At 29.6% G+C, this 57671-nt stretch carries 61 protein-coding genes (1 of these 61 running past the window's edge); 18 read left to right on the forward strand and 43 right to left on the reverse strand.

Annotated elements, in window-relative coordinates; translation table 11 throughout:
* The 3 genes from ACKVOV_RS10985 to ACKVOV_RS10995 all read right to left on the reverse strand — a co-directional run.
* The coding region (locus ACKVOV_RS10985; RefSeq protein ID WP_409206797.1) for an L-threonylcarbamoyladenylate synthase at positions 1 to 536 on the reverse strand (536 nt) is incomplete at its 3' end.
* Positions 537 to 586: 50 nt separating this feature from the next.
* Positions 587 to 2920, reverse strand: a complete 2334-nt coding sequence (locus tag ACKVOV_RS10990; protein WP_409206798.1) for an ATP-dependent helicase — start codon at positions 2918 to 2920, stop codon at positions 587 to 589.
* Between the two features lie 78 nt (positions 2921 to 2998).
* Positions 2999 to 4201 carry a carboxypeptidase-like regulatory domain-containing protein gene (locus ACKVOV_RS10995; RefSeq protein WP_409206799.1) on the reverse strand — a complete coding sequence of 401 codons (1203 nt, stop codon included), beginning with the start codon at positions 4199 to 4201 and terminating at the stop codon, positions 2999 to 3001.
* A gap of 120 nt (positions 4202 to 4321) precedes the next feature.
* Between ACKVOV_RS10995 and ACKVOV_RS11000 the strand changes: the two genes are divergently transcribed.
* Positions 4322 to 4843, forward strand: coding sequence for a hypothetical protein (locus tag ACKVOV_RS11000; RefSeq protein WP_409206800.1), 522 nt, complete (start codon positions 4322 to 4324; stop codon positions 4841 to 4843).
* Here ACKVOV_RS11000 and ACKVOV_RS11005 read toward each other — a convergent pair.
* Positions 4836 to 6893, reverse strand: coding sequence for a M1 family metallopeptidase (locus tag ACKVOV_RS11005; protein WP_409206801.1), 2058 nt, complete (start codon positions 6891 to 6893; stop codon positions 4836 to 4838). The two genes, ACKVOV_RS11000 and ACKVOV_RS11005, sit on opposite strands and share 8 nt — an antisense overlap.
* 169 nt (positions 6894 to 7062) lie before the next feature.
* Between ACKVOV_RS11005 and ACKVOV_RS11010 the strand changes: the two genes are divergently transcribed.
* From ACKVOV_RS11010 to ACKVOV_RS11020, 3 genes are read left to right on the forward strand one after another with little or no spacing between them, the layout of a single operon-like run.
* Positions 7063 to 7803: a diphthine--ammonia ligase gene (locus tag ACKVOV_RS11010; protein ID WP_409206802.1), complete on the forward strand. Its 741-nt coding sequence runs from the start codon at positions 7063 to 7065 to the stop codon at positions 7801 to 7803.
* Positions 7804 to 7824: 21 nt separating this feature from the next.
* The gene (locus ACKVOV_RS11015; RefSeq protein ID WP_409206803.1) at positions 7825 to 8334 is read left to right on the forward strand and encodes a hypothetical protein; all 510 of its coding nucleotides are present in this window, start codon (positions 7825 to 7827) and stop codon (positions 8332 to 8334) included.
* Positions 8335 to 8337: 3 nt separating this feature from the next.
* Entirely contained in the window at positions 8338 to 9033 is a 696-nt protein-coding gene (locus ACKVOV_RS11020) for an aspartyl/asparaginyl beta-hydroxylase domain-containing protein (RefSeq protein WP_409206804.1), read from the forward strand.
* A gap of 17 nt (positions 9034 to 9050) precedes the next feature.
* Here the strand turns inward: ACKVOV_RS11020 and ACKVOV_RS11025 are convergent, their stop codons facing one another.
* A complete protein-coding gene (locus tag ACKVOV_RS11025) occupies positions 9051 to 10751 on the reverse strand; it encodes a carbamoyltransferase (protein ID WP_409206805.1) in 1701 nt (566 codons plus the stop codon).
* A 131-nt stretch (positions 10752 to 10882) separates the two neighbouring features.
* Here ACKVOV_RS11025 and recG point away from each other — a divergent pair, with 131 nt between their 5' ends.
* The gene (recG, locus tag ACKVOV_RS11030; RefSeq protein WP_409206806.1) at positions 10883 to 12991 is read left to right on the forward strand and encodes an ATP-dependent DNA helicase RecG; all 2109 of its coding nucleotides are present in this window, start codon (positions 10883 to 10885) and stop codon (positions 12989 to 12991) included.
* Between the two features lie 56 nt (positions 12992 to 13047).
* Here the strand turns inward: recG and ACKVOV_RS11035 are convergent, their stop codons facing one another.
* Positions 13048 to 13893, reverse strand: coding sequence for a DUF2911 domain-containing protein (locus tag ACKVOV_RS11035; protein WP_409206807.1), 846 nt, complete (start codon positions 13891 to 13893; stop codon positions 13048 to 13050).
* Between the two features lie 139 nt (positions 13894 to 14032).
* Between ACKVOV_RS11035 and ACKVOV_RS11040 the strand changes: the two genes are divergently transcribed.
* The 3 genes from ACKVOV_RS11040 to ACKVOV_RS11050 all read left to right on the forward strand — a co-directional run bounded on the left by ACKVOV_RS11040 (position 14033) and on the right by ACKVOV_RS11050 (position 16648).
* Positions 14033 to 14503 carry an SRPBCC family protein gene (locus ACKVOV_RS11040; RefSeq protein ID WP_409206808.1) on the forward strand — a complete coding sequence of 157 codons (471 nt, stop codon included), beginning with the start codon at positions 14033 to 14035 and terminating at the stop codon, positions 14501 to 14503.
* A 2-nt stretch (positions 14504 to 14505) separates the two neighbouring features.
* Positions 14506 to 15204 (forward strand): SDR family NAD(P)-dependent oxidoreductase, encoded by a 699-nt coding sequence (locus tag ACKVOV_RS11045; protein ID WP_409206809.1) that lies wholly within the window; start codon positions 14506 to 14508, stop codon positions 15202 to 15204.
* A gap of 157 nt (positions 15205 to 15361) precedes the next feature.
* A complete protein-coding gene (locus ACKVOV_RS11050; protein ID WP_409206810.1) occupies positions 15362 to 16648 on the forward strand; it encodes a cryptochrome/photolyase family protein in 1287 nt (428 codons plus the stop codon).
* Here ACKVOV_RS11050 and ACKVOV_RS11055 read toward each other — a convergent pair.
* A complete protein-coding gene (locus ACKVOV_RS11055; RefSeq protein ID WP_409206811.1) occupies positions 16627 to 17292 on the reverse strand; it encodes an HAD family hydrolase in 666 nt (221 codons plus the stop codon). The two genes, ACKVOV_RS11050 and ACKVOV_RS11055, sit on opposite strands and share 22 nt — an antisense overlap.
* A gap of 273 nt (positions 17293 to 17565) precedes the next feature.
* Here ACKVOV_RS11055 and ACKVOV_RS11060 point away from each other — a divergent pair, with 273 nt between their 5' ends.
* From ACKVOV_RS11060 to ACKVOV_RS11070, 3 genes are read left to right on the forward strand one after another with little or no spacing between them, the layout of a single operon-like run.
* On the forward strand, positions 17566 to 18108 hold the full coding sequence (locus ACKVOV_RS11060; protein WP_409206812.1) for an RNA polymerase sigma factor: 543 nt from the start codon (positions 17566 to 17568) through the stop codon (positions 18106 to 18108).
* Positions 18109 to 18138: 30 nt separating this feature from the next.
* Entirely contained in the window at positions 18139 to 18519 is a 381-nt protein-coding gene (locus ACKVOV_RS11065) for a hypothetical protein (RefSeq protein ID WP_409206813.1), read from the forward strand.
* Between the two features lie 10 nt (positions 18520 to 18529).
* Positions 18530 to 18982 carry a sensor of ECF-type sigma factor gene (locus ACKVOV_RS11070; protein ID WP_409206814.1) on the forward strand — a complete coding sequence of 151 codons (453 nt, stop codon included), beginning with the start codon at positions 18530 to 18532 and terminating at the stop codon, positions 18980 to 18982.
* A 15-nt stretch (positions 18983 to 18997) separates the two neighbouring features.
* Here the strand turns inward: ACKVOV_RS11070 and ACKVOV_RS11075 are convergent, their stop codons facing one another.
* On the reverse strand, positions 18998 to 20044 hold the full coding sequence (locus tag ACKVOV_RS11075; protein WP_409206815.1) for an AMP-binding protein: 1047 nt from the start codon (positions 20042 to 20044) through the stop codon (positions 18998 to 19000).
* Positions 20037 to 20969: a lysostaphin resistance A-like protein gene (locus ACKVOV_RS11080; RefSeq protein ID WP_409206816.1), complete on the reverse strand. Its 933-nt coding sequence runs from the start codon at positions 20967 to 20969 to the stop codon at positions 20037 to 20039. The genes ACKVOV_RS11075 and ACKVOV_RS11080 overlap by 8 nt, the downstream gene beginning before the upstream one ends.
* A gap of 76 nt (positions 20970 to 21045) precedes the next feature.
* Between ACKVOV_RS11080 and arsC the strand changes: the two genes are divergently transcribed.
* Positions 21046 to 21387, forward strand: a complete 342-nt coding sequence (gene arsC / locus ACKVOV_RS11085; protein ID WP_409206817.1) for an arsenate reductase (glutaredoxin) — start codon at positions 21046 to 21048, stop codon at positions 21385 to 21387.
* Between the two features lie 121 nt (positions 21388 to 21508).
* A complete protein-coding gene (locus ACKVOV_RS11090; RefSeq protein WP_409206818.1) occupies positions 21509 to 23980 on the forward strand; it encodes a TonB-dependent receptor domain-containing protein in 2472 nt (823 codons plus the stop codon).
* A 39-nt stretch (positions 23981 to 24019) separates the two neighbouring features.
* On the opposite strand, the gene ACKVOV_RS11095 is transcribed toward ACKVOV_RS11090, so the two are convergent.
* Positions 24020 to 25045: a threonine aldolase family protein gene (locus ACKVOV_RS11095; RefSeq protein ID WP_409206819.1), complete on the reverse strand. Its 1026-nt coding sequence runs from the start codon at positions 25043 to 25045 to the stop codon at positions 24020 to 24022.
* 190 nt (positions 25046 to 25235) lie between these two features.
* On the opposite strand from ACKVOV_RS11095, the gene prfB reads away from it, so the two are divergent.
* A protein-coding gene (gene prfB / locus ACKVOV_RS11100; RefSeq protein WP_409206820.1) for a peptide chain release factor 2 occupies positions 25236 to 26331 on the forward strand; the annotation gives its coding sequence in 2 pieces (ribosomal slippage) (positions 25236 to 25298 and positions 25300 to 26331; 1095 coding nt in all).
* Positions 26332 to 26347: 16 nt separating this feature from the next.
* Positions 26348 to 27151 (forward strand): HNH endonuclease, encoded by an 804-nt coding sequence (locus ACKVOV_RS11105; protein WP_409206821.1) that lies wholly within the window; start codon positions 26348 to 26350, stop codon positions 27149 to 27151.
* A 45-nt stretch (positions 27152 to 27196) separates the two neighbouring features.
* Here the strand turns inward: ACKVOV_RS11105 and ACKVOV_RS11110 are convergent, their stop codons facing one another.
* The 5 genes from ACKVOV_RS11110 to ACKVOV_RS11130 all read right to left on the reverse strand — a co-directional run bounded on the left by ACKVOV_RS11110 (position 27197) and on the right by ACKVOV_RS11130 (position 33880).
* A complete protein-coding gene (locus ACKVOV_RS11110) occupies positions 27197 to 27619 on the reverse strand; it encodes a DoxX family protein (RefSeq protein WP_409206822.1) in 423 nt (140 codons plus the stop codon).
* A 69-nt stretch (positions 27620 to 27688) separates the two neighbouring features.
* The gene (locus ACKVOV_RS11115) at positions 27689 to 29311 is read right to left on the reverse strand and encodes a M1 family metallopeptidase (protein WP_409206823.1); all 1623 of its coding nucleotides are present in this window, start codon (positions 29309 to 29311) and stop codon (positions 27689 to 27691) included.
* A 25-nt stretch (positions 29312 to 29336) separates the two neighbouring features.
* Complete coding sequence (locus ACKVOV_RS11120) at positions 29337 to 30635, reverse strand: alpha/beta fold hydrolase (RefSeq protein ID WP_409206824.1); 1299 nt, start codon at positions 30633 to 30635, stop codon at positions 29337 to 29339.
* Positions 30636 to 30641: 6 nt separating this feature from the next.
* Entirely contained in the window at positions 30642 to 32204 is a 1563-nt protein-coding gene (locus tag ACKVOV_RS11125) for a S41 family peptidase (protein ID WP_409206825.1), read from the reverse strand.
* Between the two features lie 47 nt (positions 32205 to 32251).
* Complete coding sequence (locus ACKVOV_RS11130; protein ID WP_409206826.1) at positions 32252 to 33880, reverse strand: acyl-CoA carboxylase subunit beta; 1629 nt, start codon at positions 33878 to 33880, stop codon at positions 32252 to 32254.
* A gap of 172 nt (positions 33881 to 34052) precedes the next feature.
* Here ACKVOV_RS11130 and ACKVOV_RS11135 point away from each other — a divergent pair, with 172 nt between their 5' ends.
* Positions 34053 to 34706, forward strand: a complete 654-nt coding sequence (locus ACKVOV_RS11135) for a DUF47 domain-containing protein (protein ID WP_409206827.1) — start codon at positions 34053 to 34055, stop codon at positions 34704 to 34706.
* A gap of 26 nt (positions 34707 to 34732) precedes the next feature.
* Positions 34733 to 36028 (forward strand): anion permease, encoded by a 1296-nt coding sequence (locus ACKVOV_RS11140; protein ID WP_409206828.1) that lies wholly within the window; start codon positions 34733 to 34735, stop codon positions 36026 to 36028.
* A 261-nt stretch (positions 36029 to 36289) separates the two neighbouring features.
* Here the strand turns inward: ACKVOV_RS11140 and ACKVOV_RS11145 are convergent, their stop codons facing one another.
* The 5 genes from ACKVOV_RS11145 to ACKVOV_RS11165 form a co-directional block, all read right to left on the reverse strand.
* On the reverse strand, positions 36290 to 36946 hold the full coding sequence (locus tag ACKVOV_RS11145) for a hypothetical protein (RefSeq protein WP_409206829.1): 657 nt from the start codon (positions 36944 to 36946) through the stop codon (positions 36290 to 36292).
* Between the two features lie 30 nt (positions 36947 to 36976).
* Positions 36977 to 37558 carry a dual specificity protein phosphatase family protein gene (locus ACKVOV_RS11150; protein ID WP_409206830.1) on the reverse strand — a complete coding sequence of 194 codons (582 nt, stop codon included), beginning with the start codon at positions 37556 to 37558 and terminating at the stop codon, positions 36977 to 36979.
* Between the two features lie 122 nt (positions 37559 to 37680).
* The gene (locus tag ACKVOV_RS11155) at positions 37681 to 38472 is read right to left on the reverse strand and encodes a sulfite exporter TauE/SafE family protein (RefSeq protein WP_409206831.1); all 792 of its coding nucleotides are present in this window, start codon (positions 38470 to 38472) and stop codon (positions 37681 to 37683) included.
* A gap of 60 nt (positions 38473 to 38532) precedes the next feature.
* A complete protein-coding gene (locus ACKVOV_RS11160) occupies positions 38533 to 39165 on the reverse strand; it encodes a Crp/Fnr family transcriptional regulator (RefSeq protein ID WP_409206832.1) in 633 nt (210 codons plus the stop codon).
* Positions 39166 to 39307: 142 nt separating this feature from the next.
* Entirely contained in the window at positions 39308 to 39877 is a 570-nt protein-coding gene (locus ACKVOV_RS11165; RefSeq protein ID WP_409206833.1) for a hypothetical protein, read from the reverse strand.
* 234 nt (positions 39878 to 40111) lie between these two features.
* Here ACKVOV_RS11165 and ACKVOV_RS11170 point away from each other — a divergent pair, with 234 nt between their 5' ends.
* Positions 40112 to 41839: a hypothetical protein gene (locus tag ACKVOV_RS11170; protein WP_409206834.1), complete on the forward strand. Its 1728-nt coding sequence runs from the start codon at positions 40112 to 40114 to the stop codon at positions 41837 to 41839.
* 251 nt (positions 41840 to 42090) lie between these two features.
* On the opposite strand, the gene ACKVOV_RS11175 is transcribed toward ACKVOV_RS11170, so the two are convergent.
* The 23 genes from ACKVOV_RS11175 to ACKVOV_RS11285 all read right to left on the reverse strand — a co-directional run.
* Complete coding sequence (locus ACKVOV_RS11175) at positions 42091 to 42435, reverse strand: hypothetical protein (protein ID WP_409206835.1); 345 nt, start codon at positions 42433 to 42435, stop codon at positions 42091 to 42093.
* Position 42436: 1 nt separating this feature from the next.
* Positions 42437 to 42778 carry a hypothetical protein gene (locus ACKVOV_RS11180; protein WP_409206836.1) on the reverse strand — a complete coding sequence of 114 codons (342 nt, stop codon included), beginning with the start codon at positions 42776 to 42778 and terminating at the stop codon, positions 42437 to 42439.
* A 15-nt stretch (positions 42779 to 42793) separates the two neighbouring features.
* Positions 42794 to 43024, reverse strand: coding sequence for a YtxH domain-containing protein (locus ACKVOV_RS11185; protein ID WP_409206837.1), 231 nt, complete (start codon positions 43022 to 43024; stop codon positions 42794 to 42796).
* Between the two features lie 24 nt (positions 43025 to 43048).
* Positions 43049 to 43201: a lmo0937 family membrane protein gene (locus tag ACKVOV_RS11190; protein WP_409206838.1), complete on the reverse strand. Its 153-nt coding sequence runs from the start codon at positions 43199 to 43201 to the stop codon at positions 43049 to 43051.
* Positions 43202 to 43219: 18 nt separating this feature from the next.
* A complete protein-coding gene (locus ACKVOV_RS11195) occupies positions 43220 to 43870 on the reverse strand; it encodes a porin family protein (RefSeq protein ID WP_409206839.1) in 651 nt (216 codons plus the stop codon).
* Positions 43871 to 44022: 152 nt separating this feature from the next.
* Positions 44023 to 44487 (reverse strand): hypothetical protein, encoded by a 465-nt coding sequence (locus ACKVOV_RS11200; RefSeq protein ID WP_409206840.1) that lies wholly within the window; start codon positions 44485 to 44487, stop codon positions 44023 to 44025.
* A gap of 27 nt (positions 44488 to 44514) precedes the next feature.
* Positions 44515 to 44700, reverse strand: a complete 186-nt coding sequence (locus ACKVOV_RS11205; RefSeq protein WP_409206841.1) for a CsbD family protein — start codon at positions 44698 to 44700, stop codon at positions 44515 to 44517.
* Between the two features lie 110 nt (positions 44701 to 44810).
* A complete protein-coding gene (locus ACKVOV_RS11210; protein WP_409206842.1) occupies positions 44811 to 45239 on the reverse strand; it encodes a low affinity iron permease family protein in 429 nt (142 codons plus the stop codon).
* Positions 45240 to 45246: 7 nt separating this feature from the next.
* Entirely contained in the window at positions 45247 to 45630 is a 384-nt protein-coding gene (locus ACKVOV_RS11215; RefSeq protein ID WP_409206843.1) for a hypothetical protein, read from the reverse strand.
* A gap of 9 nt (positions 45631 to 45639) precedes the next feature.
* Positions 45640 to 45864: a hypothetical protein gene (locus ACKVOV_RS11220; RefSeq protein WP_409206844.1), complete on the reverse strand. Its 225-nt coding sequence runs from the start codon at positions 45862 to 45864 to the stop codon at positions 45640 to 45642.
* 84 nt (positions 45865 to 45948) lie between these two features.
* Positions 45949 to 46200: a hypothetical protein gene (locus ACKVOV_RS11225; RefSeq protein WP_409206845.1), complete on the reverse strand. Its 252-nt coding sequence runs from the start codon at positions 46198 to 46200 to the stop codon at positions 45949 to 45951.
* 124 nt (positions 46201 to 46324) lie between these two features.
* The gene (locus tag ACKVOV_RS11230) at positions 46325 to 46762 is read right to left on the reverse strand and encodes a hypothetical protein (protein ID WP_409206846.1); all 438 of its coding nucleotides are present in this window, start codon (positions 46760 to 46762) and stop codon (positions 46325 to 46327) included.
* A gap of 159 nt (positions 46763 to 46921) precedes the next feature.
* Positions 46922 to 48934 (reverse strand): OmpA family protein, encoded by a 2013-nt coding sequence (locus tag ACKVOV_RS11235; RefSeq protein WP_409206847.1) that lies wholly within the window; start codon positions 48932 to 48934, stop codon positions 46922 to 46924.
* 65 nt (positions 48935 to 48999) lie between these two features.
* Positions 49000 to 50757 carry an Ig-like domain-containing protein gene (locus ACKVOV_RS11240; RefSeq protein WP_409206848.1) on the reverse strand — a complete coding sequence of 586 codons (1758 nt, stop codon included), beginning with the start codon at positions 50755 to 50757 and terminating at the stop codon, positions 49000 to 49002.
* A 188-nt stretch (positions 50758 to 50945) separates the two neighbouring features.
* Complete coding sequence (locus ACKVOV_RS11245) at positions 50946 to 51905, reverse strand: MlaD family protein (protein WP_409206849.1); 960 nt, start codon at positions 51903 to 51905, stop codon at positions 50946 to 50948.
* A gap of 17 nt (positions 51906 to 51922) precedes the next feature.
* Positions 51923 to 52657, reverse strand: a complete 735-nt coding sequence (locus ACKVOV_RS11250; RefSeq protein WP_409206850.1) for an ABC transporter ATP-binding protein — start codon at positions 52655 to 52657, stop codon at positions 51923 to 51925.
* A 4-nt stretch (positions 52658 to 52661) separates the two neighbouring features.
* On the reverse strand, positions 52662 to 53420 hold the full coding sequence (locus tag ACKVOV_RS11255) for an MlaE family ABC transporter permease (protein WP_409206851.1): 759 nt from the start codon (positions 53418 to 53420) through the stop codon (positions 52662 to 52664).
* 3 nt (positions 53421 to 53423) lie between these two features.
* Positions 53424 to 53915 (reverse strand): TspO/MBR family protein, encoded by a 492-nt coding sequence (locus ACKVOV_RS11260; protein WP_409206852.1) that lies wholly within the window; start codon positions 53913 to 53915, stop codon positions 53424 to 53426.
* 139 nt (positions 53916 to 54054) lie between these two features.
* Positions 54055 to 54519 (reverse strand): ferritin-like domain-containing protein, encoded by a 465-nt coding sequence (locus tag ACKVOV_RS11265; protein ID WP_409206853.1) that lies wholly within the window; start codon positions 54517 to 54519, stop codon positions 54055 to 54057.
* 101 nt (positions 54520 to 54620) lie between these two features.
* On the reverse strand, positions 54621 to 55460 hold the full coding sequence (locus ACKVOV_RS11270) for a universal stress protein (protein WP_409206854.1): 840 nt from the start codon (positions 55458 to 55460) through the stop codon (positions 54621 to 54623).
* A 38-nt stretch (positions 55461 to 55498) separates the two neighbouring features.
* A complete protein-coding gene (locus ACKVOV_RS11275) occupies positions 55499 to 57118 on the reverse strand; it encodes a murein L,D-transpeptidase (protein WP_409206855.1) in 1620 nt (539 codons plus the stop codon).
* Entirely contained in the window at positions 57115 to 57507 is a 393-nt protein-coding gene (locus ACKVOV_RS11280) for a hypothetical protein (RefSeq protein WP_409206856.1), read from the reverse strand. The genes ACKVOV_RS11275 and ACKVOV_RS11280 overlap by 4 nt, the downstream gene beginning before the upstream one ends.
* Positions 57507 to 57671 carry the end of an NADPH-dependent FMN reductase gene (locus ACKVOV_RS11285; protein WP_409206857.1) on the reverse strand. 387 nt of this gene lie beyond the right edge of the window, so the window shows 165 of its 552 coding nt (coding positions 388–552); its start codon lies beyond the right edge, outside the window; it ends in the stop codon at positions 57507 to 57509. The genes ACKVOV_RS11280 and ACKVOV_RS11285 overlap by 1 nt, the downstream gene beginning before the upstream one ends.

Consider the following 57671-nt stretch of genomic DNA (forward strand, 5'->3'; position numbering starts at 1 on the left):
TCGCCATAACAACCATCGATAACCAAATCGACAAGGTTCTTCCATTTCTCGAAAATCAATTCTGGATCGGTGGTATATTCTATCACATCATCATCATCGTGAATAGAAGTTGAAACGATAGGATTTCCTAACATTTTCACGATTTCTAGCGCAATATTATTATCCGGAACACGAATTCCGACTGTAGTTTTCTTCTTGAATTCTTTGGGTAAATTATTATTTCCTGGCAGAATAAATGTATATGGTCCCGGTAAAGCTCGTTTCAGAATTTTAAAAGTAGAAGTATCTATTTGCTTAACATAATCAGAAATATTACTCAAATCATGGCAAACAAAAGAAAAATTGGCTTTTTCTAGCTTAATTCCTTTTATTTTTGCAATTCGCTCTAAGGCTTTGGTGTTGGTAATATCGCAACCCAAACCATATACAGTATCAGTTGGATAAATAATTAGCCCTCCATTTTTTAGCACATCAACGACTTTTTTGATAGCTGCTTCGTTGGGATTGTCTGGATATATTTTGATGAATTGACTCATACTCGTTTATTTTTTAATTTTTAATTTGTTGAAAAATTAATGCATAAATTTTACCCTATCACATCTAACTTTGCAAATCGTAACAACAATTTCTTAATTCCACCCACTTCAAATTTAATCTCCGCTTTTTTATCGGCACCAGCGCCTTCTAGGTTTAAGATTTCTCCTTTTCCAAAGCGTTCGTGCATCACTATATTTCCTGCAACCAATTTGTTATCAAATAAATTAGCACTGTTAGAACCTGAATTACTAGAAACTGGTTTTAGTTTGCGAATATTGAGATCCGATTTTGGTTCGTTATCCGTAATATATTTAGGTGGCGTTCCTGTTATAGGTTTTGCTAATCTTAATTTCGATTTATCTACATCACCAAAAATATCATGATCAATTTGTGGCTTGTATCTGTAATTTGTTTCAGGTGGTGTGAGATATTCTAAATATTCTCCATCTATCTCTTCGATAAAACGGGAAGGTTCACTATCAGTAAGTTTTCCCCAACGATAGCGAGATTGTGCATAGGTTAAATATGCCTGATGTTCGGCACGTGTTAAGGCTACATAAAATAATCGGCGTTCTTCTTCGAGTTCGCTTCGAGTACTCATACTCATGGCACTTGGGAACAAATCTTCTTCCATTCCTACAACAAAAACCGTTGGAAATTCTAAACCTTTTGCTAGGTGAATAGTCATCAGTGCTACTCGATCTTCATCGGAAGTATCTTTGTCTAAATCGGTTGCCAGTGCAACATCTTCTAAAAACTCGGATAAAGCGCCACGAGCGCCATCTACTTCTACTTGTCCATCGGTAAAATCCTTGATACCATTTAGTAATTCTTCTATATTTTCAATTCGGGCGATCCCTTCTGGTGTACCGTCTTTTTTGAGTTCCTGAATATATCCTGTTTTTTTAGCGACATGATCGGCAAGAAAAAAAGCATCTTGCGTTTCATTGATAACCTGAAAGCTTTTAATCATAGTCACAAAATCTTGCAACTTGGTTTTGGTTCCTGAATTTAATTTTAAATCGATTTTATCAATGACCTCCATCACTTCAAAAATAGAACGTTTGTAATGATTGGCTGCAATAGTCAATTTTTCGACAGTTGTATCTCCTATTCCACGTGCTGGATAATTAATGACACGAATGAGTGCTTCTTCGTCTTTTGGATTGATAACCAAACGTAAATAACACAATATATCTTTAATTTCTTTCCTTTGATAGAAAGACAATCCTCCATAAATTCGGTACGGAATGTCGCGTTTTCTCAAAGCATCTTCCATGGCACGAGATTGCGCATTGGTACGATACAAAATAGCAAACTGACCATTCGTCATTTGATTCGTCATCTTTTGCGTCCAGATTTCTCCTGCCACAAAACGACCTTCATCATTGTCGGTTACACTTCGATTAACTTTTATTTTTTGACCAAAATCATTTGCTGTCCAAACTACTTTGTCGAGTTTGGTTTTATTTTTATCGATAACCGAATTCGCTGCTTCAACTATATTTTTTGAAGAACGATAATTTTGCTCCAGTCGAAACATTTTTACATTTTCGTAATCTTTCTGAAAATTTAAAATATTATTAATATTGGCGCCACGGAAACCGTAAATACTTTGTGCATCGTCACCTACAACACAGATATTTTGAAATCTATCAGACAGCGCTCGAACAATTAAATATTGTGAATGATTTGTATCTTGGTACTCATCGACGAGAATATATCGGAAACGGTCCTGATATTTCATTAAAACTTCTGGAAAACGAGTCAGTAATTCATTGGTTTTTAATAGCAAATCATCAAAATCCATGGCACCCGCTTTGAAACATCTTTCGACATAATTTTGGTAAATTTCTCCCAAACGAGGCTTCTTTGCCATCGCATCAGATTCTTGTAATTCAGGATTATTGAAGTAGGCTTTAACCGTAATTAAACTATTTTTGTAAGACGATATTTTACTAAAAACTTGTTTTGGTTTGTAAATATCTTTGTCCAGTTGCATTTCTTTAATAATGGCTCCTAATAACCGAACAGAATCTTGGGCATCATAAATCGTAAAATTAGAAGGATATCCTAATTTATCGGCTTCCGAACGAAGAATTCTGGCAAAAACGGAGTGGAAAGTTCCCATCCAAAGGTTTTTGGCTTCGGCATTTCCTACAATATCTGCAATACGTTTTTTCATTTCACGTGCTGCTTTGTTGGTAAATGTGAGTGCTAGAATATTAAACGCATCAACACCTTGACTCATTAAGTTAGCAATTCTAACGGTAAGAACTCTCGTTTTTCCTGAACCTGCTCCAGCAATAACAATCATTGGCCCATCTTTTTGTAAAACAGGTGCTTGTTGCGCTTCGTTAAGTTGACTAATGTATTTTTGCATTTTTACTTTCCTAATTTGTACAAAAATAGTTATATTAAGTAGTATAAAAAAAGACATTCAAAAGAATGTCTTTAAAACTTAATTTACTTTACTACTTTCCTGTTCTAACCTTGTAATAACTTGTTGTTCTTCGTCTGTTAAGACCATTGAATTGTTCTTTAACCAAAACTTATCTGTGTAATGATTTCCCCTTTCATACAAAGATTTATCATTATATACTGACTTCTTGTTATAGTTAAAATCGTCTTTTTTGTAATCGGTTACAACTAAATCACTTTTATATTCTATAACTTCATTATATTTCTTTTTGTTCCAAATTTTAATTTTTCCTTTTCTAGTAGTAAAAGACAAAAGATAATTTCCGTTACTAACTTTAAATGATGATTTTAATTTCAAATCTAACATAGATGCTTTAATAATTAGAATATTAATTACTCTTGTATATTGAATATTCGCTTGATCGGAAGCAATTTCAAGATCAGAAATTAAATATGTATTTGGGTCAAAAACGACTGTTCCTTTGTAAAGATATTTTTTAAGATCTGCTTTTGGTTGAAAATTTATAATATAAACTTCATTTCCAGATTTTTCAATTTTAGATTTTAGTTCAAAATCATAATCTTGATAATTTTTACTATCGTATAATATTTTTTCTATTGTATAAAAATTATATTGTTTTGTAGTTGCTTTGCGAACATCCAAACCTGAAGCTAAATCTAAAGTCTCATCATCATCACTAATTAATTTTGCTGCTCTACTTTGATTCACAATCAAATCTGAATCTGTTTTTTTCGTATTTCCATTCATATGAAAATCTATTAAACCATCTGTAAATCGTGTGTATTTATCATTTACTTTAAGAAATTCACGGTAGTATGTGTTTAAGACTATAGGTTTGTTAAACTTAGATTTTGAAATATTTATTGCCTTTAATAACAATTGTTCAATAGGTTCTTTTGTCACTATTACATCTTCTAATTCTAATGTATTTTGCTCTAAATAAATTATTTTAGAATCATTATCTAGGTCTGAGAGTTTAAGACTATATTTTTTGTATTCTAAATGTGAAATCGAAATCTCAGAATCACTTTTTACTGCAATTTGGAAAGCTCCTTCCTCATTTGAAATCGTTCCAAAATTCGAATTTTTAATACTAATGGTAGCATTTTCTATAGGTTTCTTAGATATAATGTCTTGTAAATAGTAAATTGTTTGTTTTTCCTGAGAAAAACCTTTAAATGAAAATATAACTAATAATAGAAGGCAAATATTTTTTTTCATAAAATTTATATGGTTTTAAAATTCAAAAATACGTTTAGAAAAGTTGTATTACAATTATTTTTTTGAGTTTATTTGCAAAAGAAAAATCAATTATAATTTCAACAAATCAATTTTAATAAAATGGATAACTCAAAAATAATAGAAATACTAGCATATACTTTACCTTCTTTAATTACTGGTGGTGTAGCTTATTATTTGTTTAATTCTTATTTTAAAGACCAGCAAAATATGCGTCGTTGGTTGTTGCAAAAAGAAAATCAAAAAGACTCATTGCCTTTACGTTTACAGGCTTATGAACGCATGGCTTTGTTTTTAGAACGTATAAATCCGTCGAATTTATTGATTAGAATTACACCTTTTTCATCAGATAAAGACCAATACGAAAACTTAATTATAGAGCATATAAACCAAGAATATGAGCATAATATTACACAACAAATTTATCTAAGTGATGAATGTTGGACTATAATTCAAACAGCAAAAAACACAACTATTCAAAATATTCGTAAGACAAATATGAACGAAAAAGTAGATTCTGCAAACAAATTGCGTGAAGCTATTTTGAGAGATTTATTAGAGAGTCAATCTCCTAGTACAATTGCTCTATCTTTTCTGAAAGACGAAGTAGGTAGAATTATTTAAGCAAATTTTTAAGTGAATTTTGTTCTTTTTCAGGAAGTTTAGGAAGTAAGTTTTCAAATGATTTCCTGAATTCTTCTCTTTTAATCATTCCACGAATAGTTTCTTTTGCAAATTTTACAAACTGCCATTTGTGATGAGTAGTTGCATTTACTAATGATTGTAGAAACCTTTCGTCTGATGGTTTTATTTTAATTAAAATTTCTAATGCATTTTGCCTAATCGAACTATCAAAACTAGTAGAAGCATAATTTATAATTTCATTATATAATTCCGCTTTTTTTGTTGGTTCATATTCCTTTGTTCCTAAAGCTAATGTGAGCCAAAGTATACGAAGATTTTTATCATTTCTTCCTTGCCAATTTTTCGATTTTTCTAGTAATTCTATTCTGTTTTTAGGAAATTGTGTCCATAGATTTTGTAATGCAATTTCTCTTGTTGTATAAGATTTATCATCTAAAAAACTTTCATATTGCTCTTTGAATTCTAACGAAATTTTTGGCGTAGTTTCAGCAACAGCTTGACGAATATTTACATCACCACTTTGCATTGCAATTTGTATTAATTCTTTTTTTTCGTCGAAAGAAATAGCTGCTAATTGATATATTACTTCTTGTTTTATTGGATAAAATGCATTTGACTTTAAAATGGTTTCAAACTGATTCTTTTTGTCTAAAAATGAAATACTTTCGTTTTTTTGTAAATCTAAATACTCTTTTATAAATTTATTTTTACTTAAAACAGTAATCGCTTCACTAACGTTAAAACCTGATTTTTCTAGCCAATGTTTCTTAAAATCATCCACATCATAATTAGAAATTTTTTTTACTTCAGCCAAAAAATCATCGGTAACTACATTTTTGAATTTGTACTTGTTCAGATAATTTTTTACTGCTTTTTGGAAGTTTTTCTCTCCAACGCCTTCTCTTAAAATATGTAAAGCCCATGCTCCTTTTTTGTAAAAAGAAAGTGAACTGGCTTTTGCATTTAGAATTGGAATAGTATCTGTTTTACTAGCTTCTTTAAGTTCTTCTGCTATTTTTAGCAATTCGTAATTAAAATGATCTTCTCCAAAAATTTTCCTTTCTGCCAAAAGTGCATAATAACTTGCAAAGCCTTCTTGCAACCAATGATCTTTACCTGATTTTGCCGTAATCATGTCGCCAAACCATTGGTGTGCCAATTCATGCGCATTAACATTAATATAATTTCTATCATTGTAACCTATATCATCAACTACAAAATCCTGTGAGAAAATAGTTGCCGAAGTGTTTTCCATTCCTGCATATAAAAAATCGTTTACTGGAACTTGTTTGTAAATTTCCCAAGGGTACTTCACTCCTATTTCGGTTTCAAAAAAATCAAATATTTCCTTTGAATATTTATAAGTTGATTCAAATTTATTCTTGTCTTCTAGTTTTAAGTATTGTTCTAAAGGAATTCCTGATTTTGATTCTAAAACTTGTTTATCAAATTTTCCAATAGCAAGCATTACAAGATAAGAAGACATTGGTTTTTGCATTTGATAATACCAAGATTTGAAAGCCTTATTTTCAGTATTTTTTATCAATTTTCCATTAGAAATTACCTGATAATCAGAATCGAAAGCTATCATTAAATTAAAAACTACTTTTTCATTTACGTCATCAAAACTAGGCAACCAATTACTTGTATATTTTCCTTGACCTTGTGTCCAGATTTGCAAATTTTCGTCTTCTCCGATAAAATATAAAGTTTGTTTTGGTGTAGCATAATAGGTAAAATCTAATCGATTCTTCCCTTTTTTAAAACCTTCAAAAAGTAATAACTCTTTATCATTATTTTTATATTTAACTGATTTTCCATTAATAACCACATTATAAAAAGCCATATTTTTTGAATCAATTCTAATAGTATCTATAGCTGAAATCACATTAAAATCATAGGAAATCGTTCCGTTAACAGATTTATTTTGATTGCTTAGATTTAAACTAGCAACGCATTTTGTAAAATCAACTTTTTGCGTTTGTTGGGCAAAAGAAAATACAGAAAATAAAAGAAGAATATATTTCATATGTAGATACTATTTATTTTTTTATTGGAATTATGGTATATTTATGAGGAAACTTTCATCTTTGTTCGTGATTTAGTTATCATAAATATTTCATATAATTTGAATCTAAAGTTCAAAAATACAAAGTAATTTATGACTTTTTAGTAAGTTTACAATCAAATAAAAAAATTTGAAAAAGAAAGCCATTTTTAATTGGAGTAGCGGAAAAGATTCTGCCTTGGCATTATATAAAACTTTGCAAAGTTCGGAAATAGAAATTGTTTCGTTGCTTACGAGTGTGAATAAAAAATTCAATCGTATTTCGATGCATGGTGTTCGTACTGAATTGTTAGAACAACAAGCCAGAAACATCAGATTACCGCTTCATATCATGGAAATTCCAGAAATGCCAAGTATGGAAGATTATGAAGATGTAATGCAAGAAACATTAACTAAATTCAAAGAAAAAGGAATAACTCATTCTATTTTTGGCGATATTTTTCTAGAAGATTTACGAAAATATCGTGAAGATAAATTAGCCGAAATGGAGTTTGAAGGTATTTTTCCGTTGTGGAAAATTCCTACCCATGATTTAATTCAGGAGTTTTTAGATTTGGGTTTCAAAACTATTGTGGTTTGTGTTAATGAACGAAATTTAGATAAAAGTTTCGTTGGAAGAATTATCGATGCGCAATTTATTGCTGATTTACCAAGTGATGTAGATGTTTGTGGTGAAAACGGAGAGTTTCATACTTTTACTTTCGATGGACCCATTTTTTCTAAACCTATCGAATTTGAAATTGGAGAAATCGTATATAGAAAATATGAAAAACCAAAACAAGAATCAACTAATACAGCTTGTGATACAAATAGTTCTGATGCTTTCGATTTTGGATTTTGGTATTGTGATCTGATACCAACCACTATATAATTTTTTATTATTTTTATACAAATGATAAACGTGAAAGAAACACCAGAAGTATTTAAAATTTTGCATTTTTTAAATGAAATTCATATCAATGTAATTGAAAAACAATTAGAGGATAATACTTTTCTACCAGGTTTAGCAATTGCCTCAAATTGTATCGAAATAGATTTTGATAAATTATTATATCCAGGAGATATTTTGCACGAAGCAGGACACTTAGCAGTGACAACATCGGAAGAGAGAATATTAATAGGTACCGATTCTATGTCTAAAGAATGGCCTACACAAGGAGATGAAATTGTTTCTATGCTTTGGTCTTATGCAGCTTTAAGGTATTTAGAATTACCTATAGAGTTTGTTTTTCACCCAAATGGATATAAAAATGAATCACCTTGGTTGATTGAAAATTATACTAATGAAAATTATATTGGATTGCCTCTTTTAGAATGGATGGGACTCACAATAAGCAAGGAGCGTGCCTCACAAGAAGGTATAAAACCTTTTCCTACAATGATAAAATGGTTAAGAGATTAAATGATGAGTGAATTAATTCGATCTATAAAATTCCCTTTTGTTTTTGACACAAAACGTCTAAAAAAAGATGTTGAGAATGTTATGTCAAAAAAATGGATAAACCATTATAATACTAATGATTATGAGGGTGATTGGTCTTCGATTGCATTAATGTCCGAAGGAGGAAAATGGGATAATATTTATGCTCTAAATACTGGAAACAACGAAGTCCTTTATACTGATATATTACTTTCTTGCGATTATTTTAAAGAAATATTAGAACAGTTTCAATTTAAAAAAACATCTGTTCGATTGCTGCGTTTATCTGTTGGTGCCGAAATTAAACCACACAAAGATCATTGTCTAGGTTATGAAGATGGATGTTTCCGAATACACATTCCTATAATTACAAATAGCGAAGTAATGTTTATTTTAGATGATAAACGTTTAATTATGAATGAAGGAGAATGTTGGTATATAGACGCTAATTTTACCCATTCAGTCTCAAATCACGGAAAGGAAGACAGAATTCATTTGGTTATTGATGGTATTAGAAACAAGTGGACTGATGCTTTATTTTTTCAACAAGCAACAGAAAATGAATTTGTAAAACCAATACCTAAAATTAGTTCTGAACAAAAAGAATTGATGATTCAAGAATTAAAAAAAATGAATTCACCCAAAGCCAATCAAATTATTGATGATTTATTGAAAGATTAATTATCAATATTTCTTTTTTAATTCTTTTCTAAAACAAAATTTTCTAGGACTAAAACATCTAATGCAGTTTCTCCAAACAATTGAAGAGCTTCTTTAGGTGTTTCTACCATTGGCATTCCTTTTCGATTTAAACTAGTATTTAATAATACTGCAATACCGCTTACTTTATAAAATTCTTTGAGGAGTTTATGAAATCGATCATTCCACTTTTCATCTACTGTTTGTACACGAGCAGAACCATCACGATGTGTCACATTTTTTAATTTATCAAGATATTCTGTTCGAGTTTTATCTACTAAAATCATGTACGGACTGTTCCTACCATTCTCAAAATATTCATTGACCTTATCTTTTAAAACTGCTGGAGCAAATGGACGAAAATCTTCTCTAAACTTAATATTTCTATTAATGTGATCTTTCAAATTTTCTATTCCAGGATGTGCTAAAATACTTCTTCTACCAAGAGAACGAGGGCCAAATTCAGACTCAGATTGAAACCAAGCAATGGTTTTTCCTTTGTTCAGTTTATCAGCACAATATTTTAACAATTCTTCTTCATTAGAAAACTTCTTTTTAGAATAGGCTTCATAAACATCATTATCTAACTCCTCTTCTATTTCTGTTTCATTGTATTTTTTACCAAAACAAGTACTTCCATCATGTGTAACTTTTGGCATATTTAAGTACTCTAACCATCCGTAAAAAGCACATCCAAGCGCCAATCCATTATCTCCTGCTGCTGGTTCAAAATAAATATCATCAACAATTTTTAAATCTTGTAATTTGGCATTAGCAACAGCATTTAAAGCCACGCCACCTGTATAACATAAATTATTATGTGGAAATGCTTCAATTCGAGTGCTTATGCATCTCATGACCGCTTTTTCTACTTGTTCTTGTGCCCATTTAGCTACATTGGCATAATAACCGAAGTTTTCTTTAAAATAATCATATCCTGTTGATGGATTGATGAAATTATTTTGCCAATTCTCATTAAGATACAAACTACCAGATTTAAATTCGAAGGCCTCAAAATTATAGATTTCAGTTTCTCCAAATGGTGCCAATCCCATCAGTTTTCCTACATCATCCATATCTCCAAAAACATATTTACTTATTGTTGCATAAAATCCACCTATAGAATGTTGTGTAGTTGGTAACGAAAATAAACTGGTTTTATGTTCCGCCATTTTACTAAAATCTTTTAGTAAAGGAGATAATTTTTGCCCGTCAAAATGATAAAAACTATCTTTCTCACACAACATTTGACTTTCTTCAAGAAATATTGGATCTATAAATGATTTTTGGTTGGGATGCAATTCAATAAATTGATGTAATGGACTACCACAGCCATCTATTACCATCACTGCACATTCAGAAAAAGGAGAAGTTCCTACTGCGCTATAAGCATGAGCTAAATGATGAGATATATCAACTATTTTAGGAGTTTCAGAATTAGCAAAAATTCTTTTTCCATTAAATTGATTTCGATCGGGTATATCAAAATTTGCACATTGTACAACTAGAGCAACATCCTTTAATTCAATTCCTTCAGCGTCTAAACAATATTGAATCGCTAAAGTATCATTACCACCATCATGTTTACGACGACTAATGCGTTCTTTTTCTATTCCAACACAAACACGCCCGTCTTTTAATAATACTGCCGAACCATTATGAGAAAGTCCAGTACCTAGAATGTATATAGATTTAGTCATTTTATCTTATATTTTTGAGCCGTTTTTAAAAAATGTCGTAGTAAAAATTGGCATAGTTCAAATATAGATATTTCAAACTCTTTTCAAATTATACTTTTTTAAATTTACCAACAAAAAACTATCTTCGCAAGATGCAAAACAATCTCTTCGAAACTCCCATAGAATACTTAAAAGGCGTTGGTCCGCAACGTGGGGATTTGTTGCGCAAAGAGTTGGGCATTTATAAATACGGAGATTTAATTAATTTTTATCCAAATAGATATTTAGATCGTACCAAATATTATAAGATTAATGAACTGCAAAATTCTACAGCCGAAGTTCAAATTATAGGTAAAGTAATTAATATAAAAACAGTCGAATTTGCTAAAGGAAAAAGTCGATTAGTTGCTACATTTATCGATGATACTGGTCAAATGGAATTGGTTTGGTTTCAAGGGCAAAAATGGGTCAAAGAAAGTTTAAAACTCAATGTTGTTTATGTGATTTTTGGAAAAACGACTTCGTTTAACAATACTTTTAATATGGCGCATCCAGAAATGGAATTGCTAAGTGAACACCAGCAAAGTATTCGTTCAGCCATGCAACCTGTTTATCCAAGTACCGAAAAACTAACCAATAGAGGAATATCTAACAAGGTTGTCAATAAAATGATGCAACAATTGTTTCTAGAAACGCATACCTTATTTTCAGAAACATTACCCAGCTATTTAATAGACGAATTAAAACTAATTTCTAAAAAAGATGCATTAATAAACATTCATTTTCCAAAGAATGCAGAAGCTTTGGCGAAAGCGCAATTTAGATTAAAATTTGAAGAATTATTTTTTATCCAATTGCAATTAATCACCAAAAACTTAATTAGAAAACACAAAATAAAAGGTTTCCCTTTTGATAAAGTCGGCACCTATTTTACTGAATTCTTTAACAACCATTTGCCTTTCGATTTGACCAATGCTCAAAAAAGAGTCCTTAAAGAAATTCGAAACGACATGGGAAATCCAGCCCAAATGAACCGATTATTACAAGGTGATGTTGGTTCTGGAAAAACAATTGTTGCTTTTATGAGTATGCTTTTGGCTTTAGACAATGGCTTTCAAGCTTGCTTAATGGCACCAACAGAAATATTAGCCAATCAGCATTTTATTGGATTATCAGAATTAGCTAAACACTTAAATATCAATATTAAAATATTAACTGGTTCAAGTAATACTAAAGCTAGAAAAATTATTCATGATGAACTAGAAAATGGAAGTTTAGATATTTTAATTGGTACACATGCTTTATTAGAAGATAAAGTACAATTCAAAAATTTGGGATTAGCAATTATTGATGAGCAACATCGCTTTGGTGTAGAACAACGCTCTAAATTATGGAAGAAAAATACCATTCCACCACACGTTTTAGTCATGACTGCTACGCCAATTCCTAGAACATTAGCCATGAGTTTGTATGGCGATTTAGATATTTCTGTCATTGATGAATTGCCACCAGGAAGAAAACCAATACAAACGGTGCATCGATACGATTCTAACCGATTGAAAGTTTGGCATTTTATTCGGGAGGAAATTGCAAAAGGTCGCCAGATTTATATCGTTTATCCTTTAATTCAAGAATCTGAAAAAATGGATTTTAAAGATTTGATGGACGGTTATGAGAGTATTTCTCGTGATTTTCCGCTACCACAATATGCGATCTCGATTCTTCACGGAAAAATGAAACCAGCCGATAAAGAGGCAGAAATGAAACGTTTTGCCGAAGGAAAAACCAATATAATGGTTGCTACAACAGTAATTGAAGTTGGCGTAAACATTCCCAACGCCAGTGTTATGATTGTAGAAAGTGCCGAACGTTTTGGCTTGTCGCAACTACATCAATTGCGTGGTCGTGTAGGTCGTGGCGCCGATCAGAGTTATTGTATCTTAATGACTTCACACAAAATTGGTGCCGATTCTAAAACCCGAATGGAAACTATGGTGGCTACCAATGATGGCTTCGAAATTGCCGAAGTAGATCTCAAACTCCGTGGTCCTGGTGATATTATGGGCAAGCAACAAAGTGGTGTTTTAAATTTACAGATTGCCGATTTAGTTCGTGACAAAGACATTTTATTGCTGGCTCGAAATTATGCTTTACAATTACTAAAAGATGATGCGCCTATGGAAAAACCCGAACATCAAACTTTGAGAAAAGTATTTATCGAATTGTCTAAGAAGAAAAATATTTGGAATTATATTAGTTAAAAAAAATGCTTCATTAATTATAATGAAGCATTTTTTTTAACTGATTTTAAATATTCTTATTTTTTAGACCAATCAGTAATACTATCTTGATTCATTTTTATATAATCTTCATTTTTTGCTACTTGTGCTGCAGCCAATGATACTTTTGCTGTTTCAATTGCGCCTTTTTTATCCCCTAATTTAGCTTGAATTTGTGATTTTAAACGTGTGTACCAATATGGTTTTTTATCATTCAATTCGTATGCTTTATTTACATAACTCAATGCTTTATTCAAATCTCCATTAGATTGAAAAAAGTATTGTGCAGATGAATAATAATCTGCTGCCGAAGGACCTGAAAGAGTTTTATCAATACTAGACATCGTCAGTTTTTGTGTTGGAACTTCTATTTTTACAACAACAATTGTCTTTTCCCAAGAAAATTCAAGATTTGCAAAATTACTATCTGTATTATTTATTCCAATTGTAAATGTCTCTACATTTCTGTCTAAAGTTTCTGGTTTTGCATTTACTTTCAATACAATTTTAGATTCGTCCCAAACTTCTGGATTTCCCCAATTATTTGAATCTGAATAAAAAATAACTTCCCAATTATCAGGTTTTGGAATCGTATAAATAGCATATTTCCCTTGTTTTAAAGGAGATCCATTTATAATAACATCATCTGTAAAAGTAATTGTTGTATTCTCATTTGCACCAGTTCTCCAAACTTTATCAAAAGGAACTAATTCGCCAAAAATAACCCTTCCTTTTGCACTTGGTCTATGATATTCGATATCAATATCTGTTAATCCAACAGTTTGTATTAGTGTCGATTTAGGACTCGCCTGAGGCAATTTTACTTGAGCTTCAATACTATAAGAAGCAATCATAATGGCTATGGCAACAATTATTTTATACATTTTTTTTAAAATTTATTTTCCCAAAGATAAAGTTTCAAATCCAAATCAATTGTTAAGGAAAAGATAAAATGAAAATATTTTGTTTAACTTTATTGTAAAAATATTAAACGTTTTATACATTTACAGAAAATCATATAAAATGAAAATTTATACTTTACATTCAAAACAAAATTTACCAATAAGCTTACAACAAGCTTGGGATTTTCTTTCAGATCCAAAAAACCTAAAAGCGATAACACCCGATTATATGGGTTTTATAATAAAATCAGGTGCAGATAAACCCATGTTTGCTGGACAAATTATTCAATATATTGTAACACCAGTTTTAGGAATAAAAACCAAATGGGTAACTGAAATTACTCATGTTGAAGACAAAAAATATTTTGTTGATGAACAACGTTTTGGTCCTTACTCCCTTTGGCATCACAAACATTTTTTAAGAGAAATTCCTGGAGGTGTCGAAATGGAAGATATTGTAGATTATAAAATTCCTATGGGAATATTAGGACAATTAGTTCATCCTTTTTTAGTGAAACCAAAACTGAAAGAAATATTCGAATACCGAGAGAAAAAATTAATTGAACTTTTTGGAGAATTTAAAGAAAAATAATCATGAAAAACATATTATTAATAGGTGGTTCCTACGGAATTGGTCTGGCTATTGCTAAAGAATTAGAATCTGGAAATAAAATATTTGTAGCTTCTAGAACAAATGAAGGTTTAACCAATTTGAATGTTACACACATTCCTTTCGATGTTATTACTGACACTCTTGACACCACAAAATTACCTGCGGTTATCGATGGATTAATTTATTGCCCAGGAAGTATCAACCTGCGACCATTCAAAGCACTAAAAATAGAAGCCTTCGAAAATGATTTACAAATTAATTTTATTGGAGCTGTCAGAGTAATTCAAACCGTTTTACCCAATCTAACCGCTTCACAACAATCAAGTATCGTCTTGTTTAGTAGTGTTGCAGTAAGTATGGGAATACCATTTCATACTAGTGTTGCCGCTGCAAAAGGAGCCATCGAAGGTTTTGCAAAAGCACTTGCTGCCGAATATGCACCAAAAATTCGTGTAAATGCCATTGCGCCATCGTTAACCGATACGCCACTGGCTGATAAATTCCTAAATAACGACGAGAAAAAAGAAAAATCAGCCTTGCGTCACCCGCTGAAACGTTTCGGAACGGTCGATGATATTGCACAAATGGCAAGCTTCCTGATTAGTGATAAAAGTAGTTGGATTTCTGGTCAAATTTTCCATGTCGATGGGGGAATGTCGACACTTTTAGTCAACAATTAAAATCTTTAGGAGCACAACATTCCGTTTCTTTACAGCCATAATCCCGCTATTCGTTACAATCTTTTTATTAAAAAATAAAAAGGATTTACACTGCTATCGGGGCTAAATCGTAACTTGACGTTTTTTTACAACATTGTTTTACAACAAAACTTTACAAATGAACATATTCTGGTTCCGCCGTGATTTGCGATTAGATGATAATGTAGGATTTTTTCATGCTTTAAATAGTGATGAAACTGTTTTGCCTATTTTCATTTTCGATGATAACATACTTTCTCAACTAACCAAAGAGGATGCTCGTGTTACTTTTATTCACGAATTATTATCTAAAATGCAGGAACAATTGCAAGATAAAGGAAAATCGTTAGCTGTATTTCACGGAAAACCATCAGAAATTTTCGAAAAACTAATTACTGAAAATAAAGTAAAAACAATTTACACAAACCATGATTACGAACCTTATGCTCGCAAACGAGACAAAGAACTGAATCAGCTTTTTGTGAGCCACAATATCGAATTTCTAACCAGCAAAGATCAAGTTATTTTCGAAAAAAGTGAAGTAACAAAAGATGACGGAAAACCTTATGTTGTTTATACACCTTATTCTAACAAATGGAAAGAAAAATTTAAGCAAACAATTCTGAAAAATTACAATTCAGAAGATTATTTAGATAAAATTGTTGTTCACTCCTACCCTTTTTTGAGTTTAGAGGCGATAGGATTCAAAACTTCAAAAATAAAAATTTCTCCTTATGATATATCAGAAAATCTGATAGATAATTATGAAGCTACAAGAAATTTTCCTGCTTTAAACAAAACTTCATTTCTAGGAATTTATCTTCGTTTCGGAGCAGTTTCTATAAGAAAAATGATGAAGGAAGCTATAAAAAGTAAAAATGAAACTTTTTTTAAAGAACTCATTTGGAGAGAATTTTTTATGCAAATATTGTGGCATTTTCCACATACTATAAATAAAAGTTTTAAAGAAAAATACGATGCTATTATTTGGGAAAACAATGAGGATTTATTTCAAAAATGGTGTGAAGGAAAAACAGGTTATCCTTTTGTAGACGCAGGAATGAGGGAACTTAATACAACTGGACACATGCACAATAGAGTACGAATGATAGTAGCCAGTTTTTTATGCAAACATTTACTAATCGATTGGCGTTGGGGAGAAACTTACTTTGCTACAAAACTTTTAGATTACGAACAATCAAGTAATGTAGGCAACTGGCAATGGGCGGCTGGTTCCGGAGTAGATGCAGCGCCTTATTTCAGAATTTTTAATCCAACAGAACAAATAAAAAAGTTCGACAAAGACTTAAAATACATCAAAAAATGGATTCCTGAATTAGAAACTTCTTACTATCCTGAACCTATTGTAGATCACAAATTTGCAAGAGAACGTTGCTTGAGAGTTTATAAAGAAGCGGTTGGATAATTAAGTTTGTCGAAACTTAATTCATTAAAATGACTTATTACTCTATCTGCTAGAGAATAATCTTGCAATTTAGAATTCACACTTTCATAACCAATACAATAAATTTCTGCTGCTTTTGCAGCTTTTATTCCGTTTGTGCTGTCCTCTATAACGATACAATTTTTTTTTTGAGCTAAAGATAATGACGCTGCGTGTAAGAAAATAGCTGGATGCGGTTTCGATTTTGGAAAATCTTCACCTGAAACAATATGAGAAAAATATTGATGCAGATTGAATCTATTAAAAATTCTTTCTATCGTAACTTTTGATGATGAGGAAGCTAAAATAAGTTGAATTCCATTTTTATGTAAATCCTTTATTAAATTTTCTACTCCATCAAGTAAAAATAAATCTTCTTTTTTGTCGAATGCTTCATTGAATAAATCTCGTTTTGCATTAACTAAATCTTCTACATCTTGTGAAAGATTAAAAGTATCTTTCAATTTTTGATATACATTTCTAGTCGAATTACCAGTAAAAGAAGCAAACATTTCTGCTGAAACTGTAATATTTAAAACTTTAAAATGTTGGTAAAAAGCATAATGGTGAACTGGTTCGGTATCGACAATCACTCCGTCCATGTCGAAAATTATGGTTTGAATCATTTTTTAAAGTGCTAAGGTTTTGTGTGGCTAAGATACAAAGTTGCAAAGGAAAGTTGGGTTGCTTTTTTGAAGAAATTACAAGAATTTAATTGAATGACTAACTAACCCTGATTGAGCTGGCATCCTTTGTGAGTCCCGATAGCTATCGGGAGAACAAATATATAAGCGAAAGCAGGAATATAATTGGCAAGAAAGCGGAAATATTCGCTTCTAAAAAAATTAGATTAAACCTTTTTGAATATCTTTAGTCTTATTTGTAAAACAAACCTACTTTTGCAAGACGAAAAATCTTTTATCGCCGAATTATTGAATCCAAAAACGCAAAATGATGCGTTTAGGAAGCTTTTGCAATTGTATCAGAAACCATTATATAATCATATAAGAAATATGGTTTTGAGTCATGATGATGCCGATGATGTTTTACAAAATACGTTTGTGAAAGTTTTTCAGAATTTGAAGAATTTTAAGGGAGATAGTAAACTTTTTTCTTGGATGTACCGTATCGCAACGAATGAGGCCATCACTTTTATGCAACAACGAGCTAAAAAAAGTGGAATTTCGAGTGAAGAATTACAACAGAAAGCCATAAATAAGTTGGAAAGCGATGTGTACTTTGATGGAAATGAGATTCAAATCAAATTACAAAAAGCGATTATTACTTTACCCGAAAAACAACAATTGGTTTTTAAAATGAAGTATTTTGAAGAATTAAAATATGAACAAATTGCTGAAATTACAGGAACTTCGGTTGGTGCTTTGAAAGCTTCCTATTTTCATGCAGTGAAAAAAATTGAAGATTTTTTAAAAACAGATTAAACCTTTTTATACAATAGTAGTCTTAACAACATGAAACAATTTGATTTATATAACGACCCAAAAATAGACAATGGATTTAGAGTCCCTGAGAACTATTTTGAACAGTTTGAAGCTAAAATGATGAATCAGCTTTCTCAAAAAGAGGTTAAAGTAATTTCTATTTTTGAGACTAGAAAATTTTGGTTTTCGACAGTGGCTGCTGTTTTTGTAATTGGTTTATTTACAATTATCTATTTGAATAATGCAAAAACCGAAAATATAAGTACCGAAGATTATTTAGCTTGCGAAACAACAATAAGTACTGAAGATATTATTGATAATTTATCTGATGATGATATCACTGCAATTGAAGAGTCATTAGATTTATACGATCAAGACACAAAAAATTATGCTAAAGAATATTTATACTAAAACACACCTAATGAAAAAAATAATTATACTCTTATCACTATTTATTTGTACCATAAGTTTTGGTCAAGATTTTGAGAGAAGAGCAGAACGAGTTAAAGCACTTCGTGTGGCGTTTATTTCTAATAAATTGGATTTAACGTCTCAGGAGGCTGAAAAATTCTGGCCTATTTTTAATAAATTTAGTGATAGCCAAACAAATTTACATAAGCAAAAAAGACAACTTATGCTTAAACTTAGACCTGAAAACACAGTTGGAATGTCTGATTCAGCAACTCTAAAATTGCTAAACGAATCAGAAAATATTGATGCCGAATTGGAAAATAAAAAACGTCAATTTGTAAAAGATTTACAAGGTGTAATAAGTTCTCAAAAAATATTATTACTAAAAAAATTAGATGAGGATTTTAAAAGTACACTTCTGAAACAATTTAAAAACAGAAGAAACACATCAAATAAGGATTAATAAATATTTGACTATTTAATACAAAGCTAAAATTTCATTCCTTTTTATTTTTCCTGTTTCAGTTTCAGCAAAATACGGAATAAATTTTATTTCTTTTGGTTTCTCAAATTTATTTAAATCATCATAAACAGAAGTTTCAATTTGATATTCATTTCCTTCGATAAAGAGTATTAATTTTTCTCCTAATTTCTCGTCTGGAATTCCTGCAACAAAAAATCTATTGGAAATTTTTTCTGAAAGTTTTGCTTCAATTTGTTCGGGAAATAATTTAATTCCGCCACTATTTATTACATTGTCTTCACGTCCCAACCATATAAATTGATTGTCAGAAACTAATTCAACAATATCATTAGTAACTATATTTTTCACATTCAAATTTGGAGCAGATATAACCAAACAATTTCTATCATCTTGAGAAATAAAAATGTTAGGCAAAATTGTAAATGCCTTATCTCCTACTCTTTTAGCTGCAATATGAGTTACTGTTTCGGTCATGCTATAAGTTTCAAAAACTTTGCATTTAGATTGAATTAGCTTTTTTTCTAGATCATTATTTATTTTTGCACCACCTACAATCAATATTTTAATTTGATTTAATTGTGTTAATGAATTCTCAACTTGTAATGGAACCATAGCTACAAAATCATAATTGTTTTCATTTCGATTCATAGGAGAAGAACTTGGAGCTACAAAATCCATATCGAGACCTAATATAAAAGCACGAACAAACATCATTTTTCCCGCAATATATTTTACAGGCAAACAGTTTAATGCTCTATTACCAGATTGAAGTTGGAAAAAATCTCCTGTTGCTAATGCCGAATTAACCATAGCTTGTTTTTGCACTCGAATAATCTTTGGTTTCCCTGTTGTTCCAGAAGTCATAATTTCTAGATAAGGATTATTATCAAACCAGTCGAGAATAAAAGCACCAACTGGTTTTTCGTATTCGCTTCCTTCCTTTATAAAACTATAGGCCACACGACAAAGATCTTCATTGTTAAAATGAAATCCATTTAACTTAAATTTATTATGAACATTTTTATAAGTTAATTTATTCATTATCTAAGTTTATGTATTGAGGAGTTGCATCTAACTTACCAGTCAATTTTTGTTTCCAATTTGTCCAATTGTATTTTTTTGCCAAAACAAATAAAATTATTGGATAAGTAATTACGATAGAAACGATCATTTCATTTAGCATATCATTTGGATTTTGAACACCCGAATATTTAAAAACTGCATCAGTTTGTAATGCTGAAAAATCAGAAGTTATTAAAGTCGCTGCAATTAAATTATTCCCTAGATGAAATCCTAAAGATAGCTCTAAACCATCATCCATAAGTGTCATGATTCCTAATAACAATCCAGTTCCTATATAAAATATCATCACACCAAATCCCATTTCAGCAACTTCAGGATTTGCACTATGAAACAATCCAAATAAAACAGATGTAATAACCAATGGAAACCATCTATTCTTAGTTATTATACCTATTTGTTGCATTAAGAAACCTCTAAACAAGTATTCTTCAAAACCAATTTGAAAAGGCAATAATATTATGCTTAAAATAAATAAAATCGAGAAATTTATTGGATTAAAATTCCATTTTATATTAGAACTATCCATTTCGTAAGAAATAGCAAAACCTACTAGCGAAATAAAAATTATTAAGCTAAATGAGAATAAAATTCTTTTGTAATCAACCTTTATCCTTGAAGTTGTTAGAGATAAAATACTTCTTTGATGAAGAAAATACACTAACAAAAATAAAACTCCTAACAAAAAGGCAAAAGGCAATAAATTAATAACAAGTGCTAAATTATTTGGTATCTGCTTCATCAAATCATAAGCATTTGCCATATCTTCTTTTGATAAAGTTAAATACATAACTAAATTCATAATAAACACACCCATTGTGATGGCAGCGGTTATTAGCACTCTCCACCAAATATTATTTCCTTTATAAGCTTGTTCTATAAACATGTATATTTATTTAAGTTAGTTCTGTTTTTATTAAATTTGCAACACCTTATATTAATATTCCAAATATATCTAAAATATGATTACTATTTATCATAATTCACGTTGTTCTAAATCTAGAGAAGGAGTTTGTTTTTTAGAAAACACAAAACAACCATTTCAAATTATTAATTATCTTGAAAATATTCCTACTAAAGAAGAACTAAAAGAATTAATCAGAAAATTAAATATTTCTCCAATAGAATTGGTTCGGAAAAAAGAAACTATCTGGATATCAACTTATAAAAATAGAAAACTATCTGATGACGAAATTATTCAGGTTATGATTGATAATCCGAAACTCATAGAAAGACCAATTATCGTAAACGGAGACAAAGCTATAATTGCAAGACCAACGGAAAAAATTAATGAAATAATTTAATTATATAGCAAAATTTTTCAAATATTATTTTGCTAGTCCTTAAATCTAAAGCCTTTTAACAATACTTTGGCAGAAAATAATAAAAGCAAATATTATTTTTGCAGTAGATAAATAAAAAATTATGATTTCTACTACAAAAGCTTTTGCTTTATTCTTTTTATTAGGTATTTCAACACTTTTTGCGCAAGAAAAACCAGACAGTAAAAAAATTATTATTACTGGAAAAATTATTGAAAAATCGACCTCACTACCTTTAGAGTACGCTACAATTACATTCAGAAAACCAAATGCTACACAAGCAGTATCTGGAGGAATAACAGATAGTAAAGGGAATTTTTCTATCGAAATAAATCCTGGAACTTACGATATTAAATATGAGTTTATTTCTTTCAAAAGTATTGAGGTTAAAAACCAAACACTTAATTTAAATAAAAATTTAGGTACCGTTTTCCTGGAAGATGAAGCTCAAAAATTAGATGCTATAGAAGTTCGTATAGAAAAAACTACTGTCGATATTAAATTAGACAAGAAAGTATATAGTGTTGGTAAAGACATCTTAGTAAGAGGAGGAACGGTAAGCGATGTTTTAGATAATGTTCCGTCGGTTGCAGTAAGTGCAGAAGGGACTGTAAGTCTTCGCGGTAACGAAAATGTAAGAATATTAATAGACGGAAAACCATCTAGTGCAATTAATGTTAGTGATGCTTTACGTCTTATTCCTGCAGATGCTATAGATAAAGTGGAAGTAGTTACCAATCCATCAGCCCGCTATGATGCTGAAGGTGGTGGTGGAATTATAAATATAATTCTAAAAAAAGGAAAAAATCAAGGACTTAATGGAACTTTTGTAATATCAGCTGGAGAGCCTGAAAACTCAAGTGCTTCTGCAAATATTAATTTAAAAAGCGAAATGTTTAATTTATTTACGACTATAGGTTATAATAAACGTAAAACTCCTGGAAGCACTAAAATTGATCAAGAGAATCTAAATACCGACGGAAGCTTGAAATCATATCTTGAAGAAAGACGTGATAGCAAAAAATTTGGAGAAGGAGCAAATGTTAATTTTGGAATCGAACTATTTCTAGATAAAAATACTTCGTGGACAAATGCATTAAGTTACCGAAATAATGATGGAGGGAATAAAGAAAATGTATTGTATTATAATTATAATGGAAATAAATCATTTATAAATACAGGACAGAGATTTAACGACTTGATATCTACTAATGAAAATGTAGAATATACCACAAGTTTTATTAAAAAATTTAAAAAAGATGGACATAAATTAAGTTTTGATGGTGCCTTTTCACAAGAAAAAGAAAACGAATTTTCAAGTATTGAAGGTACAATTCTAGAAACAAATGCTTTTGTTTCTTCAGAAAATACTAAAAAAATAAATAAACAAAATAGAAATCTAATTCAAGTGGATTATGTTTTACCTATTAAGAAAAACTCTCAACTAGAAGCTGGATTTAGAGGTAATTATATAGATCTTCTAGCTGACTATCAAGTACAAGAAAGAGCTACGCCTACGAGTCCTTTTACAAATATTACTGCATACACAAATACACTGGCATACAAGGAAATTGTAAATGCTTTGTATACTCAATTTGGTTCAAAAATTAATAAATTTTCTTATTTATTAGGTATACGTTATGAAAATTCACATATTGAAGTAAATCAACTAACGTCTAATATTTACAAAACAAAAAATTATAATAATTTTTTTCCAAGTGCTTTTTTAACTTACGAAATATCTGAAAACAGTAATCTTTCTCTTAATTATAGTAAAAGAATTACTCGTCCAAGAGATCGTTTTATTAATCCATTTGCATCGTACACAAGTAATATTAATTTATTTCAAGGAAATCCAGATATAAATCCAGCATTGAGTGATGCTTACGATATAGGATATTTACGAAAATGGGACAAAATAACTTTAAGCACATCAGGTTATTTTAATCATACAACTAATTCATTTCAGGTTGTAAGAAAAGAACGTGGAGATCAGATAAATGGAGTTCCTGTAATTATAAATACCCCATTTAATCTAGCCATTGAAGATAAAATTGGTTTTGAGTTTACCTTAAACTATAACTTCACAAAATGGTGGAAACTAAACGGAAATTTTAACTTTTTTAACGATAAAACGACTGGAGATTATTCTTATATAAATAGTGCTAATAATTTAGTTGTACAAAATTTTGATTTTAGTGCTAACACATGGTTTACTAGAGTAACATCAAAAATAAGCTTACCTTACAAAATCGATTGGCAAACAAATGCAACTTACAATGCACCACAAAAATATCGTCAAGGAACGATGAAAGGAGTTGCTGCTGCAAATATTGCTTTTAGTAAAGATGTGTTAAAAGATATGGGAACGATATCTTTTAGTGTAAATGATGTTTTTAATTCTAGAAAAAGAATACAAGATTTACAATTGCCATCGGTAAATTCAAACAGCGAAATGCAATGGAGAAAAAGACAGTTTACACTATCTTTTACTTATCGTTTCAATAAAAAGAAAACAGATAAAGATCCAAGACCGAAACAAAATGAAAATGGTGAAGGTGAAAATATGGGATAAAAAAAACTAAAAAACGAGCTAAAAAGCTCGTTTTTTTTATTAAACAGATAGTCTCTGCAAAGCCTCTAGCACATAACTATGCATTACTTCGCGATAGTCTAAATGAGTCACAATACGTAATTTTCCATGACCCATAGAACTAATAGAAATCCCTTTTTCTTTCAGTTTTTCTGTAATTATTTTTTCATCAAGATAAGTTTGTACTGAAAAAATAAGAATATTAGTTTCTATAGGTTCTACAGAAGCAATCCATGGTAAACTTTGTAATACCTGCCCTATTTCTCTTGCGCGACGATGGTCTTCTGCCAAACGGCCTATATGATTATCTAAAGCATAAATTCCTGCTGCAGCTAGATAACCTGCTTGTCTCATTCCACCTCCAAAAATTTTACGAATTCTAAGTGCTCTATTAATAGTTTTTGCATCAGAAACTAAAACCGAACCTATAGGTGCTCCCAACCCTTTAGACAGACAAACAGAAATAGTATCAAATAATTCTCCATATTGTATTGGAGATTGCTTTTTAGCAACCAAAGCATTCCATAATCTAGCACCATCAAGATGGTATTTTAAATTATTATTTATGCAAACTTGTTTTATTTCTCTAAGTGGTTGCAAATCGTAACAAGCACCACCTCCTTTGTTAGTTGTATTTTCGATACTTACCAAACTTGTGAGTGGCGCATGGTAAAATTCTGGATCGTTTATCGCATTTTTTACTAAATCGGCAGTAATCATACCTCTATTTCCATCTACAAGATTACACGAAACACCACTATTAAAGGATGCTCCACCACCTTCATAATGATAAATGTGTGAATATTTATCACAAATCACTTGCTCCCCTGGATTTGTATGTAACTTGATTGCTGTCTGATTTGCCATAGTCCCTGATGGAAAAAACAAAGCACTTTGCATACCAAACATAGCTGCAACTTTTTCTTCTAAGGCGTTAACCGTTGGGTCTTGTTTGTACACATCGTCACCCACTTTTGCTTGAAACATAGCTTGTAACATCTCTTGTGTAGGCTTGGTTACAGTATCACTTACTAAATTTATTTCCATATTTCGAATAGAATTCTTAAATTTGATGTTTAATATATAGATTATTGATGCTTATCTAGCCCCGATAGTAGAGTAAATCCTTTTGCTTTTTCCTTTAAAAAGCAAAAGATTGAAACGATAGCGGGACACTAATAAAACAAACTGGTGAAGCAAATAGCTTTAAATAATTATCACAAAACTAAACAATTTTATGACAAATACCGAACAAATAAAAGGTATTGTGGAGCGTCTTGGTGCGTTGAGGAGGTATCTTTGACATTGATGCAAAACTAATAGAAATTACAAACGAGGAAGAAAAAACATTTGCTCCAGATTTTTGGAAGAATGCAAAAGCTGCTGAAATAATTGTAAAAAATCTTAGATCGAAGAAAAAATGGGTTGAAGATTACAACAAAGCAATCGAAATGGCTGACGAGTTGCAATTAGCTTATGATTTTTACAGAGAAGGAGAATTTACTGAAGAAGAATTAGATGAACAATATGAATTAACAAATACTCATATTGAAAATATTGAATTCAAGAATATGCTTTCGGACGAAGGTGATTCTTTGAGTGCAGTTCTACAAATTACTGCTGGTGCGGGCGGAACAGAAAGTTGTGACTGGGCAAGTATGCTAATGCGTATGTATATGATGTGGGGAGAAAAAAATGGCTATAAGTTTAAAGAATTAAACTATCAAGAAGGTGATGCGGCTGGTATAAAAACGGTTACATTAGAAATTGAAGGAGATTATTCTTTTGGATACTTAAAAGGAGAAAATGGAGTACACCGATTGGTAAGAATTTCGCCGTTTGATAGTAATGCAAAACGTCATACTTCGTTTGCATCTGTTTATGTATATCCGCTGGTTGATGATACTATAGAAATTGAGATTAATCCTGCTGATATTGAAATCATAACAGCACGATCTAGTGGTGCTGGTGGTCAGAATGTAAATAAAGTAGAAACTAAAGTGCAATTAACTCATAAACCAACGGGAATTCAGATTCAGTGCTCAGAAACACGTTCGCAGCATGATAATAGGAATCGGGCTATGCAAATGTTGCGTTCTCAATTGTATGAAATTGAGCTAAAAAAACAACAAGAGCAACGCAATGATATTGAAGCTGGAAAAATGAAAATAGAATGGGGATCTCAAATCCGAAACTATGTAATGCAACCTTACAAATTAGTTAAAGATGTTCGTACTGGATACGAAACTAGTGATGTGGATGGCGTAATGAATGGCAATATTGATGGTTTTCTTAAAGCCTATTTAATGAAAATGGGGCAAAAAGAAAGTTAAATTAAAAGACTTTATTATGATTAGTTATATAAAAAGATTTTATGACGAGGAAATATGGAAACAGGTAGAATTAAAATCGCCTTTTGCTGAAAAATATGAACTATATGTTTCTAATTATGGTAATATAAAACGAATTACACTCGAAACTCGGTTTGAAAGAATATTAAGTCCTAAACTAACAGAAGGTTATCCGTCTATTAATATATCACTTATAACGCCTATTACAAAAAAAGAAAGTGAAAAATTCTTGCCAGCACAACAAGAAATTGCTGCTCTTAAATTAGAAATTAAGTCCTATAAAAGTGAATTAGATAATTTAGATGTTAAAAATAAAAGATATAAATCTATTTTAAATAAAATTGCAGAAACAGAGTTATTACTAGATAAAGTAAGGTTAATTTATAAAAAGAAATACCAGAAAGCCGAAAGAAAACGTAAAAAAACTGTTGGAAATCTTGTACACCGATATGTAGCTATTTATTTTGTAGAAAAACCTTCGGAAGAGCATAATTTAGTAGCTCATATAGATTATGACAAACTAAATAATCATCATTCAAATCTAAAATGGATGACTCGCGAAGAAAATTCTTTACATCAAAAAAATAGTCCATACGTTATAAAGTCAAAAGCAAAAGTTCTTATAAATGGTGGACATAGAGCTAATACAAAACTAACTGTTAATCAAGTTATGATTATTAAGAAACGTATAAATGAAGGTGTTTCGCTTCGAGAATTAGCCAAACGAACAAAAGTTACCGAAACGCAACTTTTACGAATAAAAAGAGGGATAAACTGGGGGAAAGTACCAGCTGCTTTATAACAAAAAGGTCTGATATTTTTCAGACCTTTTTTTGTTATAGTTAATTTATTGTTGCATCTTAAAATAATAATCGGCAGAATGTCTTCCGCTTCCATACATTAAGAAAAATAGGCAGATTACAAAAATAGAAATAGATAATATCAAGTTCTGAAATTCCATTTTTCCAATAAAGTTTATCAAAATAGCGCCTAATAATATTGGTAATTGTGAAAAAATAACCCATCTAGTTAATAACCCAAAAATTAACATTACTCCTCCTACCATATTTGCCGCTACAACATAATGAATAATTATCATTCCTCCTCCAATTTTTTTTAGTGGTTCGGCATAATAATCATAATATTCTGTATTGGTAATAAAAGAAATTCCTTTCCAAACAAGAAAAACACCAACTAAAATACGTAGCAAATCTATACCATAATAGGTATGAGCATTTGCCCATTTGTTTAATTTTTTTACCGTATTCATAATAATTAAGTTAAATTACATAACTAAATTACAAAATTTTAGTATATAAAATAAAAATTAACTATTTTTTTATTGAATATTAATGTAGAATTTATTTTTTAAAACTTCAACTTCACTAATATTTTTAACTTTAATATTAGATAAATTCCAATTATTACTTGGTATTAAACGAATTATTTTATTTTTTATATTAATATCAATTGGCATATTAAAATTTGGTTCCTCCGATTTCCATCGGTAAGAAAGTTTGCCCTTCTCTTTTTTTAATTCTAAAGTAGGAATTGTTTTATATCTTAGATACTGATTAAAAATTGGTGTCAAATTCAATCCTGATTCGTTATTAAAAAAATCAACTACCATTTTAGTGTCAATAATTTGATGACGAAATTTATTGGAATATTTTAATAAAATTGCCCACCATTTTGCATCGTCATTTATTATACTTCTTATTGTATTTAACATTAAAGCACCTTTGTAATACATATCTCCAGAGCCTTCTTTATTTACTCCATAAGGACCTATAATGGGCTGGTCATTTTGTATGTTTTTTTGAAGTCCATTAATGTATGTTTGTGATTTTTCGTAACCATATTGGCATTCTAAAAAAACAGTTTCGGTATAACAAGTGAATCCTTCATGAATCCACATATCTGCAATATCTCTAGAAGTAATACTGTTACCAAACCATTCGTGACCCGATTCGTGAATGATAATAAAATCGAATAGCATTCCCATTCCTGTTCCAGACAAATCTCTGCCTAAATAACCTTTATCATAATGATTACCATAAGCAACTGCGCTTTGATGTTCCATCCCTAAATAAGGAGTTTCGACCAATTTATAACCATCGGAAGCAAAAGGATATGTGCCAAATTTAGACTGAAAACAATCCATCATTGGTTTCACTTCCTCAAATTTTTTACGAGCTTTTTCTTCGTTTTCTCGCAAAACATAATAATCTAAATCTAAACCTTTATAATTTTCTCCAAAATGCACGTAATCACCAATATTTAAGGTAATGTCATAAGTGTTTATAGGATTTTTTACTTCCCAATTCCAACTAGTATAACCATTTTTTAAATCTTCACTTCCCAGAAAACGTCCATTAGAAACATTCATTAAACCGTTAGGAACAGCTACTTTTATCGTTGCTCCAAAATCTGGTTCGTCACTTTGAGAATCTTTGCAAGGATACCACAAACTCGCTCCTGTTCCTTGACAAGCTACTCCAACCCAATTTTTTCCTTGTTTATCCTTTGTAAATACAAAACCTCCATCCCAAGGTGCTCTTTTTGCAATAGTTGGATTTCCTGAATAATAAAATCGAATTTTTTCATTATTTCCAATTTTTAAACTTTCGTTGAAAGCGATAAAAACAGCTAGATTATCTCGTTTGTAATTCAGCTTTTTAGTATTATAAACAATACTATCTACCTTCATATTCTCAAACAAATCGATTTGTATTTTACTTGTATTTTCAACAACTTTGAAAGTAATATCATTGTAACCAACAATAGATTTTTCTTCAATATTGACTTTGATATTTAAATCATATCGTTGCACATCGAAACACATTCTTTCTAATCGTAATCCGCCTTGAAGTGTATCGCGATGAGTAAAATTATCTTTAGGAACGGTTAGTTGTGCTGAAAGTAAATTTGTAAATAATAAAAAAATAATGATGTTTTTCATATTAATTCAGTTAGAAAAATAAATTCTATTTTAAAAATTCTAATACAATTTGATTGAATAATTTTGGGTTTTTCGCTGGAAGATAATGTGTTGAATTGGGTACTACTGCTAATTGTGCTCCTGGAATTGCTTCAAATATTTTAACTGTATGCTCATTTTTTATTTCATCATGATCTCCAGCCATGATTAGTGTTTTAGATTTTATGACACCTAGATCTTTATACTCTAAATTAGGATATTTGATATCTAAATTATAAAGATCTATAGCCAGATCGTTTTTATTATCCTTATTGTCTTTTATCAAATTATCACGAACTTTTTTCATATCATCTAAATCTACACAACCATTGGGGAAAATATTTGCAGCCATAGAAACCAATTTATTAACTCTTTCAGGATGTTTTATCGCCATTAATAAACCTAGAATTCCTCCATCACTCCAACCAATAATATTTGATTTTTGAATATTCAATTTATCTAAGAATTGTTTTAAATCTTCAATTTGCAAATCAAATGTAAGCTCTACATTTTTGTTATAGGTAGAAGCTCCTCTTCCTCTGCAATCAACTAAAATAACCTTATAATGTTTTGCCAATTCTGGTACATTTCCTATAAACCCTCCCATAGAATTACCATTACCATGAATCATTAATAAAGGTTCTCCTTCACCATATACTTCATAATATAAGCTAACTCCATTAACATCTACGTATTTACCAATTGCATCATTACTACCTAAAATATTTTTACCTTTTATTAGTAAACATTTATTTCCTTTATAAGGATTTGTGGCAGAATATTCTATTTCAAAGTCTTTAACATTAACTACTTTTCTTCCAATACCATTTTTCCAAAATTGCTCTTTTTCAATATTGTCTTCAAAATCCGAATTTTTTATAGTAATTAATTCCCATTTTCCTTTCCCTTTCTTGATTTCTAATTTAAAATTATCATAATAATAATTCCCTGTATTCTCAACAAAAGCACCTATGTTTATTAAATCCGCATTATCATCTATAATTCCTTTGATTTCAAATATTTCCCATTTATCGGTAACATTAATAGAATTTACATTATTATTAAAAAAGCCAACTTTTCCGTCTTTTTTATCTACTCTAACCCATAAAGAGGCTTTAGATGAATTACTTTTACTTTCTTTTCGAATTGCTACCGAAACACGAAAATCATAACCTGTTTTATCAGCAATATTTATTGCTTGTGAATATGATGTCCATTCTTGCTGTACATCTACAACCTCTTGACCATTAGATTTTAAGCTAATTACAAATACGCTAACCACTAGAAAAAAGATATTTATTTTCATTTTAAATTAATTTTTAGAAATGTCCGATTTATTTGTTTTTATATCATCTAAAATCCAATTCATTTCTGGATCTATATTGTTTATTCTATCTTCAAGTGTTGGCAAAATTTCTTTGTCAGGCATAATTCCGTGACCTTCAACATCTGTTTTATAAGCTGGAATACAAGCCATAAGACCCATTCTTATATTTATTTTAGAATTTGGCATTTCTATCGTTGGCATTCTTCCTGCAACAGTTCCGTTATAAGCTCCACCTGTTTCCTCTCCTACGAATATAGCTCTTTTTGACCCTTTCAAATTAGAAGAAATAATACTTGAAGCAGAAAAGCTTCCACCATTTATAAGCACATATACTTTCCCTTTGAAGTTATTTACATCTGGCTTCTTAGTTTTAGAACTTGCTTGTTTGTAATATTTGTTATCTTCATTTTTATGAACCGAAAAATACATTAATGGATAATATCCGATAGCAAAAATTGTTTTCATAATTTTAGTTCCCACTCCACCTCCTTTATAAAAATCGGCATATAATAAGCTAGTTTTTTTAGTAACTAGGGATTTTTCAACAAAATTGAAGTCTTTATCTGTTAGATAAGTGTATAATTTTGCTATTTCATTAAGTCGTCCTCCTCCGTTATTTCTAATATCAATAATTAAGGTTTTTGTATCATATTTTTTGATTTTTAGAAAACTTTCTTTGTAAAACGCATCAGCATCTCCTTCTCGAAAACCATTTATTTTCATGACTGCTATACTGCTATCTTTTTCAATAAATTTAAGATTGCGCATGTATTTTTTACTTTTAGCGTCATAACCCAAAATGTCTTTCTTTTTTGCTATTGCTTTTTTCTGTTCCTTGGTAAGAACTATTTTTGATTTTTTAATTTCGGTAGAATCTACTATTTGCCTTTTTATTACAATAGATTTTAATTCATTTTTAATTTTAAAATCATATTTTAGAGAATCTTTAATATCATTATTTAAAGAATAAATTGTAGAAAAACGTTGACCCAAAAAGTTATTTTTAAATGTTCGATTAAAACCATCAGAAGTAAAGTTCTTTTTATAATCATCTAATAATGTTGAAACATTCTTCCCATCAATAGAAACAACTTCACTTCCAACTTCAATTGATTTATTATTTGATTTATTTTTTACAACATATAATTTGTTATTAAAAACTTCAAAATCAAACTGTGATAATGGTCCGTCTCCACGTTTTTTCATGCTTGTGGTTTCTTTTTTAGTCAACTTTTTTGTTGTAGGAAAAACAAACATATGTCCTTGTCGTACTTCGCAAATTACTGGAGCAATTTTTTGATAAAATTGAAAACTCGTCATTGGTTTATTTATTGTAGTTTTTAAACTATCAAATTTAAAATCTAGCTTTTCTTTTGAGATATACCAATACAATTTTGGGTGTAAATCTTGTAGTTTTTTGTAAATAAAATCGGTATCGGATTTTAAATCTTGTTCAGAAATTAAATCATTTATATGTGCATTATATTTTTTTATTGATGAACAATTTGCAAAAAATAATATTGAAATTAGAAGAAGTACTTTTTTCATATATTCTACTTAATAATGGATTAAATTGTGAATTAAATTTATTTTTTCTAAACCTGAATTACTCCCAAATTAAATTTTTTCTCAATTGGTGAATGATTTGCTGCTTCAATTCCCATCGAAATCCAAGTCCTAGTTTCTAAAGGATCTATTATAGCATCAGTCCACAATCTTGAAGCTGCATAATAAGGAGAAACTTGTTCGTCGTAACGTGCTTTTATTTTATCAAATAATTCTTTTTCTTTGGCTTCATCAATTACTTCTCCTTTGGCTTTGAGCGAAGAAGCTTCAATTTGTGCTAATACTTTTGCGGCTTGAGTTCCTCCCATAACAGCAAGTTCGGCACTTGGCCAAGCAAATATTAATCTTGGATCATAAGCTTTTCCGCACATGGCATAATTTCCTGCTCCGTAAGAATTTCCTACGATTACAGTAAACTTTGGCACTACTGAATTAGAAACGGCATTCACCATTTTGGCACCATCTTTTATGATACCTCCGTGTTCTGATTTGCTTCCAACCATAAATCCTGTAACGTCTTGTACAAAAACTAATGGAATTTTCTTCTGATTACAATTGGCAATAAAACGGGTGGCTTTATCGGCAGAATCTGAATAAATTGCACCGCCAAATTGCATTTCGCCTTTGGCATTTTTAACTACTTTACGCTGATTGGCAACAATTCCTACAGCCCAACCGTCTATACGGGCATAAGCTGTGATTAATGTTTTTCCGTAATCGCCTTTGTATTCATCAAATTCAGAATTATCGACCATTCTTTTTATAATCTCGTACATATCATATTGATCTGCACGTGATTTAGGAATAATTCCGTAGATATCATTTGGGTCAAGAGCTGGTTTTTCTGATTTAACTCGGTTATAACCTGCTTTATCGAAATCACCAATTTTCCCCACAATACTTTTTATTCTGTCTAAAGCATCTTTGTCATCTTTGGCTTTATAATCAGTCACACCAGAAATTTCACAATGTGTTGTAGCGCCACCTAAAGTTTCATTATCGATAGTTTCGCCAATGGCTGCTTTTACTAAATAACTTCCTGCGAGGAAAATACTTCCTGTTTTATCTACAATCATGGCTTCGTCACTCATGATAGGCAAATAAGCACCACCAGCAACACAACTTCCCATAACCGCTGCAATCTGGGTAATTCCCATACTACTCATAATGGCATTGTTTCTAAAAATACGTCCAAAGTGTTCTTTGTCTGGAAAAATTTCGTCTTGTAATGGCAAATAAACTCCTGCTGAATCAACTAAATAAATAATTGGTAATCTATTTTCCATGGCAATTTCTTGCGCACGAAGGTTCTTTTTTGCAGTAATTGGAAACCAAGCGCCTGCTTTTACAGTTGCATCATTAGCCACAACAATACATTGTTTTCCTGAAATATAACCCATTTTTACCACTACTCCACCTGACGGGCAACCACCATGTTCTTTGTACATTCCTTCTCCAACAAAAGCACCTATTTCGATATTATTTTCCTTATTATCAAGCAAATAATCTATACGTTCACGAGCGGTCATTTTGCCTTCTGAATGTAATTTTTCGATGCGTTTTTCTCCTCCTCCTAATTTTACTTTAGCAAAACGTTGTCTTAAATCTGATAATAATAGTTTATTGTGATCTTCGTTTTTGTTGAAGTTTATGTCCATTTTTATACAATATTGTTTGAAAAATAATACTAATTTTATGTGGCTAAAATACAAAATCAATTGTGATTTTAATCATTCAATTTTATGTATATGATAAAAGATTATTTTTTAATATTTAATGTTAACTTAACATTACATTATTACATTTGCAACAAAATTTAAAACAAACAAAATGGCTTTAAAAGATATCTTTCAATTTTTAGTACCTAAAGACAAAACTTTTTTTCCTTTATTTATAAAAGCTTCAAATGATTTATTTGCATTATCTGAGAACTTGCACGAGGCAGTAAATATTAGTAAAGATGAGAAAGGAAATCGTACTGATTATTACAAGCAAGTAGAATCATTAGTTATTACTATTGAAGAAACTACTCATAAAATGAATCTTGAATTGAGCAAAAATTTTATTACTCCTTTTGATAGAGAAGATATTCATTCATTAATTACATCAATAAATGAAGTAGCTAATAATATTTATACTGCTTCAAACAGAATGAGATTATATAATGTTGGAAAAATAAATAAATCTATCCGAAAATTAACAGAGATTAATGTTGAAGCTTGTAATCATATAAACAATGCAGTAATTGAATTAAATGATTTGAAAAATCTTGGAAAAATAAACGATGCTGTAAAAAAAATATACAAATTAGAGAGTAAAGCAGATGTTATTTTTGACAAGGCTGTTTCTGATTTGTTTGAAAATGAAAGCGATGCGATTAATATAATTAAATATAAAGAAGTTTTATCTGCACTTCATTATGCGACTGATAAATGTAGAAGTGTTGCTAGAACACTTGAAGCTATTTCGGTAAAACATTCATAACAGTTTAAACAAAAAAAATAACTTTTATGGATTTTACCTTACTTATAGTTGTTATAGTACTTGCCCTGATATTTGATTATATAAATGGTTTTCACGATGCGGCAAATTCTATTGCAACTATTGTGGCAACCAAAGTTTTAACTCCTTTTCAAGCTGTAGTTTGGGCAGCATTTTTTAACTTTTTAGCCTTTTGGGTTTTTGGATTTGGTGTTGCCGATACAGTGGCAAAAACTGCAAAAACTGAAAATATAAATTTAGCGGTTATCCTCTCTGGAGTTATTGCCGCCATCATCTGGAATCTAATCACCTGGTGGAAAGGAATTCCTTCATCATCATCACATACTTTAATTGGTGGATTTGCTGGAGCTGCAATTGCTCATGCAGGTTTTAATGTTGTAAATTGGTACAAACCAGGAGAAGACGGACATTTGCCTACAGGAGTATTAGTAATTATTGCTTTTATTGTTTTAGCGCCTTTGTTAGGAATGTTAATTTCCTATTTTATATCGCTTTGGTTAATGTATTCTTCTAAAAAGAATATTTATCCAAAATTGCTAACAATTGCTTTAATGATATTATCAATTTGGTTTTTAAGCACTGTCTTAATAGGATATGATGATATTAAAAAACCTCGATTTGACAATCATTTTTTAGCAACTATTACAGAACCATCTAATATTAAATGGTTGTTGGTAGCAATAATCTTCTTTAGTATTGCAATTTTTAATTTATTATTTAGTAGCTTCTCTACTGCGACATCGCAAGCAATACTTAGAAAAATGCAATTATTATCATCTGCCTCTTTCAGTTTAGGTCATGGTGGTAATGATTCACAAAAAGTAATGGGTATTATTGCAGCAGCAGTTGCAGTTTATATTCACACTAGTGGTGCTACTATAGATTCATTACCAAGTTGGTTGCACGTTATATTACCATCTGATAAAGACGGTGTGAAAATAGAAGGTCAAATGCCAGATTGGATTCCAATTGCTTGTTATAGTGTGATTGCATTAGGAACGTTAAGTGGTGGATGGAAAATTGTAAAAACAATGGGATCTAAAATTACCAAAGTAACTTCTTTTGAAGGTGTTGTTGCAGAATCTGCTGGAGCATTAACTTTGTTTATGACAGAACATTTTAAAGTACCAGTATCTACAACACATACTATTGCAGGTTCTATAATTGGTGTAGGAATTACAAAAAGGATTTCTGCTGTACGTTGGGGAATTACTATAAATTTATTATGGGCTTGGGTACTTACCATACCTGTTACAGCTTTAATTGCTGTAATTGTATATTATATTACGACAATATTTATTTAATAAATTTTATTATAAAAGCAAAAGGGAGAAATTTAAATTTCTCCCTTTTTTATGTTTTGAAATTGGAAGTGTTATTTGTGAAGGTCGTTCTTGGGTTTCAACTAGTAATTTTAAAAAAACAAGACCTAGTGGCTTGCCTTAGTAAGTGTGAATATTACCAAACAATCACAAAATATAAACCAACCTTTGAGTTATCAGTTTGTATTTTCTAAATAAACACAGAATTAAGCCATTGATGCAAACTACTATTATATGCTGGTTTTATTCTAACCCATAATTAATTAAAATTTTACAATATTCATTAGCTTCATATTGTAATTTTGGAATTGCCTTGGAACCTGAACCTTGTCTATCGAGAAATTCTTGATGCTTTTGAAAATCAGAAATTGATTGTTTCAATAAACCCAATTGATTTAGATTTGATTTTATATTTTCATCTATGTAACCCAAATGAGGATTTTTTTTAAGCAACATTAAATCATTAGTAAATGCGTTATCGATTATGTGAGATAATCTGTTAAAGTCATTAAATTCGATTTCTCCTAAAATCGTATGTTTAAATAATCGTCCTATAATTGTTGCTTTATCGGCATCATTAAGACGAGTAAGTGTAATCAATAGTTTTTCTCCAGCTTTTGTAGTCTCTTCTTTATCTTCTAAGTCTTGAATAAATTTTTGTCTCTTATCAAAAGGTATCTCTTTTAATTCAAATAAAAATTTCATTAGTTTTTTTACAAAAAATGACTCTGTTAATGTTTGATATAAACCATAAGACTTAAATCCAAGTCCAAAAATTGGAATTTCTTTTAAAACCTCTGAATCAGTCATTAAATCAAAAGTTGTTTCTAAAATTTCTGAAGACAATTCTTTTATTGCTTCAGATTTTACAGAATCAAAAATGTCGAGATTATTTATCATTGTCGGTTTTTTTAACCTTTTAAAAACATATTACTTCAATGAATCTTTTCTCGATTTATAATGCATCAAGTATTCTCCTTTTGGTTTGCCATCATCGAAAGAACTAAATTTTATTAGCGTTCTTACATTATCTCTGGCTTCTTTGTTCGTGAAATTTTCGTATTCTATTCTGTAAATTGCAGAATACATTTCGGCACGACCTACACCGTGATAACAGTGAATTAAGACTGGATAATTGTCCTTGTTATCCATGATTTTTAAAAAAGTATCTACATTTTTTTGGGTAGGAACTTGGTCTGAACCATTGTTAAAGTAGTTTACTCCTTTTATTTTTGCAATAGCTTCTTTTTCGGCAGTTAATTCGGCAGGGATTTCTGGATTATTAACTAAATCGGCAGTTCCTGGGAAACGCAAATCGACAATAGATTTTATCTTATATTTTTTGACATAACTTTCTATTTCGTTTGGCGGAATCACGCCAGATTTATATACTTTCCCTTCGGTTATGGTTTCGAAATTATGATTTATATTCATGTCATAAACATACTTTCCTACAAATAAAAGTACTATTGCAAGAATTGTGAAACCAATTATTTTTTTATTCTTTTTCATTTTTTTTTTACAAAAATATTCAAATTTAATCACTTAACTTATACTATAATCAAATATTTATAAAGTTTAATTCTAAAAAAGATAGAGCTAAAGAAATTCTATTTGAACTATTTTCAAATCTTTTATTTTAAGATAAGCTCTTTAGTAATTATATAAATTCCCATAACAAGAACAAACCAACCAAAAGCAGGCTTTAACTTTTTTCCGTCAATTTTTTTAGACAATGCAGTTCCTATAAACATTCCAATTATTGCAATGATTGATATAGTAAAAAGCATTTTATAATTAATTTGAACACCTGTTAATATATCTCCACTAAATCCTATTGCAGAATTTATAGAAATGATTAGCAATGATGTTCCTACTGCTTGTTTCATAGGTAAATTTGCAAAAAACAATAATGCAGGAATTATCAAGAAACCTCCTCCAGCACCCAAAAAACCAGTTACTAATCCTACTAAAAAACCTATAAATACTAATATTTTATAATTTACGTTTTCTATCGTTTCAGGTTTGTCTTTTGACTTTTTTATCATCGAAATCGATGCAAGAATCATTAGACCTGCAAAAACAATCATGATTAGCATGTTTTTAGAAACTACAAAATCATTAACAGCAAAAATTTGAGAAGGAATCATTGGAAGGATTATTTCTCTAACAATAAGTAATGAAATTACAGATGGTAAAGCAAATATTAACGCCGATTTTATTTTCAAATTTCCTAATAGATAATGCCTGTAAGAACCTACCATTGAAGATATTCCGACAATAAATAAGGAGTAACTAACTGCGCTTTCTGGATTTATTTTAAATAAATAAACAAGTACGGGAACAGTAAGAATACTACCTCCTGCACCTACTAAACCAAGTGTCATACCTATTAGAATAGAAATAAAATAACCTATATATTCCATAATTATAAAAAATTATTTGGTAAATATCATAAGAATATTATTCGCTTTCTGTAACATTTATCACATTGCTTTTAAAATCTCAATATGGTTTCGATGCAGTTTTAATGAACCTCGTTGTTCTAATTTTTTAAGTAATCTAGAGATAACCTCTCTTGAAGTATTTAATTCTGTTGCTATTTCTTGATGTGATAATTTCAAATCATTACAACCACAGGCTTCTTTATGACGTTTCAAGTAAAACTCTAGTCTTTCGTCCATAGCTTTAAAAGCTATACTATTAATAACTTCTAAAACTTCTTCAAAACGATTTCGGTAAGTATCTATTACAAATTCGTACCAAGTTCTGTGTTGCATCATCCATTTGTCCATGAGTGGTAACGGAACCATAACCAACTCTACATCTTCTATGACCTTTGCCATAATTTGACTTTTCTCACTTTTTGTAGCACAAATCATAGAAATAGCGCAAGCTTGACCTGGTTGCAAATAGTACATAAAAAATTCTCCTCCATCATCATCCTCACGATAAACCTTAATACTTCCACTTAAAACCAATACAGTGTTTTTTATATATTGGCCAGTTCGTATTATTGTTTCTCCTGCAGAAAAAAACTGATGAATAGCGTTTTCATTAATATCTTTTATTAAATCATTAGAAAAATTTGGAAAAGTATTTTTTATACTATCTTTCATATATTAAGTTATGGTTTACAAATTTACTTTTTCTTTGATATAAAATACTATTTCTTTCAAAACTTAATAAACGAAAAAAAAAATCGATTCAAATAAATGAACCGATTTTAACCTTTTAATTAATATAAACTTTTAACCTTTATTAATTTTTTACAACTTTATATTTTTCAATTGTAACTTTATCTGATTTATCATCATATATTTCTACTACTAAATCGCCATTTGTATCGAAATAGCCTATTGCAGTTTTACTTTCTGATCTAAATATATAACTATTAGTTGATGTTTTTCTTAACAAGGCTGGTTTAGAATCTCCGTAAGTCATAATATATCCAGAAGCATCTAATGCTAATTTATACTTATTCCCATTTGATTCATAATAAGAGCTCCTATCGATATCTACAGTTCTAGTACTTCCGTCAGGGTTTGTGATTTTTGTTGTGGTGGTAACCATAACTGGTGAATCTGCTGTTGGAATATTTTTTGTATTTGCTTTTTCTTCACCCAATTCTATTTTTTGAACTTTTTTTGTAACTTCTTTTTTTACTGTTTTGTGTTCTCCGTCGGAATCTTTTTTTGTTAATGTTGTTGTCTTTGTCTCCGTTTGTGTATTTGCATTTTGTGCTTCGATACTAGTAGAAAATAAAAGTCCTATAGCGCCAAAAAAGATAGTTTTACTTATCATTTTAAAATTCTGAATCTGTGTTTTCATAATGTTTTGTTTTAAATTATTACATTACAAATTTAAGCTTAACGATTAGTAGAATTATTTTTATAAGTTTCATAATTCACAGGTAAATAAATTTTTAGCCTTTTTAATAGTAATTTTGATAATTAAAAGAATGAAATGATTGTAAAGCTAAAATTGATGTTTTTTATTTTGATAATGTTTAGTTATCAACTTTCATTTGCGCAAGAAAATCCGAAAAAAATTGATTCTTCAAAAATGTATCGCAATATTGAAAAATATTCTAAAAAAAGAAAATTTACAAAATTTGTTTATAAACTAATATTTGAACCTGTTGCCAAACAAAAAGTTCAAAAAAGTAGTTTTCAGAAAATAAAAAAACCAAATTACACACAATATGAAGGCAAAATAATTAGAGATATAAAAATCACAACATTAGATCCATTTGGATATTCTGATATTGACTCTACTCGAGTTCCAAAGAATTTTATGGATAGAACGGGGAATTCATTACATCTAAAAACTAAGAATATAGCTATTAGAAATTTACTTTTAATCAAAAAAAATAAGCCTTTAGATTCGCTATTGGTTAGAGAATCTGAAAGATTAGTTCGTAGTCAACGATATATAAGGAGTATTACTTCTCATATCAAATTGGTTTCACAAGATTCTGTCGATGTTTATATTAGAGTCTTAGATTCTTGGAGTTCAGCTCCTGATTTTTCTATATCCTCTACAAAATCTAAATTTTATCTAACTGAAAAAAACTTTTTTGGTATAGGTCATGAATTTTCAAATTCCTATACCAATAGTCTTACTGGAAACAAAAATGGATATAGTAGTAATTATTTTATCCCAGCAATTCTTAATACTTTTATAACTGCAAGATTAAATTACACTATCGACATAGATGGGAATTACGCTAAATTAATAAGTCTAGAGCGTCCATTTTTCTCACCTTATGCACGTTGGGGAGCAGGAATATCTATTGGTCAAGACTTAAATAAATTACTATCTTTAAATAATGATCTAATACCCGAAATACAAAATGTAAAATATAATTATCATGATTATTGGGCTGGTCATTCTTACCAAATTTTTAAAGGAAATTCAGAATATAATAGGGCTACTAATTTTATAACAAGCGCAAGGTATTTTAACAAAAAGTATACTGAGAAAACATTTATTAATCAAGATAGTTTAGATGTATATGCAGACGAAAAATTATACTTAATTGGTTTAGGGATTTCTTCTAGAAAATTTACACAGGACAAATACATATTTAATTTTAATACTATTGAAGATATTGCTTCTGGATTTGTTTATAATTTAACTACTGGTTATCAGAAAAAATATAATGATTATCAATTTTATGCTGGTGGTAGAATTGCTATAGGTAGTTATTTTGAATTTGGTTACTTGAGTGGTAATATAGAATATGGAACTTTTGTAAATAATGGAAAAACCAATCAAACTACTAGTAGTTTAAAACTAGTTTATTTCACAAATTTAAAAGAAATTGGAGATTGGAAATTTCGTGGATTCGTAAAACCACAAGTAATAATAGGTAATAATCGATTAGATTCTAATGTAGATAGACTTACGTTAAATGGTTCTACAGGGATTAACGGTTTTAATAGTGATGACTTATTTGGAACTAAAAAACTATTAACAACTATTCAAATACAGGGTTATTCTCCTTGGCGCATTATAGGATTTAGATTAAATCCTTATTTAAGCTATTCTGCTGGAATGCTAGGAAATAAAAGTAATGGATTTGAGCGTAGTAAGTTATATTCTCAAATTGGATTAGGAATTATTATAAGTAATGATTATTTAGTTTTTAATACATTTCAGTTTTCTTTTTCGTTCTTTCCTAATATTCCAGATGGCAATTCGGTATTTAAAACTAATTCTATTTCGACTTCCGATTTTGGGTTACAAAATTTTGAGATTTCTAAGCCAATTTTAGTAGATTATCAATAGTTATTTTATACAATCTTATCTTTAAAATACTAGATCTTTATTCTAATATTGTTATTTAGACTAAGAGAAACTTGAGTGATTGCGTTACATAAGAAGTAAATAAAATAATATGAATGTTAGAAGAAATTTCTACTTCGCTGAAATAACAAACTGTATGTTATTTATTGCTGTAAATTAAAGTATTAAATAGTTTTAATCATAAAAAAACCGAAACTTTCGAATCGGTTTTTAATTTATTGAAAAAAATAGTTTCAATCTATATCATTAGATTTCTTCGATTTTTTTCCAATAAAATTCTTCAATGCAAACTTTAAAACTTTCCCCAAACCTCGTTTTATAGGATTCACTGAATTATCGTTTAATAATGTTTTAGATAGATAATTTGTTCCTAAACCAATTGCTCCATTTATTAAATTAGCTTTTAAATCAGGTGAAGTTATCACTTTTTGGAGCGAGCTTTTTATTAAGTTTATAGGTTTAAAACTATCTATAGTTGTATGGTATTGATCTTTAAGTATCAAAAAATCTTCTGCTTGTTTGTTTTTCAAAAAAGCAATTTTTTCTTTAAGGGCAGTTCTTTCATCAATTGGTTTCATACTAATTTTTCATTTTATTAATAATAAAATTACTAACTGGATTTTTAACCCATTCTTCTCTAAAAATATAAAGCAAAATCGCCAAACATAAATAACCAAATGCTATTACAAAAAAACCTAAATATATTTCACCTAAATATTGTCCCACACAAAGTGCTAACCCAACATTAACTAGCAATAAAAAAAGAACAACAACAATAGACATAGCTAACTTTACTGCTAGATTCGAAAATATTTCTGCCGATTTGTCGACGGCTTCGTATTTGCATAATTCGAGCGTTGTTTTGCTATAAATTTCTGCTTTTTCAATCAGTTTTTCTATTGTTGTTGTAGAATTTTCCATTGTTTTTGAGTTTAATTATTTTGGAGTTACCATTGATTTAGTTTCTTCTAAAATATCTTCATATTTATCTGAAACTTCTTGGTACAAACCATCAAATTTTCCTTTTAATTCGTCAGCATAATCCTGACCTTTTCTCATAATTTTTCTTCTAGTTTTTGTACCTTTATGTGGTGCAAATAAAACTCCTAGTAATGCACCTACTCCAATTCCTAACAAAACACCAGCTACTGTTTTTCCTGATTCCATAATTTCTATTTTTAAATGATTTATTTATACTTTTTTCCCCTGAATAAGTCTTAATAATACTGCAATAACTGCAATAACTAATAAGACATGAATAATGGCTCCTGCACTATATGCAAAGAATCCTATTGCCCAAAAAATAATTAAAATTACTGCGATTGTATATAGTAAATTGCCCATGATATTTGATTTTTTAGTTTATAAAATTGAATATGATAAATATAAATTGATTACACTGTTTTTGCCATCAGGAAAAGTGTAATTTGTTCCTGCAAAATTTCTTTCTTTTCCAACTTTTTGCAATCCGTAATTATAACGAACTCCAAAACCAATCTTATCTGAGTCGAAACCTACACCTACTGAAAGTCCTGTATCAAACTTATTATAATCTTCATTACTCAGATTATTTTCAGTGTCAAACAAAGTACCTTGTGAATCGTTAGTTGCTTTTCCATCAACTAAATAGGATACATAAGGCCCCGCATGAATATTGAAATTATTGGTTAGATTTACAACCAACAAAACTGGAAGTTCTATATAATTCAGCTTAAATTTTGAGGTTCCATTTACAAAAGAGTTGTTGTAAGTAAGTTTAGCTCCTTTAGTTGTATATAACAATTCTGGTTGGATGGCAAATAATTCAGTAATTGGTAATTTTGCAAATATTCCAGCATTAAAACCAGTTAAGACATTATTACTATCTACATCTTCTGTGTAAAGATTCGAGAAATTTACACCTCCTTTAAATCCAAATTTTAATTTACTACTATCGGTAGTACCTTGCGCAAATGTGAACTGCGAGATACTTACAAAGAGTAATAATGCAATAATAATTTTTGACTTTTTCATATTATGTTTGTTTAGTTTGTAACATTATTATTACATTACAAAGATTGTCATATTTAAAAACGAATATGTTATATAACTTTTAATAAAAGTTATAATATTCACAGTTTAAAATATTTCATAAAAAAAGCGAGAAATAAATCTCGCCTTTTTCTTTACTTTTTATTATTAACTGTTAAGTCTTTAAAAGCTTGTCCTAGTCCAGTCATATCCGAATCGAATTCTCGTTTGAATGATTCCCAATCTGTTTGATTATTTTCATAATCTGAGATTTTTGTTTTCAAAGAAGTATTTCTTTCTTCAAGTGCATCAATGCTTTTTGCGTACGCTGCATCGAATGTTTTACCTGGTTTTTTCATTGCACTTTTTAACTCTGCGATACGAGCTTCATTATCTGCAATGGTCTTGTTTGCTTCTTCTTTATAAGTTTGCCATTCAGCATCGTTTGCTTTTTTAACGGCATCTTTATTTACATCATCAGTTACTGCATCTAGATTATCAGCGGCATCTTGTACGTTTTCGACAGCATCTGCTTCTTTATCCGAATTTGATTTACATCCTGTAAACACAAATCCTGAAATAAATGTTGCTATTGTTAAGATAAAAATTGACTTTTTCATAATTTTAAAATTTAATATTATTTTTAATTAAAGAGCTTCTATAATACTATGTAATTCTTCTTTTGTTTTTCCTAATGTTACTTGAAGCTTCCCTAACATCTCTTCTTTTTTACCATCAATAAATAATAAATCATTATCTGTTAATTTTGCAAATTTTTGTTTGAGTTTCCCTTTTTGTACTTCCCAATCTCCTTTTAATTCTGTTGTGTTCATATCTATAAATTTTAAAATTAAGAATACATTTTCTTAACATTACAAAGGTGAGAACGATTGCCGTATAATACTTTATACAATTTTAGGAAAGAGTTGTAATATTCATAGCTTTAGATTTGATTTTCAATATTTATATCTTTCAGTGCATTATCTAATACTTTCTCAGCTAAATCATCAGTTTCAGTTTCTATATATTCTTTATAAAGTTCTACAATTTCTTTTTCGGTTTTTTTACCCATATCCATTACCGAGTTATTGGCTGGTTCATGCGATGAAATAAGTTCATTCATTTTTAAATGAATTAATGCCGAATATCTATTAAATGATTTTTGAATAATAAATAAACTTAAAAAAGTGATTCCAAAAATAATATCTCCAATATTTTGATGCAAATCCTTAGATGTAGGCAAATTTGTAATCCACCAAAATATAACCAAAATAAATGCGAAAATAAATGTGATAGAATTTCCTAGAATTTTAGTTACTATTGAAACTAATAATTCAAAATATTTTTCGATATTGAAATAAGCACTTTTCATAAATAAGTTAATTAATATAAAAACAATCATTTACAAATGCAATTTGCTTTTTATCGGAAAGCTTATCGGTATTTTTAACAATTATTTCTACGTTTGTAAACTTGTTATCCGCTTTTAAGATATTAGATAATTCAGTTTTTGCATTAGTAGCACCAAACAATAAAACCTCATCATAATTTAGAAGTTCTTCTCTTAGTTTTTTATAAAACATATTTTGCATATCCTGTTCTTTATTATGCAAATGACTTTCTCCTTTTTGCAAAATTTTCTCTTTTTCAAAATGATTAAATTCTGATTTTATAGTTTTCACTTCTTTGGCATCATTTGCATATTCGATAATATTTGCCGTAAAATGATCCATATAAACTGCTATTTTTTTTATCGTTTTCATATTAGTGTTTTAAAAATTATTAATAAGGCTAGGATGATTTGGAGCATATTTCCTAAGTAAATTTTCTAAAGAATCATAATAATCCTTTAGAATTTTATTACTAATCTCTGGAGTCTTCACATCTGGAATTGTCACTTTCATCTCGTTTAAATATTTTATTAACTCTGGGAATTCGTTACGAATTGTCATTGTTATTTTTAAAATATTTTCGTTTAGTTCAGCTTCTGTTTTCATTTATTTTTATATTAAAAATTAAAAAAGCACCAAATTGCATTTGGTGCTTTTTAAGAATTAAAAATTAACCAAAAAATCAAATCCTTATGCTATTGCTGATTGTTTCTTTGCATTTTTCTTTTGTGCTTTTTTAGCTAAATCCGTTTGGTCTTTCGCCTTAGTGTTACATCCGCAAGCCATAATGCTGTTTCCTGCCAATTGATGTTTTGCGGCTTCATGATGGTGTAATGCGGCTGCCTCATGATGCATTGCTGCTTTTTTGTGATTGTCAACTATTTTTTGACTTTCAATTTTTGGGTCTTTAATTTTTTTTGCTGGTTTTACTTCACTTGACATAATGTTTAATTTAACGTTGTGAATTAATTTTCATAACCATACAAATCTCTGATATTTACATTAATTACTTGTTATACAAATATTTATATAAGTTTCAATATTCATAGATTTATAATCAAATCAATTAATGTTTCCCTCTTTTATTTCCTTTTTCATTCCCACGGTGATTACCATTATCATGATGCTCATTACTTCCTCTAGACTTTTCCAAATTGTTGTCATTTTTATAATATTTAACTCTATGGTTTTTATAATGAGTATAAGGATTATGTCCGTGATAATCATTTAAAGCAACTACATAACCTGTGTTTAAATTGTAGCTTCTATAGCGTCTTGGCAATGATCTAGAACGAATCCAGACGCCATTATTAAGATAAATAAATTGAGATTGATGAATATCATAATATGAATCGATGTCTGGTAAATAATAGTACTCTTCTGTTGTAACTGTTGGTCCCCAAACTGGTGGACTTCCAATATTTACATTTACAGAAACTTGTGCTTGTGAGAAACTATATACTAAAAGAAATGTTCCTAATATAAATAATTTAAACTTTTCCATTTTTTAAAAATTTGTTAATGATTATTACTTCTACAAATTTGATTTTTAAAATTTTATAAAAGTTGTATAATTATTAGTAAAAGTTGTATAATTATTAGTAAAAAAGCAGAATAGCTTTTTTTAATTGCTATCCTGCCTTAGTATCTGTATTTAAAGAATTTATTTATTCCGAACGATATCAATTACAACTGTTCTGTTATAAAAACGTTCTTCTGGAAATTTATTTTCAAATAAAGAATAATTTGCATCTTCTCCATAACCATGAATTTCAAATTTAACATCTTTTCTTCCTAATTTTGCTAAACTCTTTTCAATAATAGTTTTAACATCATTAGCTCTTGCCAATGATAATTTTTGATTATAATTATCTTCCCCAATAATATCTGTATGTCCTTGAATAATAACTGTACCTCCAACTGGTATTTTTGGTGTTACAATTTCAGTTAGATATTTTTCATAAATTGCTATAGATTTAGACTCATTAAATTCATAAATAACACTAAATCTAATACTTTCTTGAATTTGTGGTGCAACATAAGGAAGAATACTAACCGTTGCATTTTTTCTAACTGTTTTACCACTTTTAGTTTGACCAACCATTACAACATTAAAGTTTCCTTGTTGTTGATTTTTTAGAATAGTATTTCTAGAAATAATTATCTTGTCTTCAGAGTAAGGTCCGAAATTTTTAATTTTTCCATTTCCATCTTTCAATTCCAACATCCAAGTTGAAAATGCTTCTTTTGAACCAACGTTATTAAAAGTGATATCATCAATATTTTGGTTTTGTTCAACTGTAACTATTTCAACTGGTTTCAATGGCGCATCGCCACTTCGAAATTCCATTAATAATTCTGGCGAATTACTTTCAATTGTAACTCTTCTGTCGCCTTCACGAAGCAAATCTAACTCAAGTTTTCCTCCAGGCTGTTCTGATGCGATTACAGGTTTTGTTCTTCCTTCAATAGCAATTCTAGAAGAATTAATACTAAAAACAGAAGTTAAATAGTCCTTTACACTTTGAGCCATTGCACGACCATCATCTGGTCCTTTTTCTGATGAACCAACTAATTTTATGGTTGAAGAAGGATTTTTTTGCATACGATCTCCAAGAATATTTATAACATTATAATATACAAGCATTTGTCTTTCAGATCTGCCTGACATATTTTTTGGAGTATTAAATTGTACTTGATCTTCTTTAAAATCTTTTACTTGATCTTTATTCAAAAGAACATAACGATCAGGAATTTGAGTAGAACCTAGATTAAAAAAGATATAATTACGAAGTGGAAAAACTTCACGCACACTATTTTGTACCAGAACATTTTTGGGTTGACCAACCGAAAACTGTACTTCTCCATCAACCCCTTTATCTGTAACAATTTCTTTACCACCTCCAAATTTTAATGCAAATCCAGCTCTTACTGTGGTTAAATTCCAAGTCTCTGTAGAACGTGGATTTTGCCCAAAATAAGGTTGAAAAGCAATAAATGGAGAAAGTACAAATTGAGTTTTGCTGATTTGTGATCCAATTGGAATATCATAACCCATTCCTATTTGCATTGAAAATATAGTTTTTTTAACATCGCTAAAATCTCCAGTTACATCAGGGTTAATTATTTGCAAAGGGTAATCAGGATTGTTACCCTGCTGATATGTAAATGACTTATCTAAATTGAAAGCCAATCTTGGTCCACCATATAAATAAAAATTAGATTTAAAAGGTGTAAATCGTAAACTTGGCTCAATAGTAAAATAACTCAATTTTACCTCTAAATCTGCAGGACAATTACAAGGTGTAATTACTTGACTAAATTTTCCGTTTCGATTATCATATCCTGTCTGAAACATAAATCCAAAATAAGAATCTGGACGGTGATATTCTACAAATGGAGCTGCATACAATCCAACTCCAAAACCGTTATGAAATGCTGTAGGCGGTGTAAAATTTTCATTTAAAACTTGTGTTGAACCACGATAAAAATTAAAATTAGAACCAACCGCTGCTCCAAACCACCATGATGGTTTAGTATATTGAACTTCTTGAGCTTGAACAGAATTTTGAGTTATAAAACATACCAAAGTAGCTAAAACAAAATATTTAATTGGTAGTTTATTTAAGGACCATGCTTTGCATGATCCTGTTATTGATTTAAAATTTGATTTCATTTTTTTTAAATTTTATTGTTATAATATTGAAGTTATTCGCATAGAATAAATCATTTATTTTAAAATTAATTAGGGACATTTACTGTTGTATTAACCATAGTTACTGAAGCAACTAATGATATTGCTCTTCCATTTAAAACGGTTTGAGCGGCATTTCCAGCAGTTGAAAAAGTAACTCCAGAATTTGCAATAATAGTTCCGGTCATCACTCCGCCTCCAGCACCATTTATAGTTGCTGCACTTCCTACGTACCAAAACACATTTTTAGGTAAAGCACCATTTATCATTATGACACTTTTTGCTCCAGTTGGTCCAGCAATTCCTACTGTTAGTCCTGCAGCAGTTTGAAAAATCCATACTGCATTAGGATTGCCTTGTGCATCTAATGTTAAGTTTCCGTTAGATATATTAAATGTTCCACTTGCAGATTTGTAAATTCCTGGTGCTAAAGTTAAGCCTCCAAGTTCTCCTGCACCCGGATCAATACCACCAGGCATTGAGGCTGGAGAAATACTTAAATAGGCGGCGTTAGCATCAAGTAGTCCTTGAGATGCAATAGCAAATGAAGCTGCTGTTCCTGGAGCTGGTGGGGCCGTATTAATACTTCCAGTTACATTACCTACATTAAGAGGTGTTTCAGTATAAATTGCATTTGAATCGTGAAAACCTGTTACTAAAGTAGAAGCTGCTGTTGTACCGATACTTCCATTATTTATAACTGTATTTAATCCTTGATTGGTAACTCCTGCATTACCACCAAAAGCACCAAACATTGAAGCTGTTCCTAAATTTGGAACTACTATAGTACTGAAACTCCATACATAATCATTGGCTAAAGGAATTCCAGCAACGTTTTTAGCTCCAGTTGTAACAGTCGCAGTATAAGTAGTATTTGCTAGAAGATTACTTGAAGGAGTAAATGTTGCTGTAGAACCGCTATAGGTAACTGATCCTAAAACTGCTGTTGAACCAATTTTCACAGTAAATGTAGTTGCCGAAATTGTCAAGGCATCCATTGGCATATTGAAAGTTGCAGTAACTATTTTGTTAAAAGCTACTCCTGTTGCATTGTTTAAAGGATCTGTGATAGTAATGATAGGAGCTAAAATTATTCCTGTGGTAAAGTTCCAAACATAATTACTAGCAATTGCTACGCCTGCAAAATTTTTAGCTCCAGTAGTAATAGTTCCTGTGTAAACAGTATTTGCTGTAAGTGGTAAAGTTGGTGTAAATGAAGCAGTAGTACCTGAATAAGTAACTATTCCTGCAATTGAAGTTGCACCTTGTTTTAATGTAAATGTTGTTCCGTTTATTGTCGCTCCATCCATTGGAGTATTAAAAGTTGCTTTAATAATTTTATTTAAAACTACTCCTGTTGCATTATTAGCCGGATCTGTGGTAATAACAATTGGTAATAGGCTTGTGCCCGTACTAAAAGTCCAAATATAATCAGACTGCAAAGCATTACCACGCAAATCTTTTGCAAGTGTTGTTACTTTACCAACATAAGTTTTGTTAGCAATAAGATTACCTGTTGGGGTAAATGATACTGTATTTCCTGAATAGGAAATTGTACCTGCAATTGGTGTTGTCCCATCTACTATTGTAAAAGATGATTGCGTAATAGTTGCAGGATTCATTGCCTCATTAAAAGTAACAGTAATTACTTTATTGAGAGATACACTTGTTTCACTATTTAGTGGACTAGTACCTATTACTGTTGGGCAAACTCCTATAGTTTCTTGAAAATCATCTTTAGAACAAGCCCCAAATAAAATAACAATTGTTAAGACAATTGTTGTAAATAGTTTTTTCTGTTTCATTTTATTATTTTTTAATTTATTATTAAAGAATTATTAAACAAAGGTTAGCCGACTACCCTATTGTTTTGTTATACTATTATTATCATTTGTTGCAATATTCACACATTAATAAACTGACTTACAGTAAATTAATAAAAAAACCATTAGCTTTCACTAATGGTTTTTTGAGATTATAAATCTTATTTTTTTTATTTATCTTTATTCAATAACAATTCATTTTCTTTTTTTGCTTCAGTTTTTTTCTTTTTCTTAAAAAACCCTCTCAACAAGAAATTATGTTTGGCTGCTTCTTCTATTTCTAATAAACTTTTTGAACCTTTTTCAATATTTGTAAGTGAAGAATCTAGTGATGTTGCTAGACGTTCATTACTTACTAATTTTGATAAAATTCCTTTATCATTATTTAACTTTTTAGTAAAAGCATCAAATTCATTAGAACTTTTCTCTAAATTTGATAATGTTTTTTCAATAGAATTTGCATAGTATGGGTTCGTCATTAATTTAGATAATGTACCATTTTTATCATTCATGTTTTTTGTAAAAACAAGAAACTCATCGGAACTTAACTGTAAATTTGTCAAGGTTTTTTGAATACCATTTGCAAATTCTTCATCGGTCAAAACCTTATTTAATGCTCCTTTTCCTTTGTTAATTTTTAAACTAAATTCAGAAAGTTGCAATGTAATAATTTGAGCATTATCGACACTTTTTCTCAAACCTTTCATTAAATCTTCTAATTCAACAGCTTTTGTAGAAGCGATTGTTCCATTATCCTTTACAATTTCATTAGATGATGTTCCTGGAGAAATAGTTAATACTTTATCTCCCATTAATCCGTCAGATCCTATACTGGCAACGGCATCCGTTTTAATAAACTTTTGTATTTCTTCTTTTATAATTAAATTAACAACCACCGAAGAATCCGAAATAAATTCGATTTTTTTTACAGTACCAATATTAATTCCAGAAAAACGAACGTTATTACCCACTTTTAAACCACTTACATTTTTGAAATGTGAATTTAAACGAAATGTTGAACCAAATAAATTTTGGCTTTTCCCTATAAAATAAACAGTAACTATAAATAATGCTAGTCCCAAAATGACAAACATTCCTAATTTCCATGTATAATTTGAACTTTTATTCATAAATATTGTTTTTTAAATTAAATAAAAAAAGAGCGAACCCATTCATCAGTACTCTTTTCTAATTCATCGTAGGTTCCTTCTGCATATATTATACCATCTTTAAGAATCATAATTCTGTTTCCTGTCTTTTTTGCACAATCCATATCATGAGTAATAATAATAGATGTTGTTTTGTATTTTTTTTGAACAGAAAGAATTAATTCGCTTATTTCTCTAGAAGTGATTGTATCTAAACCTGATGTAGGTTCGTCATACAAAATAATTTCAGGTTTAATAATTAATGTTCTTGCCAATCCAATACGTTTACGCATTCCTCCCGATAATTCCGCTGGCATTTTGTCTATAGCCTCCTTTAGTCCTACATTATCTAATGCTTCAATAATTTGTTTCTCAATTTCTTCATCGGATAAATTTCTTGTATGGTGTTTTAATGTGAATGCTAAATTTTGTCGTACTGACATCGAATCGTATAATGCTCCGTTTTGAAACATAAATCCAATTCTCATTCTAATTGGGTTAAGTGCATTATTTTTTAGTTTTGTAATATCTGTACCAAATACTTTAATTTCACCTTTGTCTGCTTCAACTAAACCTACTAAACATTTTATAGTGACCGATTTTCCAGAACCTGATCGTCCTAAAATTACTAAGCTTTCACCATTGTTTACAGTAAGATTTATCCCTTTTAAAACTTTATTTTTTCCAAATGCTTTCCATAAATTTTTGATGGATATAATAGGTTCATTTTTCATAATTCTAAAAGAATAAATCGGTTATTTGAACAGCTAACATATCTATGATAAAAATGGAAAGTGAAGCGGCAACAACTGACTCATTTGCAGCAATACCAACGCTTGCAGTTCCTTTTGATGCATTAAAACCTTTATAACAACCTATTAATCCTATAAAAAATCCGAAGAAAAAAGTTTTAATAACCGCTGGTATTAAATCTAAAAACTCAAGATGTTCAAAAACATCTGAAAAATAGCGATATAAACCCATACTTCCTCTCACATTGTAACCTACATAACCTCCATAAATTCCAACAAAATCAGCATAAATAACTAATATAGGCACCATTAGTGTTGTAGCTAAAATTCTGGTTACTACTAAATATTTATATGGATTTACTGCTGAAACTTCCATAGCATCTATTTGTTCCGTAACTTTCATAGAACCTAGTTCTGCTCCAATTCCTGAAGCTATTTTACCAGCGCAAATTAAAGCTGTAATTACGGGTGCAATTTCTCTTATTAATGATAATGAAACCATACTTGGTAACCAACTTTCGGCACCAAATTTGGTCATTGTTGGTCTTGATTGTATAGTTAATACTAATCCCATTATAAAACCTGTTATGCTAACTAGTGGTAATGATTTGTATCCGATAGCATAACACTGACGTATAAATTCATTAATTTGGAACGGAGGTTTTACAATTTCTTTAAAAAATCTTCCTGTAAATAAGGAAACATTACCTGTGTCTTCTAATATATTTTTGAGATAAGTTTGCATAGTCTAATTATTTAATTTCCAAAGATTATAATTCAAAATTGCAGCAAAACATACCCAAGAAATATATGGAACAAGTAACCAAGCTGCTGTTTTAGAAATTTCTACAAATCGAAAAATAGTAAGAAAAATAAGAATGAACATTAATACAATATCTATAAAAGCTATTAATGGCCAATGAAATCTGAAAAATATAATAGTCCACAAAAAATTTAAAACTAATTGTGATGCAAAAAATAATAATGCTTCATATTTCATAGGTTGATACACATTACTTTTCCAAATGATCCATAACGATATTGACATCAATATATATAAAACTGTCCAAACCGGACCAAAAATATAACTTGGTGGATTCCAAGATGGCTTTACAATAGATTCAAACCATACATTGTTTTGCGTTACACTTAGTAATCCTGAAACAATTCCAACCAATTGGCATATTAAAACAGAAATGATTAATTTCCAAGTAGTAGATAAAGTAATTGTTCTTTCCATATTTTTTAATTCATTAAGAAAACCTGTAAGATTTAAAAAATCTTACAGGCTATAAAATATCAATGTTATCTGTTAGTACCTAAACATACTGTTTGGGTGAGGAACTTCTTCTCTTGACTAAACAACATTGACTCTTCTGTTATCTTTTTTCATTAATAATTAAATCACGTAAATCTTTGACTTTATCATGATCCGATTTTAATAACGCATAATGTTTGTTTAACAAATCTTGTTCTGTAGAACTAGTATCTTGATGATCTTCAATTAAAATTTTCTTGTAAACTTTAAGAATCACATCTTCTCCATACTCACATGAATCTAAAATTGTTTTTCTGTCGTTACCACTTAGAGCCGCTTTTACGTCCATCCAGACACGAAAAAATTTACCTGTAACTCTTGTTCCTTCATCAGGAGTTCCTCCAAGTCTAATTACTTCTGCAACCAATTCTTTTCGATTTTGTACGCTTGTTTCCATTAAGTCAGAAAAAAGCATTTTCAAATCTGTTTCTCTCGCTTCTGCTTCTGCAGTTTTGTATCCTTCAATCCTATCGTTGTTAATTACGATTAGCGTATTGAATGCTTCAATTGTTTTTGCATTATCCATTTTATTATTTTTAATTGTGAATGTTTTACACTGTAAAAGTCTTAATAATAGATAGTAAACGTGTTACATAACTTTACAAATAAGTTATAATATTCACATATTTATGTAATATGTTTCTTAAAAACAAGCATTGGCGTTTTAGTATCAAATGCTAATTCGACAGATAAACTAGATAAAAACAATCGACTAAACCAATTGCGGTTTTGTTTTGTAAAAAGCACTACCATAGAAGGTTTTGCTTTTAAAATATCTTTTTCTAAATGATCCAAAAGTGGTTTTCCAGAATCTAATGGGCGCAAATAAAATTTGATATTTTTTGATTCATGGCTTTTTGTTAATTTGCTAAACTTATTCTTATTCATTTCAAAAAATGATTTGTAATCATAATGGTAAACATTTAGTTTAGCTTCTAACGGATTGATAAACGTTTCTATTTTTTTAAATTCTTCATCAAAATTTTTAAAATCAGACGCAAAAAATATAGAATTAATGGGTTTAACTCGATAATTTTTTGGTACAATTATTACTGGAGTTGGAGAAAAGCTTATCAATTCTGATGCAGTAGTTCCAAATAATTGATTTAATTTTCCAGCTCCTACAGTACTCACACAAATATACTTGGCATTAATAGTTTTTGCATATTCGATAATTTGATTACTCGCTACTATTCCTACATCACAAACACACTTATATTCTGCTTTTTTAATTTTAGTTTGATGGTATATATCACTAATAAATTTTTCTAGAAATTTCTGGCTTCTTTCTATTTCATTGGATTCAAATTGATTATAATACGCATTATCCCAAATAGATGGTCTAAAAATTGTTACAACATTATAAAAAATAAGTTCACATTGGGTTTGCGTTGCTAATTGCATTGCAAAAAGAATTCCTTTTTTAGAATTGACAGAAAAATCTGTGGTTACTACTATTTTGTTCATAATTATTTATTTTTAGAATTTAATACTCTTATAAAAAATCACTCTGCAAAAATTTCTTTTGCTAACTCATCATCTAAATTATAAATATCTTTTCTAAAATTTAGATTTCCATTACTATCTACCCATGCTGTAAAATAGGCAATATAAACTGGCATATTAGGTTTTACTGGAATTCCAGTTTCTTTTTTAGTTTTTAATACTTCATCTACTTTTTCTTGACTCCAATTTTTGTCGTTTTTTAGTAAATAAAAGGCTAATTTTTTTGGATTTTCAACACGTATACAACCGTGACTAAAATCTCTCTTATTTTGATTAAACAATTCTTTCGATGGAGTATCATGTAAATAAATACTAAAACTATTTGGGAAAAGAAACTTCATTTTACCCAAAGAATTATTATCACCTGGTTTTTGTCTAATGATAAACGGTACATTTTTAGAATATTTATGCCAATTAATTGTTGAAGCATTAATTACCTTGCCAGTATTAGAAACGACTTCCATATTATTTCTAGACAAATAATTAGCATTGCGCTTCAAATGAGGTAAAATCTCTTTATTGATGATACTATTTGGGATATTCCAATACGGATTAAGTATAATTCTAGAAATATTACCTTTAAAAATACTAGTTTGCTTGGCTTCTTTCCCAACCACCACATTGGTTTCCCAAAGTAATTTTTTGTTTTCAAAAACATGCAATTTATATTCAGGGATATTAACTAGTAAATAATCATTTTCAATCTCGACAGGAACCCATCGTAAACGCTCGAGATTTACCAGCATTTGTTTTATACGAAAATCGACAGTTTTGTTTAATTCTTCTAAAGTTTTAGTATCTAATTTTCCATTCTCAGTTAAGCCTAATCGTTGTTGAAAATTAGAAATTGCTGTTTCTAAACTATTAGAGAAAAGAATTGTTTTATCATTTACCTTTAAATCTCCTGACAAAAATAAACGCTCTTTTACCTGTAACAAACAAGAATCAGATTCTGTTACAGACAATGTTTTTATGTTTGTTTTAATAATAGGAAAACCTCCCTTTTTTTGAATGTCTCTATACAACCTAAGTTTTTCTTTTAACTTAGAATAATATAGGTTTACAGGTTCATAAGTTTTATCATTTTCATTCTTTAAAATCAAAGAATCTAACAAGATTTGAAGATTTTTTTTACTTCTGGGAATAAACCAATCGAGTTGATGCGCATTTTTATTTACTCCTGAAAAAGCTTTTTCAGAGTATTTAAAAAAAGTGGTTGTTAGCATTAATTCTAATTTTTCACGCTCTTTTTCATCAATTTCTACTCTATCTTTATTAATTTTTATTAAAGAATCTAACTGTGCATTATTTAAAGTTTTATCATTAAAATCATTACTATAATTTTGTAATTGATTTTGAAAATTTGATACTGCTTGTATCATTCCATTTTTACTGAACCAAGCATATTGAAAGTTTCTATTTTTATAAAATAAATTAACTTCTTTTACAATATTTTCATTTTCAGGATTGGATTTAAAAAACGAATTGATAGTCGATTCATTAAGAAATAAATCGGTATAATTTTGACTTGGATTTATTGTTAACGCATTTATTTTTGGTTCTTTTTTACAACTAAAAAAAAGAACCAAAATAAAAATTATGTTTAGGACATTTTTCATTTAACAGCTTTATTTGTATGACTTTGAATTTCTTCGATTTCGTATTTTTCTTTTTTAATGTCTTGCCTAATAAATGCAAAAATACTCATGTAAACATTAGCAATCCAAACCAATGAAAACAAGGCAATTATGTAACCTCTCCAATCATCTAATAGCAATTTATAATCAGAAAAAATGATAAAAAATAAACTCACGTAATGACTAAAACAATATTCACAAGTAAAAAGATAGAATATTTTTCGAGTAAATAATGTTTTAGAATTTTGACTTTTATTAATGCAAAAATTCCGTGGTTCTCTAAAAATTTCTTCGTGTGTAACTGTCCAAGCTACGCATGCAATAGGAATTGCAAGTACAAAAAGCCAGATTATTTGAATATATAAATTCATTATTTTTTACTTGCTTCAATACATTTCAAAAATTCATCTATAAAAATTTTAGCAAAATCATCAGTTTCTTTCTTGTTTGTTGGTTTTCCAAAATTATCAAATTTTTCTTCAACTTTAGATACTGGAAAATTTTTAGATATACAAATAGATCCTATTTTACAAAA

This window comes from Flavobacterium sp. (assembly GCF_046153165.1).
In the GTDB taxonomy this organism is placed as follows: Bacteria; Bacteroidota; Bacteroidia; order Flavobacteriales; family Flavobacteriaceae; genus Flavobacterium.

What these genes read in the sequence shown, in the direction of transcription:
- ACKVOV_RS10990 (WP_409206798.1), bottom strand. Translation starts at nt 2,920, where the DNA reads ATGCAAAAATACATTAGTCAACTTAACGAAGCGCAACAAGCACCTGTT.
- ACKVOV_RS10995 (WP_409206799.1), bottom strand. Translation starts at nt 4,201, where the DNA reads ATGAAAAAAAATATTTGCCTTCTATTATTAGTTATATTTTCATTTAAA.
- ACKVOV_RS11000 (WP_409206800.1), top strand. Translation starts at nt 4,322, where the DNA reads ATGGATAACTCAAAAATAATAGAAATACTAGCATATACTTTACCTTCT.
- ACKVOV_RS11005 (WP_409206801.1), bottom strand. Translation starts at nt 6,893, where the DNA reads ATGAAATATATTCTTCTTTTATTTTCTGTATTTTCTTTTGCCCAACAA.
- ACKVOV_RS11015 (WP_409206803.1), top strand. Translation starts at nt 7,825, where the DNA reads ATGATAAACGTGAAAGAAACACCAGAAGTATTTAAAATTTTGCATTTT.
- ACKVOV_RS11020 (WP_409206804.1), top strand. Translation starts at nt 8,338, where the DNA reads ATGAGTGAATTAATTCGATCTATAAAATTCCCTTTTGTTTTTGACACA.
- ACKVOV_RS11025 (WP_409206805.1), bottom strand. Translation starts at nt 10,751, where the DNA reads ATGACTAAATCTATATACATTCTAGGTACTGGACTTTCTCATAATGGT.
- recG (WP_409206806.1), top strand. Translation starts at nt 10,883, where the DNA reads ATGCAAAACAATCTCTTCGAAACTCCCATAGAATACTTAAAAGGCGTT.
- ACKVOV_RS11035 (WP_409206807.1), bottom strand. Translation starts at nt 13,893, where the DNA reads ATGTATAAAATAATTGTTGCCATAGCCATTATGATTGCTTCTTATAGT.
- ACKVOV_RS11040 (WP_409206808.1), top strand. Translation starts at nt 14,033, where the DNA reads ATGAAAATTTATACTTTACATTCAAAACAAAATTTACCAATAAGCTTA.
- ACKVOV_RS11045 (WP_409206809.1), top strand. Translation starts at nt 14,506, where the DNA reads ATGAAAAACATATTATTAATAGGTGGTTCCTACGGAATTGGTCTGGCT.
- ACKVOV_RS11050 (WP_409206810.1), top strand. Translation starts at nt 15,362, where the DNA reads ATGAACATATTCTGGTTCCGCCGTGATTTGCGATTAGATGATAATGTA.
- ACKVOV_RS11055 (WP_409206811.1), bottom strand. Translation starts at nt 17,292, where the DNA reads ATGATTCAAACCATAATTTTCGACATGGACGGAGTGATTGTCGATACC.
- ACKVOV_RS11065 (WP_409206813.1), top strand. Translation starts at nt 18,139, where the DNA reads ATGAAACAATTTGATTTATATAACGACCCAAAAATAGACAATGGATTT.
- ACKVOV_RS11070 (WP_409206814.1), top strand. Translation starts at nt 18,530, where the DNA reads ATGAAAAAAATAATTATACTCTTATCACTATTTATTTGTACCATAAGT.
- ACKVOV_RS11075 (WP_409206815.1), bottom strand. Translation starts at nt 20,044, where the DNA reads ATGAATAAATTAACTTATAAAAATGTTCATAATAAATTTAAGTTAAAT.
- ACKVOV_RS11080 (WP_409206816.1), bottom strand. Translation starts at nt 20,969, where the DNA reads ATGTTTATAGAACAAGCTTATAAAGGAAATAATATTTGGTGGAGAGTG.
- arsC (WP_409206817.1), top strand. Translation starts at nt 21,046, where the DNA reads ATGATTACTATTTATCATAATTCACGTTGTTCTAAATCTAGAGAAGGA.
- ACKVOV_RS11090 (WP_409206818.1), top strand. Translation starts at nt 21,509, where the DNA reads ATGATTTCTACTACAAAAGCTTTTGCTTTATTCTTTTTATTAGGTATT.
- ACKVOV_RS11095 (WP_409206819.1), bottom strand. Translation starts at nt 25,045, where the DNA reads ATGGAAATAAATTTAGTAAGTGATACTGTAACCAAGCCTACACAAGAG.
- ACKVOV_RS11105 (WP_409206821.1), top strand. Translation starts at nt 26,348, where the DNA reads ATGATTAGTTATATAAAAAGATTTTATGACGAGGAAATATGGAAACAG.
- ACKVOV_RS11110 (WP_409206822.1), bottom strand. Translation starts at nt 27,619, where the DNA reads ATGAATACGGTAAAAAAATTAAACAAATGGGCAAATGCTCATACCTAT.
- ACKVOV_RS11115 (WP_409206823.1), bottom strand. Translation starts at nt 29,311, where the DNA reads ATGAAAAACATCATTATTTTTTTATTATTTACAAATTTACTTTCAGCA.
- ACKVOV_RS11120 (WP_409206824.1), bottom strand. Translation starts at nt 30,635, where the DNA reads ATGAAAATAAATATCTTTTTTCTAGTGGTTAGCGTATTTGTAATTAGC.
- ACKVOV_RS11125 (WP_409206825.1), bottom strand. Translation starts at nt 32,204, where the DNA reads ATGAAAAAAGTACTTCTTCTAATTTCAATATTATTTTTTGCAAATTGT.
- ACKVOV_RS11130 (WP_409206826.1), bottom strand. Translation starts at nt 33,880, where the DNA reads ATGGACATAAACTTCAACAAAAACGAAGATCACAATAAACTATTATTA.
- ACKVOV_RS11135 (WP_409206827.1), top strand. Translation starts at nt 34,053, where the DNA reads ATGGCTTTAAAAGATATCTTTCAATTTTTAGTACCTAAAGACAAAACT.
- ACKVOV_RS11140 (WP_409206828.1), top strand. Translation starts at nt 34,733, where the DNA reads ATGGATTTTACCTTACTTATAGTTGTTATAGTACTTGCCCTGATATTT.
- ACKVOV_RS11145 (WP_409206829.1), bottom strand. Translation starts at nt 36,946, where the DNA reads ATGATAAATAATCTCGACATTTTTGATTCTGTAAAATCTGAAGCAATA.
- ACKVOV_RS11150 (WP_409206830.1), bottom strand. Translation starts at nt 37,558, where the DNA reads ATGAAAAAGAATAAAAAAATAATTGGTTTCACAATTCTTGCAATAGTA.
- ACKVOV_RS11155 (WP_409206831.1), bottom strand. Translation starts at nt 38,472, where the DNA reads ATGGAATATATAGGTTATTTTATTTCTATTCTAATAGGTATGACACTT.
- ACKVOV_RS11160 (WP_409206832.1), bottom strand. Translation starts at nt 39,165, where the DNA reads ATGAAAGATAGTATAAAAAATACTTTTCCAAATTTTTCTAATGATTTA.
- ACKVOV_RS11165 (WP_409206833.1), bottom strand. Translation starts at nt 39,877, where the DNA reads ATGAAAACACAGATTCAGAATTTTAAAATGATAAGTAAAACTATCTTT.
- ACKVOV_RS11170 (WP_409206834.1), top strand. Translation starts at nt 40,112, where the DNA reads ATGTATCGCAATATTGAAAAATATTCTAAAAAAAGAAAATTTACAAAA.
- ACKVOV_RS11175 (WP_409206835.1), bottom strand. Translation starts at nt 42,435, where the DNA reads ATGAAACCAATTGATGAAAGAACTGCCCTTAAAGAAAAAATTGCTTTT.
- ACKVOV_RS11180 (WP_409206836.1), bottom strand. Translation starts at nt 42,778, where the DNA reads ATGGAAAATTCTACAACAACAATAGAAAAACTGATTGAAAAAGCAGAA.
- ACKVOV_RS11185 (WP_409206837.1), bottom strand. Translation starts at nt 43,024, where the DNA reads ATGGAATCAGGAAAAACAGTAGCTGGTGTTTTGTTAGGAATTGGAGTA.
- ACKVOV_RS11190 (WP_409206838.1), bottom strand. Translation starts at nt 43,201, where the DNA reads ATGGGCAATTTACTATATACAATCGCAGTAATTTTAATTATTTTTTGG.
- ACKVOV_RS11195 (WP_409206839.1), bottom strand. Translation starts at nt 43,870, where the DNA reads ATGAAAAAGTCAAAAATTATTATTGCATTATTACTCTTTGTAAGTATC.
- ACKVOV_RS11200 (WP_409206840.1), bottom strand. Translation starts at nt 44,487, where the DNA reads ATGAAAAAGTCAATTTTTATCTTAACAATAGCAACATTTATTTCAGGA.
- ACKVOV_RS11205 (WP_409206841.1), bottom strand. Translation starts at nt 44,700, where the DNA reads ATGAACACAACAGAATTAAAAGGAGATTGGGAAGTACAAAAAGGGAAA.
- ACKVOV_RS11210 (WP_409206842.1), bottom strand. Translation starts at nt 45,239, where the DNA reads ATGAAAAGTGCTTATTTCAATATCGAAAAATATTTTGAATTATTAGTT.
- ACKVOV_RS11215 (WP_409206843.1), bottom strand. Translation starts at nt 45,630, where the DNA reads ATGAAAACGATAAAAAAAATAGCAGTTTATATGGATCATTTTACGGCA.
- ACKVOV_RS11220 (WP_409206844.1), bottom strand. Translation starts at nt 45,864, where the DNA reads ATGAAAACAGAAGCTGAACTAAACGAAAATATTTTAAAAATAACAATG.
- ACKVOV_RS11225 (WP_409206845.1), bottom strand. Translation starts at nt 46,200, where the DNA reads ATGTCAAGTGAAGTAAAACCAGCAAAAAAAATTAAAGACCCAAAAATT.
- ACKVOV_RS11230 (WP_409206846.1), bottom strand. Translation starts at nt 46,762, where the DNA reads ATGGAAAAGTTTAAATTATTTATATTAGGAACATTTCTTTTAGTATAT.
- ACKVOV_RS11235 (WP_409206847.1), bottom strand. Translation starts at nt 48,934, where the DNA reads ATGAAATCAAATTTTAAATCAATAACAGGATCATGCAAAGCATGGTCC.
- ACKVOV_RS11240 (WP_409206848.1), bottom strand. Translation starts at nt 50,757, where the DNA reads ATGAAACAGAAAAAACTATTTACAACAATTGTCTTAACAATTGTTATT.
- ACKVOV_RS11245 (WP_409206849.1), bottom strand. Translation starts at nt 51,905, where the DNA reads ATGAATAAAAGTTCAAATTATACATGGAAATTAGGAATGTTTGTCATT.
- ACKVOV_RS11250 (WP_409206850.1), bottom strand. Translation starts at nt 52,657, where the DNA reads ATGAAAAATGAACCTATTATATCCATCAAAAATTTATGGAAAGCATTT.
- ACKVOV_RS11255 (WP_409206851.1), bottom strand. Translation starts at nt 53,420, where the DNA reads ATGCAAACTTATCTCAAAAATATATTAGAAGACACAGGTAATGTTTCC.
- ACKVOV_RS11260 (WP_409206852.1), bottom strand. Translation starts at nt 53,915, where the DNA reads ATGGAAAGAACAATTACTTTATCTACTACTTGGAAATTAATCATTTCT.
- ACKVOV_RS11265 (WP_409206853.1), bottom strand. Translation starts at nt 54,519, where the DNA reads ATGGATAATGCAAAAACAATTGAAGCATTCAATACGCTAATCGTAATT.
- ACKVOV_RS11270 (WP_409206854.1), bottom strand. Translation starts at nt 55,460, where the DNA reads ATGAACAAAATAGTAGTAACCACAGATTTTTCTGTCAATTCTAAAAAA.
- ACKVOV_RS11275 (WP_409206855.1), bottom strand. Translation starts at nt 57,118, where the DNA reads ATGAAAAATGTCCTAAACATAATTTTTATTTTGGTTCTTTTTTTTAGT.
- ACKVOV_RS11280 (WP_409206856.1), bottom strand. Translation starts at nt 57,507, where the DNA reads ATGAATTTATATATTCAAATAATCTGGCTTTTTGTACTTGCAATTCCT.